This window comes from Jeotgalibacillus proteolyticus, from assembly GCF_050107735.1.
Lineage (GTDB): Bacteria > Bacillota > Bacilli > Bacillales > Jeotgalibacillaceae > Jeotgalibacillus > Jeotgalibacillus proteolyticus_A.
In genome coordinates this window covers 230687-288357 of sequence record NZ_JBNILO010000004.1, presented here as the reverse complement: position 1 = coordinate 288357, position 57671 = coordinate 230687, and the positions used below count along the sequence as shown (strand labels likewise).

56 protein-coding genes, 2 riboswitches and 1 other annotated feature (2 of these 59 running past the window's edge) are annotated in these 57671 nt (G+C 43.7%); of the genes, 28 read left to right on the top strand and 28 right to left on the bottom strand.

Going from position 1 to position 57671, the window contains the following annotated elements:
* Positions 1 to 57: the 5' portion of a MarR family winged helix-turn-helix transcriptional regulator gene (locus tag ACQCT8_RS08885; RefSeq protein WP_426870242.1), read on the bottom strand. It extends 396 nt beyond the left edge of the window; 57 of the gene's 453 nt are visible here — the first part of the coding sequence; it begins with the start codon at positions 55 to 57; its stop codon lies off the left edge, out of view.
* 153 nt (positions 58 to 210) lie between these two features.
* Positions 211 to 318, top strand: a riboswitch (TPP riboswitch).
* A gap of 101 nt (positions 319 to 419) precedes the next feature.
* On the opposite strand from ACQCT8_RS08885, the gene ACQCT8_RS08880 reads away from it, so the two are divergent.
* The 4 genes from ACQCT8_RS08880 to ACQCT8_RS08865 are packed head-to-tail and all read left to right on the top strand — an operon-like array spanning position 420 to position 4034.
* The gene (locus tag ACQCT8_RS08880; RefSeq protein ID WP_426870240.1) at positions 420 to 1046 is read left to right on the top strand and encodes a YkoF family thiamine/hydroxymethylpyrimidine-binding protein; all 627 of its coding nucleotides are present in this window, start codon (positions 420 to 422) and stop codon (positions 1044 to 1046) included.
* A 1-nt stretch (position 1047) separates the two neighbouring features.
* Positions 1048 to 1638 carry an ECF transporter S component gene (locus ACQCT8_RS08875; RefSeq protein WP_426870238.1) on the top strand — a complete coding sequence of 197 codons (591 nt, stop codon included), beginning with the start codon at positions 1048 to 1050 and terminating at the stop codon, positions 1636 to 1638.
* Positions 1622 to 3295, top strand: coding sequence for an ABC transporter ATP-binding protein (locus tag ACQCT8_RS08870; protein WP_426870236.1), 1674 nt, complete (start codon positions 1622 to 1624; stop codon positions 3293 to 3295). Before ACQCT8_RS08875 ends, ACQCT8_RS08870 begins: the two co-directional genes overlap by 17 nt.
* A complete protein-coding gene (locus tag ACQCT8_RS08865; protein WP_426870234.1) occupies positions 3276 to 4034 on the top strand; it encodes an energy-coupling factor transporter transmembrane component T family protein in 759 nt (252 codons plus the stop codon). The genes ACQCT8_RS08870 and ACQCT8_RS08865 overlap by 20 nt, the downstream gene beginning before the upstream one ends.
* Before the next feature lie 110 nt (positions 4035 to 4144).
* Here the strand turns inward: ACQCT8_RS08865 and ACQCT8_RS08860 are convergent, their stop codons facing one another.
* Positions 4145 to 4717, bottom strand: coding sequence for an RNA polymerase sigma factor (locus tag ACQCT8_RS08860; RefSeq protein WP_426870232.1), 573 nt, complete (start codon positions 4715 to 4717; stop codon positions 4145 to 4147).
* Positions 4718 to 4892: 175 nt separating this feature from the next.
* Here ACQCT8_RS08860 and ACQCT8_RS08855 point away from each other — a divergent pair, with 175 nt between their 5' ends.
* Positions 4893 to 6449 carry an ABC-F family ATP-binding cassette domain-containing protein gene (locus tag ACQCT8_RS08855; RefSeq protein WP_426870230.1) on the top strand — a complete coding sequence of 519 codons (1557 nt, stop codon included), beginning with the start codon at positions 4893 to 4895 and terminating at the stop codon, positions 6447 to 6449.
* A gap of 407 nt (positions 6450 to 6856) precedes the next feature.
* Positions 6857 to 8383: an FAD-dependent oxidoreductase gene (locus ACQCT8_RS08850; protein ID WP_426870228.1), complete on the top strand. Its 1527-nt coding sequence runs from the start codon at positions 6857 to 6859 to the stop codon at positions 8381 to 8383.
* A 107-nt stretch (positions 8384 to 8490) separates the two neighbouring features.
* Here ACQCT8_RS08850 and proC read toward each other — a convergent pair whose 3' ends face one another.
* A complete protein-coding gene (gene proC, locus ACQCT8_RS08845) occupies positions 8491 to 9300 on the bottom strand; it encodes a pyrroline-5-carboxylate reductase (protein ID WP_426870226.1) in 810 nt (269 codons plus the stop codon).
* A 186-nt stretch (positions 9301 to 9486) separates the two neighbouring features.
* Between proC and ACQCT8_RS08840 the strand changes: the two genes are divergently transcribed.
* The 7 genes from ACQCT8_RS08840 (at position 9487) to ACQCT8_RS08810 (ending at position 14626) form a co-directional block, all read left to right on the top strand.
* Positions 9487 to 9831, top strand: a complete 345-nt coding sequence (locus tag ACQCT8_RS08840; protein WP_426870321.1) for an ArsR/SmtB family transcription factor — start codon at positions 9487 to 9489, stop codon at positions 9829 to 9831.
* A 19-nt stretch (positions 9832 to 9850) separates the two neighbouring features.
* On the top strand, positions 9851 to 11149 hold the full coding sequence (locus tag ACQCT8_RS08835) for an arsenic transporter (RefSeq protein ID WP_426870223.1): 1299 nt from the start codon (positions 9851 to 9853) through the stop codon (positions 11147 to 11149).
* A gap of 47 nt (positions 11150 to 11196) precedes the next feature.
* Positions 11197 to 11616: an arsenate reductase (thioredoxin) gene (gene arsC, locus ACQCT8_RS08830; RefSeq protein ID WP_426870221.1), complete on the top strand. Its 420-nt coding sequence runs from the start codon at positions 11197 to 11199 to the stop codon at positions 11614 to 11616.
* A 111-nt stretch (positions 11617 to 11727) separates the two neighbouring features.
* Complete coding sequence (gene arsD, locus ACQCT8_RS08825) at positions 11728 to 12087, top strand: arsenite efflux transporter metallochaperone ArsD (RefSeq protein ID WP_426870219.1); 360 nt, start codon at positions 11728 to 11730, stop codon at positions 12085 to 12087.
* A gap of 49 nt (positions 12088 to 12136) precedes the next feature.
* A complete protein-coding gene (gene arsA, locus ACQCT8_RS08820) occupies positions 12137 to 13855 on the top strand; it encodes an arsenical pump-driving ATPase (RefSeq protein WP_426870217.1) in 1719 nt (572 codons plus the stop codon).
* A 40-nt stretch (positions 13856 to 13895) separates the two neighbouring features.
* A complete protein-coding gene (locus tag ACQCT8_RS08815; protein WP_426870215.1) occupies positions 13896 to 14324 on the top strand; it encodes a protein-tyrosine phosphatase family protein in 429 nt (142 codons plus the stop codon).
* Positions 14325 to 14338: 14 nt separating this feature from the next.
* A complete protein-coding gene (locus tag ACQCT8_RS08810; protein WP_426870213.1) occupies positions 14339 to 14626 on the top strand; it encodes a HesB-like (seleno)protein in 288 nt (95 codons plus the stop codon).
* A gap of 777 nt (positions 14627 to 15403) precedes the next feature.
* On the opposite strand, the gene ACQCT8_RS08805 is transcribed toward ACQCT8_RS08810, so the two are convergent.
* Both ACQCT8_RS08805 and ACQCT8_RS08800 read right to left on the bottom strand, forming a co-directional pair.
* Positions 15404 to 16267, bottom strand: coding sequence for a permease (locus ACQCT8_RS08805; RefSeq protein WP_426870211.1), 864 nt, complete (start codon positions 16265 to 16267; stop codon positions 15404 to 15406).
* Positions 16268 to 16344: 77 nt separating this feature from the next.
* Positions 16345 to 16668 carry an ArsR/SmtB family transcription factor gene (locus ACQCT8_RS08800; protein WP_426870209.1) on the bottom strand — a complete coding sequence of 108 codons (324 nt, stop codon included), beginning with the start codon at positions 16666 to 16668 and terminating at the stop codon, positions 16345 to 16347.
* Positions 16669 to 16852: 184 nt separating this feature from the next.
* On the opposite strand from ACQCT8_RS08800, the gene ACQCT8_RS08795 reads away from it, so the two are divergent.
* A complete protein-coding gene (locus ACQCT8_RS08795; protein WP_426870207.1) occupies positions 16853 to 17659 on the top strand; it encodes an alpha/beta fold hydrolase in 807 nt (268 codons plus the stop codon).
* An 82-nt stretch (positions 17660 to 17741) separates the two neighbouring features.
* Here ACQCT8_RS08795 and ACQCT8_RS08790 read toward each other — a convergent pair whose 3' ends face one another.
* From ACQCT8_RS08790 to ACQCT8_RS08750, 9 genes are all read right to left on the bottom strand, one after another.
* Entirely contained in the window at positions 17742 to 18707 is a 966-nt protein-coding gene (locus ACQCT8_RS08790; RefSeq protein ID WP_426870205.1) for an ATP-grasp domain-containing protein, read from the bottom strand.
* Positions 18708 to 18729: 22 nt separating this feature from the next.
* Positions 18730 to 19791 (bottom strand): LLM class flavin-dependent oxidoreductase, encoded by a 1062-nt coding sequence (locus ACQCT8_RS08785; protein ID WP_426870203.1) that lies wholly within the window; start codon positions 19789 to 19791, stop codon positions 18730 to 18732.
* Between the two features lie 129 nt (positions 19792 to 19920).
* A riboswitch (SAM riboswitch) is annotated at positions 19921 to 20028 on the bottom strand.
* A gap of 163 nt (positions 20029 to 20191) precedes the next feature.
* Entirely contained in the window at positions 20192 to 21451 is a 1260-nt protein-coding gene (locus ACQCT8_RS08780; RefSeq protein ID WP_426870201.1) for a hemolysin family protein, read from the bottom strand.
* 823 nt (positions 21452 to 22274) lie between these two features.
* Complete coding sequence (locus ACQCT8_RS08775) at positions 22275 to 22487, bottom strand: hypothetical protein (protein WP_426870199.1); 213 nt, start codon at positions 22485 to 22487, stop codon at positions 22275 to 22277.
* A gap of 122 nt (positions 22488 to 22609) precedes the next feature.
* On the bottom strand, positions 22610 to 23257 hold the full coding sequence (locus ACQCT8_RS08770) for a 3'-5' exonuclease (RefSeq protein ID WP_426870197.1): 648 nt from the start codon (positions 23255 to 23257) through the stop codon (positions 22610 to 22612).
* Positions 23258 to 23283: 26 nt separating this feature from the next.
* Positions 23284 to 25188 carry a DUF294 nucleotidyltransferase-like domain-containing protein gene (locus ACQCT8_RS08765; RefSeq protein WP_426870195.1) on the bottom strand — a complete coding sequence of 635 codons (1905 nt, stop codon included), beginning with the start codon at positions 25186 to 25188 and terminating at the stop codon, positions 23284 to 23286.
* Entirely contained in the window at positions 25157 to 26833 is a 1677-nt protein-coding gene (locus ACQCT8_RS08760) for a sodium:solute symporter family protein (protein ID WP_426870193.1), read from the bottom strand. The genes ACQCT8_RS08765 and ACQCT8_RS08760 overlap by 32 nt, the downstream gene beginning before the upstream one ends.
* 44 nt (positions 26834 to 26877) lie before the next feature.
* Complete coding sequence (locus tag ACQCT8_RS08755) at positions 26878 to 27180, bottom strand: DUF4212 domain-containing protein (RefSeq protein WP_426870191.1); 303 nt, start codon at positions 27178 to 27180, stop codon at positions 26878 to 26880.
* 18 nt (positions 27181 to 27198) lie between these two features.
* Positions 27199 to 27381 (bottom strand): hypothetical protein, encoded by a 183-nt coding sequence (locus ACQCT8_RS08750; protein ID WP_426870189.1) that lies wholly within the window; start codon positions 27379 to 27381, stop codon positions 27199 to 27201.
* A 218-nt stretch (positions 27382 to 27599) separates the two neighbouring features.
* Here ACQCT8_RS08750 and ACQCT8_RS08745 point away from each other — a divergent pair, with 218 nt between their 5' ends.
* From ACQCT8_RS08745 to ACQCT8_RS08735, 3 genes are all read left to right on the top strand, one after another.
* Positions 27600 to 27824, top strand: coding sequence for a YuzF family protein (locus ACQCT8_RS08745; RefSeq protein WP_278241444.1), 225 nt, complete (start codon positions 27600 to 27602; stop codon positions 27822 to 27824).
* A gap of 76 nt (positions 27825 to 27900) precedes the next feature.
* The gene (locus ACQCT8_RS08740) at positions 27901 to 28791 is read left to right on the top strand and encodes a manganese catalase family protein (protein ID WP_278241443.1); all 891 of its coding nucleotides are present in this window, start codon (positions 27901 to 27903) and stop codon (positions 28789 to 28791) included.
* Positions 28792 to 28868: 77 nt separating this feature from the next.
* A complete protein-coding gene (locus ACQCT8_RS08735; RefSeq protein WP_041053580.1) occupies positions 28869 to 29063 on the top strand; it encodes a YwbE family protein in 195 nt (64 codons plus the stop codon).
* A 126-nt stretch (positions 29064 to 29189) separates the two neighbouring features.
* Here the strand turns inward: ACQCT8_RS08735 and ACQCT8_RS08730 are convergent, their stop codons facing one another.
* The 3 genes from ACQCT8_RS08730 to ACQCT8_RS08720 all read right to left on the bottom strand — a co-directional run bounded on the left by ACQCT8_RS08730 (position 29190) and on the right by ACQCT8_RS08720 (position 33790).
* Positions 29190 to 31454 carry a helicase C-terminal domain-containing protein gene (locus ACQCT8_RS08730; RefSeq protein ID WP_426870186.1) on the bottom strand — a complete coding sequence of 755 codons (2265 nt, stop codon included), beginning with the start codon at positions 31452 to 31454 and terminating at the stop codon, positions 29190 to 29192.
* 401 nt (positions 31455 to 31855) lie between these two features.
* A complete protein-coding gene (locus tag ACQCT8_RS08725) occupies positions 31856 to 33040 on the bottom strand; it encodes a class I SAM-dependent rRNA methyltransferase (protein ID WP_426870184.1) in 1185 nt (394 codons plus the stop codon).
* A 306-nt stretch (positions 33041 to 33346) separates the two neighbouring features.
* The gene (locus ACQCT8_RS08720; RefSeq protein WP_426870182.1) at positions 33347 to 33790 is read right to left on the bottom strand and encodes an SRPBCC family protein; all 444 of its coding nucleotides are present in this window, start codon (positions 33788 to 33790) and stop codon (positions 33347 to 33349) included.
* Positions 33791 to 33991: 201 nt separating this feature from the next.
* Here ACQCT8_RS08720 and ACQCT8_RS08715 point away from each other — a divergent pair, with 201 nt between their 5' ends.
* Positions 33992 to 34804 carry an SGNH/GDSL hydrolase family protein gene (locus ACQCT8_RS08715; RefSeq protein WP_426870180.1) on the top strand — a complete coding sequence of 271 codons (813 nt, stop codon included), beginning with the start codon at positions 33992 to 33994 and terminating at the stop codon, positions 34802 to 34804.
* Positions 34805 to 34968: 164 nt separating this feature from the next.
* Here ACQCT8_RS08715 and ACQCT8_RS08710 read toward each other — a convergent pair whose 3' ends face one another.
* The 7 genes from ACQCT8_RS08710 to ACQCT8_RS08680 form a co-directional block, all read right to left on the bottom strand.
* Positions 34969 to 35271, bottom strand: a complete 303-nt coding sequence (locus ACQCT8_RS08710; RefSeq protein WP_426870178.1) for a hypothetical protein — start codon at positions 35269 to 35271, stop codon at positions 34969 to 34971.
* A gap of 17 nt (positions 35272 to 35288) precedes the next feature.
* Positions 35289 to 36236: a peptide-methionine (R)-S-oxide reductase MsrB gene (gene msrB / locus ACQCT8_RS08705; protein ID WP_426870176.1), complete on the bottom strand. Its 948-nt coding sequence runs from the start codon at positions 36234 to 36236 to the stop codon at positions 35289 to 35291.
* An 80-nt stretch (positions 36237 to 36316) separates the two neighbouring features.
* Positions 36317 to 38026: an arginine--tRNA ligase gene (gene argS, locus ACQCT8_RS08700; RefSeq protein ID WP_426870174.1), complete on the bottom strand. Its 1710-nt coding sequence runs from the start codon at positions 38024 to 38026 to the stop codon at positions 36317 to 36319.
* 43 nt (positions 38027 to 38069) lie between these two features.
* Positions 38070 to 38295, bottom strand: a binding site (T-box leader).
* Positions 38296 to 38404: 109 nt separating this feature from the next.
* Positions 38405 to 39217: a hypothetical protein gene (locus ACQCT8_RS08695; protein WP_426870172.1), complete on the bottom strand. Its 813-nt coding sequence runs from the start codon at positions 39215 to 39217 to the stop codon at positions 38405 to 38407.
* A 201-nt stretch (positions 39218 to 39418) separates the two neighbouring features.
* Entirely contained in the window at positions 39419 to 39811 is a 393-nt protein-coding gene (locus ACQCT8_RS08690; protein ID WP_426870170.1) for a response regulator, read from the bottom strand.
* 299 nt (positions 39812 to 40110) lie between these two features.
* Positions 40111 to 40485: a VOC family protein gene (locus ACQCT8_RS08685; protein ID WP_426870168.1), complete on the bottom strand. Its 375-nt coding sequence runs from the start codon at positions 40483 to 40485 to the stop codon at positions 40111 to 40113.
* 309 nt (positions 40486 to 40794) lie between these two features.
* A complete protein-coding gene (locus ACQCT8_RS08680) occupies positions 40795 to 41565 on the bottom strand; it encodes a helix-turn-helix transcriptional regulator (RefSeq protein ID WP_426870166.1) in 771 nt (256 codons plus the stop codon).
* 311 nt (positions 41566 to 41876) lie between these two features.
* Here ACQCT8_RS08680 and ACQCT8_RS08675 point away from each other — a divergent pair, with 311 nt between their 5' ends.
* A complete protein-coding gene (locus tag ACQCT8_RS08675) occupies positions 41877 to 43220 on the top strand; it encodes an MFS transporter (RefSeq protein ID WP_426870164.1) in 1344 nt (447 codons plus the stop codon).
* Positions 43221 to 43627: 407 nt separating this feature from the next.
* On the opposite strand, the gene ACQCT8_RS08670 is transcribed toward ACQCT8_RS08675, so the two are convergent.
* The gene (locus ACQCT8_RS08670; protein ID WP_426870163.1) at positions 43628 to 44071 is read right to left on the bottom strand and encodes an NUDIX hydrolase; all 444 of its coding nucleotides are present in this window, start codon (positions 44069 to 44071) and stop codon (positions 43628 to 43630) included.
* 146 nt (positions 44072 to 44217) lie between these two features.
* On the bottom strand, positions 44218 to 44568 hold the full coding sequence (locus ACQCT8_RS08665; protein WP_426870162.1) for a hypothetical protein: 351 nt from the start codon (positions 44566 to 44568) through the stop codon (positions 44218 to 44220).
* 1089 nt (positions 44569 to 45657) lie between these two features.
* Between ACQCT8_RS08665 and argC the strand changes: the two genes are divergently transcribed.
* The 7 genes from argC to argF all read left to right on the top strand — a co-directional run bounded on the left by argC (position 45658) and on the right by argF (position 55001).
* Complete coding sequence (argC, locus tag ACQCT8_RS08660; RefSeq protein WP_426870161.1) at positions 45658 to 46689, top strand: N-acetyl-gamma-glutamyl-phosphate reductase; 1032 nt, start codon at positions 45658 to 45660, stop codon at positions 46687 to 46689.
* A gap of 16 nt (positions 46690 to 46705) precedes the next feature.
* A complete protein-coding gene (argJ, locus tag ACQCT8_RS08655; RefSeq protein WP_426870160.1) occupies positions 46706 to 47932 on the top strand; it encodes a bifunctional ornithine acetyltransferase/N-acetylglutamate synthase in 1227 nt (408 codons plus the stop codon).
* Positions 47895 to 48677 (top strand): acetylglutamate kinase, encoded by a 783-nt coding sequence (argB, locus tag ACQCT8_RS08650; protein WP_426870159.1) that lies wholly within the window; start codon positions 47895 to 47897, stop codon positions 48675 to 48677. Before argJ ends, argB begins: the two co-directional genes overlap by 38 nt.
* Positions 48674 to 49828 carry an acetylornithine transaminase gene (locus ACQCT8_RS08645; RefSeq protein ID WP_426870158.1) on the top strand — a complete coding sequence of 385 codons (1155 nt, stop codon included), beginning with the start codon at positions 48674 to 48676 and terminating at the stop codon, positions 49826 to 49828. Before argB ends, ACQCT8_RS08645 begins: the two co-directional genes overlap by 4 nt.
* A 76-nt stretch (positions 49829 to 49904) precedes the next feature.
* Positions 49905 to 50966 (top strand): carbamoyl phosphate synthase small subunit, encoded by a 1062-nt coding sequence (locus ACQCT8_RS08640; protein WP_426870157.1) that lies wholly within the window; start codon positions 49905 to 49907, stop codon positions 50964 to 50966.
* The gene (carB, locus tag ACQCT8_RS08635; protein ID WP_426870156.1) at positions 50959 to 54054 is read left to right on the top strand and encodes a carbamoyl-phosphate synthase (glutamine-hydrolyzing) large subunit; all 3096 of its coding nucleotides are present in this window, start codon (positions 50959 to 50961) and stop codon (positions 54052 to 54054) included. Before ACQCT8_RS08640 ends, carB begins: the two co-directional genes overlap by 8 nt.
* Positions 54051 to 55001 carry an ornithine carbamoyltransferase gene (gene argF / locus ACQCT8_RS08630; protein ID WP_426870155.1) on the top strand — a complete coding sequence of 317 codons (951 nt, stop codon included), beginning with the start codon at positions 54051 to 54053 and terminating at the stop codon, positions 54999 to 55001. Before carB ends, argF begins: the two co-directional genes overlap by 4 nt.
* A gap of 270 nt (positions 55002 to 55271) precedes the next feature.
* Here the strand turns inward: argF and ACQCT8_RS08625 are convergent, their stop codons facing one another.
* The gene (locus ACQCT8_RS08625) at positions 55272 to 56024 is read right to left on the bottom strand and encodes an SDR family NAD(P)-dependent oxidoreductase (protein WP_426870154.1); all 753 of its coding nucleotides are present in this window, start codon (positions 56022 to 56024) and stop codon (positions 55272 to 55274) included.
* 215 nt (positions 56025 to 56239) lie between these two features.
* On the opposite strand from ACQCT8_RS08625, the gene ACQCT8_RS08620 reads away from it, so the two are divergent.
* Positions 56240 to 56626 carry a DUF2500 domain-containing protein gene (locus ACQCT8_RS08620; protein WP_426870153.1) on the top strand — a complete coding sequence of 129 codons (387 nt, stop codon included), beginning with the start codon at positions 56240 to 56242 and terminating at the stop codon, positions 56624 to 56626.
* A 62-nt stretch (positions 56627 to 56688) separates the two neighbouring features.
* Complete coding sequence (locus ACQCT8_RS08615) at positions 56689 to 57165, top strand: hypothetical protein (protein WP_426870152.1); 477 nt, start codon at positions 56689 to 56691, stop codon at positions 57163 to 57165.
* 92 nt (positions 57166 to 57257) lie between these two features.
* Here ACQCT8_RS08615 and ACQCT8_RS08610 read toward each other — a convergent pair whose 3' ends face one another.
* Positions 57258 to 57671, bottom strand: partial view of a general stress protein gene (locus ACQCT8_RS08610; protein WP_426870151.1) — the 3' portion only. The gene runs 630 nt beyond the window's last position; the window shows 414 of its 1044 coding nt (coding positions 631–1044); its start codon lies off the right edge, out of view; its stop codon occupies positions 57258 to 57260.

Sequence of the window (57671 nt, the reverse complement as noted above, 5' to 3'; positions counted from 1 at the left end):
ACGATGAACAGTGGATATCATCCGTGCTGCAGATTTATGATTGGTCTTTCTGCTCATAGCTCTCCTCAATTCCTCTATTTAAAATACTTCCCTGATTATAAAACGATTTAGTTGCAGATGCAACCTTCCATGTTCCGAAATATATTCATCTTTACAAGAATGGCAGAAGGCTTTATGATGAACGGGACAAACACAAACTGCATATGAAAGTCGATACACTAGGGGTGCTCGTAAAGGGCTGTGATGAGAACATTTTGTTCCGATCCCTCAATACCCGATCCAGGTAATACTGGCGTGGGGAAGTGTGGTGACGCATCACTCATTCAACCAACTACTCAATTGATGATGACGAAGCTGCATTTCCTTTTTCGGGAATGCAGCTTTTTGTGTTGCCAAAACGAGTACAGGAGGAAAATATGATGACAAACCAATCAACATCTTTATCAGCCGGAGCTTCTTGCGGCACGAGCCAAATAGCAGGCTGCCGCTTCTCTCTTCATCCTATGGACGATCAATTTGTATCACTGCTGAAAGGAGCCATAGAACAAGCAGACACCTCTAAAATCTGGCGCTTCACTGATGATGTCAGCACCTGTGTCCGCGGCCGGGAAATCCATGTTTTTGATGTGGTAAAAGCAATGGTTCTTCATACTGCAAAAACAGGTGCGCATGTGGCGCTTAATGCTACGTTTTCAATCGGCTGCCCCGGCGATACAGAAGGCGACGCCTACATGACAGAAGACGATATCCGTTTAAACGAACCGGACGTGAAGGATCTTTCGCAATATGTATCCTCCCAATTTGCACTTTATCCTATGGGCGATCCGGATTATATGAAAACGATTATGGATCAGGTGGCAGTGGCAGAAAAACACGGTACGCTGAAAAAAGGCGTTCATTACGCCAGCGGGCTCCACGGGGATATACACAATGTATTTGCCACATTGGAGGAAGTGTTCGCAAATGCGCAGCAAAGTAAAAGCTCGCATATTGTGATGACGGTAAATATGAGTATTAACAGCCCGTCCCACCAGGAGGAAAAGTAAATTGACCGCTAAATGGAGATTATCTGAAATCATTGTGTTATCTGTACTGGCTGTTGTCTTTGCCGTCGTTTACCTGGCATTTTTCCAGGTGGGAAATGTAATGGTTGGCATGATGGGGCCGATCGGATATGAATTTATTTTTGGCATTTGGTTTATTGTTTCCATTATCGCCGCCTATATTTTACGTAAGCCCGGAGCCGCTTTTTTATCAGAAACCATTGCAGGTGTAATCGAAGTGTTAATCGGTAATGCTGTTGGGCCAATGTTAATTGTCTCTGCTATGATTCAAGGCGCTGGGGCTGAGGCGGTGTTTGCTGCAACACGCTACAAGCGCTGGGGGTTATGGGTGTTAATGCTCGCCGGAATGGGCTCTGCTGTCACAAGCTTTATCTGGGGCTATTTTATCTCTGGATACGGTGCTCTTGATCCCGGCTATGTGACGCTAATGCTTGCTCTTCGTCTTGCAAGCGGTGCGATCCTCGCTGGGCTGTTAGGAAAATGGCTGTCAGATGGCTTATATCAAACGGGTGTATTAAACAGCTATGCCATCGCTCGGGATAAAAAGAAGGGTTCTTATGGCAAAGCTTCCTAACGAACCTATCATTGAATTTAAAAATATTACTTACAGACATGCGGAAGAACTCGCCCCCGTTCTTTCCCATTTATCATTCTCGATTTTTAAGGGAGACACTCTTTTACTCGCCGGTCCGAGCGGTGCTGGAAAAAGCACGATTACCATGCTGATGAATGGCATCCTGCCTTCTAATGGCAGCGGTGTTCTGGAAGGAGAAATTGATTGGTTTGGCACCTCATCTGAAAAATGGAAAAATGGAGAAATTTCAAAGAGGATCGGTGTCATGTTTCAGGATCCTGAAAGTCAATTTTGCATGACCACAGTTGAAGAAGAGATTGCTTTTGGATTGGAGAATCTCCATCTTCCGCGTAAGGAAATGAGAGAACGGATCCATGATTCCTTATCACAAACAGGTCTTGAGGGGTTTGAAAAACGGACCATTCAACGTTTATCCGGCGGTCAGAAGCAGCGCGTTGCTCTAGCCTGCCTTCTTGCCATGAGAACCGAGGTCCTGCTGCTGGATGAACCATTTGCCAACATCGACCCACTCTCAAGAAAAGAATTAATCGAAACGCTGGCTCAGCTTAAAGAGAAACTTAGCTTAACCTTGATCATCATCGATCATGATTTAAATGGATGGACTGACTGGATTAACCGGGTTCTTTTACTGGATGAAAGTGGAACAATCGGTTTAGACATGCCGCTTGAAGAAGCGTTAAGCGCGCATCTATCAAGCTTTGAAGCGCTAACCGTCTCACTTCCTCTTCATATCACACTGCAAAAGGGAAATAACCAGCTCTATGTACTTAAAGATCAATGGGTGAAGCAGCTTTCCATTTCTGAGCGATCACAGCTGGGTGACCTATTGAACACGGGACACCCAAAAAAGGAGTTTGGTTCAGCTTTAATGGAGCTTAGAAATAGTTCATTCCGCGCGGGAAATCAAGCTATTTTAGAGAAAATTAACTTTACTCTCTTAGAAGGAGAAACGATCGCCTTTTGCGGCCATAATGGCGCAGGAAAAAGCACACTGGCCCTTTTACTCGCAGGTCTCTATTCTCCTACAAGCGGTGATCTTCTTCTTAACGGCAAATCTGTGCGCACATATTCACTTCAGGAAATGCGGCGCAGGATCGGCTATGTATTTCAAAATCCCGAGCATCAATTTGTCGAGCATACTGTTGAAGATGACCTGGGCTTCGGATTAAAAATTCAAAAGCTCCCTGCTCAACAGATTCAGGAACGGACGCTTGACATCCTGAAAGCAATTCGCTTGGACGGTTTTCAGGACCGCCACCCTCTTTCTCTCAGTCAGGGACAAAAAAGAAGACTGAGTGTGGCGAGTATGACCATTGATGACCAGGACATTCTAGTGCTGGATGAACCTACTTACGGACAGGATGCAGGTTCTTTGAAAAATCTTACTAATATGCTGCTGGAAAGAAAAAAACAAGGGAAGACGACAGTGCTTGTGACACATGATATGGAGCTGATTCAGTCTATTTGCGACCGTACGCTCCTGTTGTCAAAAGGGAGAGTTCAATTCGAGGGACCTCCGGAGCAGCTTTGGGGGCTTGGAGAAGACATCCTTAATCAGCACGGTCTTACTCTTCCCCCTTCCGTTGCATTACGTCAGGCGCTGGGAGGTTATAAGTATGTGGCTTCATACCATTAATCCTTCTGTTAAACTTCTTGTAATTTTAGCAGCGATTATTGCTCTTGCCTTATTTCTAGATCCTGTCCTTTATCTTGTTTTCTGGATTGGCCTGATCGTAATTACCTTTTCACTTTCAACAATCTCCAAGAAAACCTGGGCTCTCCTCACCGCTCCCTTTTTCTTTATGGCCATCGGTTATGTGTGGACCGCGATGCTTTTTCCAAACGAAGCCCTTTTAGTAGAAGAACAGGTTCTTTTTAAATGGGGATGGTTGATTTTAACAGAGGAGTCTCTTATGAGAAGTGCGGGCCTTGGGATGAGGGTAATTGTTTTTTCAGCTTTGTCTTTACTCTTTGTTCTCACAACCAAGCCTGTTTTATTTATGCTTAGCTTAATGCAGCAATTAAAAGTACCTTCCCGTCTGGCCTACGGGATCATGGCTGGCTATCAGTTTCTTCCTTTAATCAGGGAAGAATTTCAAATTATGCAGCGGGCTCAGCAAATACGGGGCGTTGGCAGGCCGCAAACGGTAAAGGAACGGGTTTCTCAATGGAAGAGTTTTGTCATTCCTCTTTTAGCAAGCGCTATCCGTAAAGCAGAACGGACAGCTATTGCGATGGAATCAAGGGGATTTACAGGCGAGCCGCGAACCCACTGGTACCGGGAGATCCCTCTTCGAAAGCGGGACGCGGTTTTTGCTGCCCTTCTTGCCGGATTGTTTTTACTCTCTTTTACCGTTTCTTCCATTCTTCAATAAGGAAGTTATAGTATTTTTGGGCAATAAGGTAGAACATACCTTGGAGAAGAGGACGTGCCGAGGCGATCTCAATTCTCTATGGCTTTTACCTTTCTTATTGCCCAGCCCTCTTATGTAAAATGATAATCACGCTGCAGGGTTTGAGAGGATTTCAGGTGTTTAAGTGCGAGGCGGATCCGGCTCTTAACGGTTCCGAGCGGCACTCCTGTATCGGAGGATATTTTCTCATGTGACATCCCATTTAAGTAACATAATCGAATCACAGCCTGCTGCTCCACGTTTAATTGTGCGATGGCTGTATGCAAGGTTGTGGTTTGTTCTTTCTTTTCCATTGCCTCTTCAGGAGGAGGTGCGGTGTCTGCAGATGAATTTCTTTCCTCAAATTCAGCATACTGATGCTTTGACTGTCTGGAAAGAAGATCCATAGAGGAATTTCGGGTAATGGTTAATAGCCATGATGAAAATTTCCCTTTTCCTTCAAGGTATTCAGCATGTTTTTTCCAGAGTCTCAGGAAAACCTCCTGTACTACCTCTTCTGCTGCCGAATGATTTTGCGTTATGCGGTACGCAAAGGAATAAACTAATTTTTCGTACTTGGTGTAAAGCTTTTCAAATGCTTTCTGGTCCCCTCTCACCATACGATCATATAAATCAATATCATGCTCAACCGTCAAATTCTCCATGCCTCCTTATCAGGCTTCTGAACTATAAGTCATATTCCCCGTGAAAACTAAATGAAAACCCTTACTGAAAGATTGTGTAAAAGTTCCTTATCTTCCGAATGAATATACTAGGATGAACACGAAAAATACCGTATGATGTAAAGAGATTATGATAGTTCGGAGGAATGGATTAAAAATGAGTTTGTTAAATGTAGTAAAAGTAGGGCACACCTTTGGCGACAGGACCCTGTTCAAAGATGTTTCCTTTCGCCTTTTAGATGGTGAACATATGGGACTTGTCGGTGCGAACGGCGTTGGAAAATCAACTCTGATGAGCATTTTGACTGGAGAACTGATTCACGATGAAGGCAAGGTTGAGTGGCTGCCGGGCACTCACTATGGCTACCTGGATCAGCACACCCGATTAACCCCCGGCAGAACCATGCGGGATACACTTCGCGACGCTTTTCTGCCTTTATTTAAAAAAGAAGAAGAGTTAAATGAGATTACAGCAAAGATGGCTGATGCCTCTCCTGAAGAGCTTGAACAGCTTTTAGAAGACATGGCTGAGATCCAGGATGCGCTGGATGCTGGTGATTTTTATACACTGGATATTAAAATTGAAGAAGTGGCAAGAGGACTGGGACTTGATGCTATCGGTCTCGACCGGGATGTAGCTGCACTGAGCGGCGGACAGCGCACCAAGGTTCTGCTGGCAAAGCTATTGCTTGAAAAGCCAAAAGTGCTTCTTTTGGATGAGCCGACCAACTACCTGGATGTCGAACACATTCACTGGCTTTCCATGTACTTAAAGGATTATCCGCATGCATTTCTATTAATTTCACATGATACTTCCTTTATGAATGGTGTCGTAGACATTATTCTTCACCTTGAATTTACAAAAATGAACCGGTATACAGCCACATATGAAAAGTTTCTTGAGCTGGCAGAGCTGAATAAAAATCAGCATATCAACGCCTATGAAAAGCAGCAGGAATTTATTAAGAAACAAGAAAGCTTTATTGCAAAGAACAAGGCACGCTACTCAACGACAGGCCGGGCAAAAAGCCGTCAGAAGCAGCTGGATCGCATCGAACGGATTGATCGTCCCGAAACAGCGGCAAAGCCTACCTTTGATTTTAAAGAAGCTCGAGGAAGCAGCCGTTATGTTATTGAGGCAGAGAACCTTGAAATCGGCTATGACCGTCCGCTTATGCCAAAAATTGATTTGACTATTGAACGGGGAGAAAAAATAGCTGTCGTTGGTGCAAACGGCGTAGGGAAATCCACTCTCTTAAAAACCATAATGGGTAAAATCAATCCGCTTGGAGGTAAAGTCATTCATGGTGATTTTCTTTTCCCTTCCTACTTTGAGCAGGAGCTGAAAGCAAAAGCGATTACACCGATTGAGGATGTGTGGTCCGAGTTTCCTTCCATGGAGCAAAACCAGGTGCGGGCTGCACTTGCAAGATGCGGTCTTAAAAACGAGCATATTTCACGACAAATGAGTCAGCTCAGCGGTGGTGAACAAGCAAAAGTCCGCCTATGCAAGCTGATGATGCACGAAAGCAACTGGCTGCTTTTTGATGAGCCGACCAATCACCTTGACGTTACAGCAAAAGAAGAACTAAAGCGCGCCTTAAAAGAATACAAAGGAACCATCGTGCTTGTCTGCCATGAACCAGATTTTTATGAAGATTGGGCAACCACTACCTGGAACGTTGAAGAATGGGCAGCACACGAAAATAATTAGTAAACAAGAGCCTGGGACAAATTTGTCTCAGGCTTTTTGAACGGTTCACTGCGCTTCAGGCAGACGTTATCCTAAAAGAAGGCGTTCAGCCCGCCCCAAGGTTTGCTGCAGTTTTGCCAAGCAATTAATCTTCAGCAGTCCCCACCTTCCGCCTCCCCTTTATACTGCAATCCAGAGTCTTTTTCAGTTATGTTCCAATCTCTTTTAGCTGTTCCTGGGAAAACACTACCTGCTTAAAGAAATCGGCCTGCCTTTCTAAACAAAGAGAAAGGAATGATGCGATGTGTTTTTTTCTTCATTCCTGTGTCAGTAAAACGTGTAATACGGGAATACTGGGGTATGGAATGATAGAACTTCAAAAATTAACCATACTAGTATATGACTAAACGAAGAAAGGTTGTTTTTCGATGAACACAAATCATGAGCGTGAAGCGTATTGGCGCGACTCGGCGGAAGTCCCTGACTTTCCCGTACTCAATGAAAGCAGACAAACCGATGTAGTGGTAGTGGGCGGAGGCATTACAGGCCTCACAACGGCATATCTTCTCTGTCAAAAAGGACTTAGGGTCACATTGGTGGAAGCAAGCGAACTCCTGTCTGGAACGACCCGCTATACGACAGCAAAAATTACTTCTCAGCACGGTGCCATTTATGATGAGCTTTTGCAGCATTTTGGCAGAGAAGGAGCAAGACAATTTTTCGACCAAAATCAGCAGGCCTTACATTGGATGAGACAAATCGTCAAGCAGAAAAACTGGGACTGCGATTTTGAGGATCATGATTCCTGGATTTATGCGACTTCAAATGAATCCTTAAAGCAGCTTTTAAAGGAACAAAAAGCGTATGAAGAGCTGGACATTCCTTTCCGCACTGCTTCCACTCTTCCGTTTGATATTCCTTGCAAGGGCGCTTTAATCATGCCGGACCAGGCTCAGTTTCACCCGATCCGCTACCTTGCTCATATGGCGAAGGAGATCGTGGCCATGGGCGGGCAAATTCATGAACAGACAAAAGCAGTGGACATTAAAGAAGGCGATGACCTTCAAGTAACGATGGAAAGCGGACATGCTCTTTCCTGCCAGCATGTGGTCATTGCTACAAGCTACCCGTTTTGGGACGGAGCCGGTCTTTATTTTGCCCGCCTTGAAGTAGAACGCTCCTATATTGTTTCCGGTAAATGGGAGGGTGAAGACCCGGGCGGCATGTATCTTTCCCTTGACTCCCCTTCCCGCTCCATCCGCTTTTATCAGCATGATGGGTCGCGCGGCATCATGATCGGAGGAGATGGACATAAATCCGGCCAGGGAGGTCAGCATGAGCAGCACGCACAAAACTTAAAAGAATTTACCCATGCTCAGATCGGTCCGGTTGATTTTACGTATGAATGGTCTGCTCAGGACAACATCACATTAGATAAGCTTCCTTATATTGGTCCTCTCACCAATCGACACCCGCGTGTTCTTGTTGCCACGGGTTATCGAAAATGGGGAATGACCCAGGGAACGATGGCCGCTCACATACTTAGTGAACGAATTCTTGGCGTACCTAATCCATCCGCTGATTTATACGATCCAAACCGCTTTAAAGCCGACCCTTCCGTTAAACAAGCTGCTACTTTAAATACAGATACTGCTGTACAGTTCGTCAAAGGGAAGCTGGAATCTCCATCTATTGACCTTAATCAGCTTGGAGAAGGAAAAGGCGGCGCTGTCAAATGGAACGGAAAAACAATCGGTGCCTACCGAGATGAACATGGAAAAGTGTACGCAGTTGATCCTACTTGTACTCATTTGGGTTGTGAGTGTAAGTGGAATGACAGTGAAAATTCATGGGACTGCCCTTGCCACGGCTCAAGATTCGCAGTTGATGGAGAAGTGCTGAATGGACCTGCTCTTAAACCATTAAAAGTGATTAAAACAGACGAATCCAACTAATTGACTCATTGTTTGAATAGCTTTTCATGAAGTTTGTTCCCTAAACAAAAAAGACTGTTCTAAAAACCACTTCAAAAGCTGGTTTATAGAGCAGTCATTTTCATTTTTCACTCTTTCCCGAGGTCCTTAACTTTGTTGGTGCAGCTTTCCATTGCATGTAAAATCGCGCTTCGAAAGCCCTCTTTTTCAAGTGCAGAGACTGCTTCTATCGTTGCGCCTCCCGGTGAACATACCTGATCCTTTAGGACGCCTGGATGAAGCTCTGTATCAAGAACCATTCTGGCTGCTCCATACACTGCCTGTGCTGCTAGACGGTAGGCTTGATCACGTTTCAGTCCTTGTTTCACCCCGCCGTCAGCCATCGCCTCAATCATCATATAAACATAAGCAGGAGAAGATCCGCTTATCGCTGGAATGGCATCCATAAGCGCTTCTGAGATCACTTCAACTTGTCCAAATGACTGAAAAAGATCAATTACAGCATCAAGTTCCCCGTTCGTGACCCATTCATTTGCACACAGCGCACTCATCCCTGCACCTGCTAATGAAGGCGTATTAGGCATACTTCTGACCACTTTGACATTTTTATTAAACAACTCCGTGATTTTCCTTGTCGACAAACCTGCTGCGATCGTGACGATTACCGTGTTTTCACGAACATCCTTTTTAATATCTTCAATGACTGCAGCATGAAGCTCTGGTGTAATGCCGAGAAATAAAATATCTGCTCCCAGTGCTGCTTCCCCATTCGTTTCAGCAGGACGCACCCCGTATTTCATTGCAGCTTGTTCAAGCGTCTCAACGGTTCTAGAACTGACAATAATGTTTTCCGGTGCAATTAATTCAGAACGGACCATTCCGGCAATCATTGCTTGTGCCATCTTTCCGCATCCGATAAATCCAATTTTTTTATCCATAACGCAACCCTCTCTTGATCAAAATAATTTCTTAAATCATATAAGAAACAGCGGAAAAATGCGAATGGGAATCATACTCTTTGTAAAGACTTTGTAAAGCAGAATAAAATGAGTTGCGCATATAAGCATATGCCTATATACTGATAACTGGAATCAAGATACTATATCCGGAGGTGAAGGAAGTTGATCGCAAAAGAAGCTCTTACAATTGATAAAGCAGCGATGGCCTTGAAGCTTATGGGGGATAAAACACGTCTAACCATGCTTCGCATTTTAGCAGATCATGATTGCTGTGTATGCGAATTCGTCGAGATCTTTAACATGAGTCAGCCATCCATCAGCCAGCATGTCCGAAAAATGAAGGACATTGGCATGATTAAAGAAAAACGGCGCGGGCAATGGATTATGTTTTCTCTAAATGAAGACTTCGAAGGATATGAAATGGTAAAAAGCGTTCTGCATCTTCTCCCTGTTCAGGATCATCATCTCGAAGAATTGATTCAAAATGGGAAAAGAATTTCCTGCGATTAACCCAAAGGAGTTGTAGCGCGTGTTGGAAGTCATTTTAGCTGTCATTATATTTTTACTCACTTTAACGCTCGTTATCTGGCAGCCAAAGGGCCTGGGCATCGGCTGGTCTGCCTGCGGAGGTGCATTGATTGCGCTGATGCTTGGCGTTGTTTCTACTCAGGACGTAGTGGAAGTAACCTCCATTGTATGGAACGCGACCTTAACATTTGTTGCCTTAATTATTATTTCTTTGATTTTAGACGAAATCGGATTTTTTGAATGGTCCGCTCTTCACATGGCTCGTTTTGCAAACGGAAGCGGGATCAAAATGTTTGTATATGTCACCCTTCTCGGTGCGTTGGTTGCAGCATTTTTCGCAAACGATGGAGCAGCACTGATTTTAACGCCGATTGTACTTGCGATGGTGCGAAATCTTAATTTTAAAGAAGCGATGATTCTTCCGTTTATTATGGCGAGCGGTTTTATTGCCGATACCGCTTCTCTTCCATTAGTCGTCAGTAACCTGGTAAATATCGTTTCTGCTGATGTATTTGGAATTGGGTTTGCGGAATATGCAAGCCGCATGATTATTCCTAACTTCTTTTCAATTGGCGCCAGCCTGCTGGTACTCTGGCTGTTTTTCCGCAAAAGCATTCCTGAAAATTACGATATGAGCCAGTTGAGAAAACCGGTGGATGCGGTGAAAGATGCAAGGATGTTTCGATTATCATGGGTGGTTCTCGCTGTCCTGCTAGTTGGCTATTTTGCGAGCGAGTTTATCGGCATTCCAGTCTCTTTCGTAGCAGGAACGATTGCCATTGTCTTTCTTCTGATTGCCCGCCGCAGCCCCGCTGTGAATACTAAAACGGTTGTGAAAGATGCACCGTGGGCCATTGTTTTTTTCTCTATTGGAATGTATGTGGTTGTTTTCGGACTGAGCAATGTCGGCTTAACAAGCTTATTAGCTGATGTTATTCAAACCGCTGCTGACCAGGGACTATTTGCCGCTACGATGTCCATGGGCTTTATCGCGGCCATTCTGTCATCGGTTATGAATAACATGCCTACCGTGATGATTGATGCGCTCGCGATCCAGGAAACCAATACAACCGGTGCTGTACGTGAAGCCCTTATCTATGCAAATGTAATCGGCTCCGACCTGGGTCCGAAGATCACTCCTATCGGCTCTCTGGCCACACTATTATGGCTGCATGTTTTAAGCAAGAAAGGCTTTACGATCAGTTGGGGATACTATTTTAAGATCGGAATTATTTTAACCATCCCTACTCTGCTGATCACCTTAGCCGGCCTTTATTTATGGCTGATTATTCTTCTCTAAAAACCAGCTAAGTTTACCTACATTTAAACATTAAAGGAGCGTTTATCATGACAAAAAAGACACTTTACTTTCTATGTACAGGAAATTCATGCAGAAGCCAAATGGCTGAAGGATTTGGAAAAGAGTATTTAAGCGATGAATGGAATGTGCTGAGCGCAGGCCTTGAAGCGCATGGGCTGAATCCAAATGCTGTAAAAGCAATGAATGAGGTTGGAATCGATATTTCCAGCCAGACTTCAGACACGATTGACCCTGACATTTTGAATAATGCTGATTTCGTTGTTACTCTATGCGGCCATGCGGCTGATCATTGTCCAATGACGCCGCCTCATGTTAAGCGCGAGCATTGGGGCTTTGATGACCCTGCCAAAGCAGAAGGAACGGAAGAAGAAAAATGGAAAGTATTCCAGGATGTTCGTGATCAAATCGGCGCTCGCATTAAGCAATTTGCTGAAACTGGAAAATAACAAGTAGAACAAGCCTACATTAACTTAACGAATCCATTCTACATAGCCAGATCACTGAAACGAACTATCGTTCCACGTGACCTGGCTATTCCACTAAAAGGAGGTTATTTTATGTCATCCATTACTATTTTTGATCCTGCCATGTGCTGCAGTACGGGTGTGTGCGGCCCCTCAGTCGATCCGGAACTTACCCGAATCGCCTCAGCACTCCACAAACTGGAGGCTGAAGGAGTAGATGTAAAAAGATATAATCTGGCTAACGATCCAGCCCATTTTGTTCAAAACGAACAAGTGAAAGAACTCCTGCAGACAAAAGGCGCAGACGCTCTTCCGTTTGTTTTCATTAACGGCCAGCTGGAAACTACTGGACACTATCCAGCAAACCAGGAGCTTGCCAACCATTTTTCCATTGATCCTAAGCAGCTTGAAATCAAAAAACCAAAACTTAAAATTGATCTGAAATCCATTTAGTCTAATAGTTAACAGCGAATTTTAAAGTACTACGGGAGGTGCCATTAGTATGTTTGCACGATTTAGTCCTTCGTCTGAAGCATTAACCCCCTTTTTATTTTTTACAGGAAAAGGCGGGGTTGGAAAAACATCTACAGCTTGTGCCACCGCCATTTCACTTGCTGATCAGGGAAAGAACGTTCTATTAGTCAGTACTGACCCGGCTTCTAATCTGCAGGATGTACTCGAATTTAATGTACAGCGCGATCCACAGGCTGTGCCAGCTGTTGAGGGGTTATATGCTTGCAATATTGACCCGGAGGAAGCTGCCAGAATGTACCGTGAAAAGATGGTCGGCCCTTACAGGGGAGTATTGCCTGACGATGCAGTAGCCTCCATGGAAGAGCAATTATCCGGTGCATGTACAGTTGAAATTGCTGCTTTTGATGAATTTACAGCACTGCTTGTAGATGCTGAGGTTACTTCCCATTATGATCATATCGTATTTGATACTGCTCCAACCGGTCATACACTCCGCCTGCTGCAGCTTCCGACTGCATGGAGCTCCTTTTTAACTTCAAGTACTCACGGAGCTTCCTGTCTCGGGCCATTATCAGGCTTGCAGGAAAAGAAAGATTCATACAGCGAGAGTATGCAGGCATTATCTGATTCTGAAAAAACGAAGCTTATGCTTGTTACACGGCCGGAACCTTCCGCTATTGCTGAAGCAAAACGGGCAGCAGATGAGTTGCTTGAAATTGGTATGAAAAATCAGCATCTGATTATGAATGGCTGGCTGGAAGGGCTTAAGACAGATGATGCTGTAGCAAACGCTTTTTATAATCGGCAGCAGGAAGCCGTAGGCAGGATTGACGAGGCTTCATTTTCGTCTATTTCCATGCTCCCTTTTGTATCCCATTCATTGACCGGTATCCAATCGCTGCGGTCGTGGTTTTCATTGCAGCATGAAGAACAGGCCCTTCAGAATGATAAACCATCTTTACGGGCAGCCGTTCAATCGATTGATGATTATGTTGATTCTCTCATTTTAAATGGCCAGCGTGTCATCATGACCATGGGAAAAGGCGGAGTTGGCAAAACATCAATGGCTTCGACCATTGCAGCCAAACTCTCTGATAAAGGTCACTCTGTGCACCTTACTACCACTGATCCGGCTGATCACCTATCTGGGATGGTGACAAAATCCTCCCGTTTACATGTCAGCAGCATTAACCCTAAAAAAGAAGTTGAACGATACACCCATCAGGTTTTGACCGAAGCTGCTTCTCTTTCTGATTCTGAGCGTGAGTACCTAGAAGAAGACCTGCGCTCACCTTGTACAGAGGAAATCGCGGTCTTTCAAGCCTTTGCTTCCATTGTTGCGCAATCGGAGCATGAATTTGTCGTCATTGATACAGCACCTACAGGGCATACCCTTCTCCTATTGGATGCGGCGCAGTCCTATCATAAAGAAGTCGAGCGAATGACCGGCCAAAAAACACCTGACAGTATTAAACAGCTTCTTCCTACCTTACGCGATCCGCTTCAAACAAGCATCGCAATTGTGACATTAGCAGAAGCCACACCTGTTCTTGAAGCTTCCCGACTGCAGGAAGATCTGAAAAGAGCCGGAATTACTTCTTCATGGTGGCTGATTAACCAGTCCCTTTTCGCAGCCGATTCCAGAGAACCAGTACTCGCGAACAGAGCCAATGAAGAAGTGAAATGGATCGACACCGTGCACCGGAAATTTGCCAAAGAAACCGTTCTGATTCCATGGCACGCTTAACGCAATACCATTCTATTTTTAAAAAGAGAGGAATTTATCAATGACAAAAAACTACCAGCCGCTTATTGATCAGCACATTTGGATTGGCGGGGCAGATGACGCAGTGGAAGCAAATACAAATGAACAAATTGACATTATCTTTGACCTTCGTTCTGAAAATCAAGAAACCAACACTCCTGCCAACCGGGTGCACTTGCCGATTACAGACGACGCAAGCCACCAGGATGAATCGGTAAAACAGGCAGTAGAAAAAGTAAAAGAAGCAGTCGATCAACAGAAAAAAGTCTATTTTCACTGCAGCGGCGGGAAAAACCGAACCGGTACACTTGCTGCTGCCTTACTGTTAGAATATAAAAAAGCATCCACTGTAGATGAAGCAGTGGAAAAAGCAAAGGAGATTCGCTCTGTCATATCTCCCAAACCTGAAATGATTGACGTGCTAAAACGTCTCTACCCAACTAAAGCATAAAGGAGCGATTTTAGATGATCATCACCGATACAGCACGTGAGGCATTCCAACAGCTATTCCAACAGCACGAAGCAGAAAACGTCCGTGTTTACTTTGCAGGGCAGGGCTGCGGCGCCCCTCAACTCGGACTTGCACTCGATACACCAGAAGAAAATGACATTATCCAAAACATCAACAGCATCTCCGTCGCCATCGATCCCCAAGTCCTCATCCTGGCAGAAAACATCACACTCGATGTCCAGGACACCCCCGAAGGACGCGGAATCGTCATGACCGGCCTGCCACAAAGCGACTGCTGTTAACACGAAATGCGGAAGCGGGCGTTTTGGGGCGACAAGCATAAGACGCGGGGAGCGGGTGGACGCCCTTTGTCCACTTGATTCCCGTGACTTATGACCTCGAGCCCCAGCCCGCTGCAGCTGGACACACGAAATGCGGAAGGCGCTCGCCCAGCTGCGACAAGCATAAGACGCGGCAAGCGAGTGGACGCCCTTTGTCCACTTGATTGCTGTGACTTATGACCTCGAGCAGCTAGCGCCTGAAGCTGGACATCACGAAATGCGGAAGCGGGCGTTTTGGGGCGACAAGCACAAGCGAAGTGCTGACAAAAGGCGGCACTTTACCTTTGGTCAGTGCTGCGCTTGTGACCTCGAGCCCCAGCCCGCTGCAGCTGGACACACGAAATGCGGAAGGCGCTCGTCCAGCTGCGACAAGCATAAGACGCGGCAAGCGAGTGGACGCCCTTTGTCCACTTGATTGCTGTGACTTATGACCTCGAGCAGCTAGCGCCTGGAGCTGGACATCACGAAATGCGGAAGAGGGCGTTTTGGGGCGACAAGCATAAGACGCGGGGAGCGGGTGGACGCCCTTTGTCCACTTGATTCCCGTGACTTATGACCTCGAGCCCCAGCCCGCTGCAGCTCGACACACGAAATGCGGAAGGCGCTCGCTAAGCGCCTTCCATTTTTTATTTTCTATCCTCTTTTTTCTCCACAATCTTCACCTGACAGCAATCTTCTTTTTTAGACGGTTTAAATAAAGCAAGTAATTTTTTTATCAATGCAGCTCACTCCTTTCGTTTAAATGACATAAAATATAAATCCTGAAACTGTAGACATCGTTAAAACAGATGCAATAAAAATTGCTACCAGCTGTATTTTAAAAATCGATTTCAATAAAACCACCTCAGGAAGACTCGCACCTGCCGAACTGATCATCAGCGCCATAATGGGGCCAAGAGCCATTCCTTTTGCCAACAAAACTTGAGAAATAGGTATCATGCTTGATAATCTTATATAAAGGGGGATTCCTATAAGAGCGGCAACAGGAATTAACCACCAGGCATCGTGTCCTAAATGAGTCGCAATCAGCTCTGTTGGAACGAGTCCATGTATGCCCGCCCCAATCCCAGCTCCTATTAATAAAAATGGAAATACCGTTTTCATGACCTTTTTTGTTTCACGTACAGATCCCTTAACATCCCACTTCCCCTGCTCTTGGGGTTTATAGCCCTCCATAACCACCTTCTTTACAAACCGGTCAAATTTAAATTTTTCCAGCGCAAATCCGATTGATATAGAAAACACCGTTGTTACCGCTGCATAAACTGCGGTAACCTCCCATCCTAAGATAACCCCCATCACAGTTAAAATGGTTGGATCTAATAGAGGTGAAGCAAATAAAAAAATCATTGTCAGTCCAAAAGGCACTTTGTTTTTCAGCATATTTACCACTACCGGAATCGTTGAACATGAACAAAATGGAGTAACAAATGCAAATGCAACTGCCAGCATCGCTCCTTTTATTTTCTTTCCCCTGCGCAGACTTGTTTCAATTTTGGAATAAGGAATCCAAGCTTGTAAAAATTGAATAAGAAATGTGATCAAAATAAACAATACGGTTAACTCTAGTGCAATCCAAAAAAATGACTTCAAGGTTTCCAAAGCGTTCCCTCCTTTTTTTAATCAAAAAAAATTGATTTATAGATCAAAAAAAATTGATAAATAAGTCAGATAAATGCTTAGCATCTATCTTCGTTACGGAATAAACAGCAAAGCTGCTCAGACAGCACTCCATTTAACTCCTCATCGTTTATCGAATAATAGTTCCACGTTCCCTTTTTCTCAACCGTTACAAATTCAGCATCAAGCAGCTGCTTTAAATGATAAGAGAGTTTTGATTGCGGCATATCAATCATATCTCCCAGATCGCATACACATACCGAGTCATGCTGCTGAACTAAATGAAGGATCATCAGCCTTTTTTCATCTGCAAGCGCTTTAAACTTTTTTTCATACAGCTTAAAAGTATCTGAATCCGCTTTTAATGTATTACCCTTAATCATTTTAGATTCTCCTTCTAAATCAATAATATTTGATATACTAATCATATTCTCAGAATTGTTCAATGTCAAACAATAAATCAAAAAAATTTGTTTTATACGATTTTTGTGAATAATGACTATTTATTTTATGATCGGGTATGTAGTAACTATCTCAGAATCAAGATAATAAGAGGAGGAATTATGTGTGGGACATTTTGTTGAAGTAGAAACAGGAGTAAAACTATTTGTGGAAGACATCGGCGAAGGACAGCCTGTTGTTTTTCTTCACGGCTGGCCGGTCAATCATAAAATGTTTGAATATCAAGCTACTGAGCTTGTAAAGCAAGGCTATCGTTTTATCGGAATCGATTTAAGAGGCTACGGTCAATCGGACCGGCCTGCATCCGGATATGATTATGACCGGAAAGCCGACGATGTAAGAGCGGTAGTGGACTATCTGCAGCTCGAGAACATTGTACTAGCAGGCTTTTCAATGGGCGGTCCCATTGCAGCACGCTACATGAATCGGCATAAAGAGTATCAGGTCAGTAAATTAATGCTGCTCGCACCAGCTGCTCCGAGATTTACTAAAACGGACCATTTTCCTTACGGCATCGAAGCATCTGAAATTGACGGCATGATCGCTAGCATCCAAGAGGATCGCCCTGCTTTCCTTGATGAGTTCGGCAAACAGTTTTTCCATCAAGAGCCTTCAGATCCTTTTAAGCAATGGTTTGGATCCCTAGGACTCGAAGCTTCGGCTCATGGTACGATTCAATCTGCTATCGCCCTGCGTGATGAAGACGGTCTTGATGACCTTCCTGGCATTACGGTCCCAACACTCTTACTTCACGGAACTGAAGATGAAATCTGTCCCCTAGACTTTTCACTTTATCTCGCCGAGCACCTTTCCAACGCTGAGCTTGTAAAAATTGAAAACAGCGGGCATGGATTTGTTTTTGAAGAAAAAGAAAAAACCAATAATGAAATCCTGACATTTTTAAAAAGATAACACAAAAAAGCTCTCCATAATGGAGAGCTTTTTTACATTAAAGTATAAAAGGGGCCAGGCCCCTTTTATGCTTTAAAGCGTTCTATCTTCTGCTCAGAGCCGGGATATGGCCAAGTTTGTTGAGCTCCTGTTCTAAAAAGGTAGCAAGCTCTAGCATGCCGTATTTCCCATACTTTTCTTCGGCATCTGCATTGTAGTTTGTATTGGTATTGATATCGTACGTATACACAGTGCCGTATTCATCACGTATAAATTCAATACCCGCTACAGCGATTTGATTGTCCATAAGAAACTTTTCATAGGCTGCGATAATTGGATCCTGGAAATTCTCGACAATCTGAAATTTCGCTTTTTCCTCTTCTTCTCCGCCATCTGCAGGGCAGAATTGATCTCCCAGCTGACAGGCATCTGCTGGACAAAGCTCAAACCCCTCAGACGTATCGACTTGCACTGCATACACAAACTTGCCGCCTACAAATTCACATCGTGTAATAAATGGTTCCGGCGCTTGAATGTATTGCTGTATCAGTGTGATTCCGTCAACCGGTTCTTCAAAATCGTCCCCTTCAATATAGTCCTTTAAGCTGTCGATTGAGTGAAACAATTGCACACCTAGTCCTTTACCAGCTCGATTATGTTTCGTAATGAAGGATTTCTCCCCCATTTTTTCTGCAGCTTTTATAATTTGTTCTTTACCCGCTGCAGCTATCGTTTTAGGCGTTTGTATGCCAACTGCGTGCAATGCGGTGTACTGATTTACTTTACTTACTTCAAGCCGCAGGGCACGCGTGCCGTTAAACACTTTTCTTCCGTGTCGTTCCAGCCATGCTAAAACCGTTTCGGTGAATTCAGGTGCATAGCGGTTTCCTCTTGTATGAGATGATGCACTCATCCGGCTGTAAAATACGCCTTCTGGCGGTTCCTCCGTTAAATCAACAAGGCCTTCATTTAAGTGCCATACTTCATAGGGCAAATTAAGCTCATCTAAACGCTTTGTTAAATGGACAGTCCATTCATCATTTTCATGTAAAACATATATTTTACTCATTTCAGATCCTCCTGACTCATTTCTAGCTTTCTGCTATTCTCGCTGCTAAACGGCGCTTTTCCTCTACTACTGGCATGACTTTTTTAGAAAAGCGTTCCATTTCTTCAAGCTGCGGGGAAAATTGAAGGAGCAGCAAATCCAGCCCTGCCTGCTCAAACGCTACGATGCGGTCTGCAATTTGTTCAGGTGTACCAATTAAATTTGGACGGAGTCCCCGGTTGGAAACAGAATAATCCATCAGTTCAATTTGCTGTTCAAGCTGTGATTTACTCACAAAGTCATTGTAGCCGGCATATCCGCTGACATCTTTTACATCTGTGATTCTTGCCATTTCTTCCTTCACTTCTTCCTCTGTATCTCGGCAAACAATATAAGCTGCCATACCAAAGGATTGAAACGGATTTTTTCCGGCTGCTGCCCTGCGCTGCTTCATGTCAGAAATCTTTGTTTCGATTTCTTCCAGTGTACCTCCATGCATTACGTAGGCATCGCAGTGATCCACAATCGTTTCTTTTCCGCGGGGACTTTCACCACCAGCATACAATATAGGGTTCGGCCGCTGAACCGGTTTCGGCTCCAGCTTTGTATTTTCAATCTCATAAAATTTCCCTTTATAGCTGAACGTTTCTTCAGTCCATAACCCCTTCATCACCTCAAGAAACTCTTCTGTACGGTCATAGCGTTCATCATGCTCCGTGAAGACGCCTCCATATTGTTTGGCTTCCTCCGCCCACCATGCAGACACGACATTAAGCGTGAAACGGCCGTTGGACATATGATCTATATTTGCTGCCATTTTCGCTGCCACTGCAGGATTGTGGAATCCTGGACGGATGGCAGTCATAATTTCCATTTTTTCGGTTACAGCAGCCAATCCCGCAGCAGTAGACCATGCTTCAAGGGAATCTCGTTCCGGCCCCTTAATATCGTTCAAATATAATTCAGCAATTAAGGTCGTATCAAAGCCTAATTTTTCGCCGGCCTGTACTACTTTTTTTGCATAATCAAACGTAGGCGGCATATGTTCTTCTTCTACATTTCGAAGCCATCCGCCAAAAATCGGCAGCCAAAATCCATATTTCATCCTGTGCACGCTCCCTTTTACATGCTAAACTCGCAAAATCTTTTATTATCAATTTATGGCGGTCCTCTGTCTTTAGTGAAATACAAAAAAACTTCCCCCGACAGGAAGAAGTTTTACGCGTCTGCTTCTATCCTATCTTTCAGGAGATTTCTCCTGCTGGATGTAGCACCTTTCTGACAAATCGTCAGCGGTTGCCGGGCTTCATAGGGCCAATCCCTCCGCCTCTCTTGATAAGAGTATATTCACTTTATTACGTTAATCCTATAACATCCCTCGGTTATCCGTCAAGTCTTTCGAAACACTAAATGAATACTTCGTCCCTTTTATTCGGTAAAAAAGTCAAAAGAAAAAACGGCTTCATGATCAGCCGTTTCTTCTGTTACTTATATGGGTTCAATGCCTAGGCTTCGTATTTTTCTTCTCCGCCTTCTACCATGCGTTTATCTATTTTCACCTTTGTTATTTTGTTTTTTTCCATCTCCATCACAGTGAACCTGAGATGCTGATAATCGAATTCTTCTCCCTCTTCCGGAAGATGACCGAACTCTTTCAGGACAAAACCTGCAAGCACATCCTGTTCTTCAGGAAGCTTAAGTTTAAACACATCATTCAATCGATGGATGGCCAACTTACCGTGGCAGATAATATGCTTATCTGTCAGTTCATCGATCCAAACTTCTTCTTCATCATCATTTTCATCAGAGATTTCCTGCCCAATCATGGCTTCAATAATATCTTCATGTGTAATGATGCCAAGTGTTCCGCCGTACTCATCGAGCACAATGGCAAAATGCTTTTTCGCCTGAAGCATACGCTTAAAAATGCGCTCAATCGATGTTGTTTCCACTGTGAATAAAGGATCGTCATCAATAAATTCACTAAATGGCGTATCGGGATTCATGGACCATTCAATTACCTGTTTTGAGTGAAATACCCCAATAATATTATCCATATTTTCTTTATAGACAGGATAACGTGTATACGGGTTATCCACTACATAGTTTCTTGCTTCTTCGTAAGTAAAATCAGATGGCATTCCCACAATATCCACACGCGGGGTTTTCATCGCATCGCCGACATCCTTATGCTGAAAATCAAGGACACCCTTAATACGAAGAGATTCGTCGTTCAGAAAGGTCCCCTCTGTAGAAGCGATATCTACCATTGTCCGCAATTCTTCCTTGGTAATCGTTGCTTCTTTGATATGACCTTTAGATAATATGCGAATGACAATATTGGTCAGCTGAGAAAGCAAAAAGGTGATTGGACTTAAGATAACCATTAAGAAACGGATAACCGGGCTCACTATAAAAGCAATCCGATCTGCAAATGTTGCAGCAATCGTTTTAGGAATGACCTCTGCAAAAATAATGATGGTTACAGTCAAAATCCCTGTGGCCAGTCCGATAGAAAAACCGTATCTTAATGCCACAATGGTAACGAGTGTCGGCATCATAATGTTTGCAATGTTATTTCCGATTAAGATCGTGGTAATCATTTTATCCGGTCTTGATACAGTGTTTAATAATTTCTCCGCAGCTCTTTCGCCTTTTTCTGCCCGAGTCTGCACCTTCATTTTATTAACGGCGGTAAGTGCTGTTTCACTGCCTGAAAGAAAGAATGATACAAAGAGCAAAAAAGCTATGGCTATAAATTCCAACTATATTCCTCCTGATTAACTTCAACAATTTATTAAGTAATAGCGTATACTAATTGAGGTGAAAATTCCACTCGTACAGTTGAATTATTGATTTTTTTCATTTAGAGGCATCACATTATGCATTTAAACGTTTTGTTGTAGCAATATATAGGAGTTTGCAGAAAAGAAGCGATTGATGGGAAGAGTGTGGGAGTTTAGTTGGATGATTGATTTTACGGAAGCAGCTTTTACATAATACCTAAAACAACGAAAGCCCTGCCTCTCTTTCGTCCTTACGGCTCCTCGACCGTGCCAGTGTGAATCAGACATTACTTCAGTATGGTTGTTTCCATACATAAGTTCATTATCTGGATGTTGGTCTGAAAGGGTTCATGCAACGTGAACCGATAAGAAGTAAAACATGGAATGGTCCTTTGATACGCAGAAAATAGTGGATGCCTGTTCAAGTGCTGGGTTGCACTCCGGCATTCTTTGAGGGTTATTGCCTATTTTGGTGTCAAACGATTTTTACTGCTCAGTTTATCCGCCTTGTGCGCGGAGATCGTCAATCAGGCCTTAAAGTCCAGACCTATATGAAATTTCATAGCGAGCAAACTGGTGAGGACAGCTGCTCATTCTTTTTGCTTCCGTAAAACAATCATCCATCATCATATCTTATAAACTTGTATCTGTCAAGTAGATTTCAGGTATTCTTCGAGAAGGCTTCAATCCCGATTGCCAGGACATGATTAAAAAAGCCGGCCATCATTCTTTCTTTGTTGAATAATGGACCACCTTATGACGATGCTCTAAACCGTATTGTGCATTGTCTTTTCCCTTAACGTTATGTTTTCATTAGCCGGCTGCTTGCAATTAATCGATATAGGGTGCTGACAGGTTTGTTATCCTGCTCCCATTCGCCTGTTATGATGCCCGGAATTTCAAATGCTTTTTCCATTCTGATCATAAGGTCCGCGTATAAATCATCCAGCTGTTCCCCGGTTTTCGTTTGTGTCTGCAGTAATTCATACTCATTCATTAACGATTCAATCGACATGTTTCCTGATCCCTTTCTTTTTGCTCCCGTTCGGAGTGTCATAGCACAATTTTGCGCCATAGAACTATTCCCATATAGCATTCTATTTAAAACCAATTTGAGCACATTTATTTTTTTCTCTATTACTGTCTTGAAGAAGACAGTTCAAGTACATCTCCCCACGTGGTTTTGCCACGTTCTTTTAGCCGTTCGCCAAGCTCACAAAATAAATAGGCGGCGGTTAAGGCGTCTCCCACTGCCGTGTGCCTGTTGTACATTCTCGTTTCAAAAACCGCTGCATAATAGGATAGATCTTTTATTTCCCATGCAGGAACTAAATAGGCAAGCAAATCCAATGTGTCAATGCTTGGCGGCTGCTGAAATTTTAAAGCAGCCCTCCTTAATTCATGTTTGAACACTTGAATATCAAATGCCAGGTAATGGCCGGCAATGGCGTTTACTTCATACTCCTTTGCATGAGCAAACACATGGTCAATTACTTCAAGTGAGGACGGGGCATGAACCACATCCTCCTGTTTAATCGATGTCAGGGATGTGATCTCAGGCGGAATGTCTCTTTCTGGATTTACATATGAATGAAAGATGTTTTTTTCCAATACCTGCAGACCTGAAACCGGCACCGCCCCTACTTCGATCAGCCTGTCCTCTTTGCCTACCGCAAACCCTGTTGTTTCCGTATCAATCACAAGTAATTGAAGGCTGTCCAGAGGAGTCGAAAGCGGAATTTCACTTTTCAGCTGATGACGGAACAACTTTTTTGACCATAACATACTTCCAGCCCCTCCCGTAGAATAAGTCAGACGCCGAGTTCTCTCAGCGTGTTGACTTGAAATTCCCTTAACACATTTAACGCTCTTGACAGCAATGCTTTTTCTCTTCCTGTAAGTTCTTCAGTATTGATCTGACCTGTTCCTTTTTGTTTCTTATCTTTAAAGTAAAGCATAAGCACAATATCCAAGCTTTCTTTGAGCTCTTCTGCTGCATCCTTTGTCAGCTTCTCTTTTTCCGCTAACGCTTCAATCTTTGATGAGGCTGACCCTTCGATGACCTGATGAAGAAGACTTTTTATTTGAAGAGAGTGGTGAAAAGGAAACAGTAGTTGCTTTTTTATCTGGATTCTTCTTCCTTCACGTAAAAGAAGCGAGCGAATCCGGTGATCCATAACCGGAATAACCGAGCCTCTGAGCTCTCGTCCCATTTGTGTAAGGAGGACGCCTGAACGCTTTAGCTCACCTTCTATAATGGAAAGAAATTCACGGTGCAGCGTTCTGCTTCCCGTAATTCTTCTCATCGCAAAAAAGTTGAAGGCATGAAGGATATGCTGAGGTGTAGACCGCACAGCAAATCGGTGAATCCTTTGCTGCCAACTTTCTATTGAACCCCGCCAAACCGGATTGCGAGCCATCATATTCCCATCACACGGTGCGAACCCTGCTTCCTCTAACCATTCGACCACTAGATCTCCCAGCACGCTAAAATAATGTTCTGATTGTGGTGTCAATTCCTTATAGACTAAAAAATGATCCTGATCCGTCATCATCAGCTGCTCTCCTCTTCCCGCACTGCCCATTTGATAGAAAACAAACTCACACGGTGCGGTCAGGTCATATTGCTGCTTTATTTCATTTTGAGCGAGGTAAATCACTTTAATCACCAGCTGATCGAAAAGGGGTGTCATAATAGAAGCAATCATTCGGATGCTCTCATTTTCTTCAAACAGCTGATGAGCGATCTGCTGCAGCTGAACGGCAGTTTCTCTAATCGTATCTTTTGTAAGAAGACGAATTTTGTTCATCGTCTGCTGGATAAATCTGTGCCGCTGTTTTAATACATCTGATAGAGTGAGCATTCCAACCGGCTTGTCCTCATCATTCACGACCACAAGGTGCCGGAGCTCCGGCTGCTGCTGAAAAACTCCAACTGCATCATAATAATAAGCAGAACGCGAGATCACATTTAACCTTTTATTTGCGATCGATGCAAGAGGCGAAGAAAGCGACTCACTTGCAGCAATTGCGTTGATTACTTCCCTCATAGATACAACACCAAGAAGCTTGGCATCATTCAGGAGAACCACTGCGCTCAGATTGTGATGCGACATAAATTGAATGCCATCTTGTAAAGTACTTGAAGAAGACAGTGAGAGAAGCGGAGCAGACATCAAATCCTGCACGCGCTTAAAAACTTTCCGCTGACTGCTAAGACCATTGGATTGCTGAAGTTGTTCTGTAAGAGAACGGTATACATCCTGCAGTCTGAAAATCGTTTTTTCAAGAAAAAAGGATTGGACATGGGGGATGTTCCATATTTCACGTAGAACTTCATATGGAACAAACAATCCAAGCGTGGGTTCCAACGCCTGGATTTCAACTGTGTTTGTTGGTTCCTCTGTAGAGAGGAGCATAGTGCTCAAGCTTGCCAGTCCGAGAATTTCTCCTGGACCCGCAAGCTCAAGCACCTCTCTTTCCTGCATACTCCCTGCAGCATACACTTCCGTAAGGCCGGATGTGATGAGGAAAACTCCTTCCCTTTTCTTATATGCATGAGCAATCAAAGCATCCTTTTCATATTCCCGCTCCTCACATCGGTCATAGATCACAGAAAACTCGTTTTCTGTCATGGATGAAAATAAGGGCGTACGTAAAGCCGCTTCCTTGATCAGGTTGTGATCACTTGGTTGGCGGAACGTCTTCTCCGTCATCCAGCCACACCTCTCCATCCCGAAATGTCATTTGCTCAGGATAACGAAGATCCTGGACTTCTTCTTGTATTTTCCTTGATGGCGGCTTAGTAGCTAAGGAGACTGCAATATTGGTTATAATGGCTGCAGCAGCCCCAAACACTCCTGCCCCGGTATCAATAATGCCGAGTATCGTAAATCCGCCGTATTTTGCAGCAAAAATATATCCGAGCGTCACACTAAGACCGACAAGCATTCCCGCTATTACCCCTGGTGCATTGGAGCGCTTCCACCAAACGCCAAGCAATAGCGCAGGGAAGAACGAACCTGATGCTAATGCAAAGGCCCAGGCTACAATTTGTGTAATGGCGCCTGGAGGATTCAGCGCAACGAGTCCTGCTGCAAGAGAAGCGAGAACAATTGACCATCTTCCAACCGCGAGTCTTTTCTTATCGGTGGCATTCGGGTTGATGGAGCGGAAGTAAATATCATGAGACAGGGATGCAGAGATGGCAATCATCAGACCCCCTGCAGTAGATAGCGCGGCCGCCATGGCGCCTGCAGCCATTAAACCGATGACAAACACGCCAAGATTGGCAATTTCAGGGGTAGCCATTACGACGATATCATTGGCAATTTGCAGCTCTTCCCATTGAAGAACGCCATCTCCATTCGTATCAGCTACCTGCAGCATGCCGGTGTCTACCCAGGATCTTGTCCATTCGGGCAAGTTATTGATCGGCGAGTTTGCTACTTCTGTTAGCAAAATAAACCGTGAGAACGCAGCATATGCAGGCGCTGAAAGATAAAGAAGACCAATAAACAAGATCGCCCATGCTCCGCTCCAACGGGCCGCTTTCATCGTGGAAACCGTGTAAAATCGTACAATTACATGAGGAAGTCCAGCCGTTCCAGCCATCAATGTAAACATAAGCGCTAAAAACTGCCACTTTGTTCCTTCCGTAAAGGGCACGAGATATTCTGATATTCCTAAGTCCTGATCAATGCCGCTCATCGTTTCCAGAACCTGTCCATAGGAAATCCACGGAAGCGGATTGCCCTCAATCTGAAGAGACATAAAAATTACGGGAACCAGATATGCTGTGATTAATACCACGTATTGTGCTACCTGGGTCCATGTGATCCCCTTCATGCCTCCTAAAGCAGCGTAAAAAGCGATCAGACCCGCCCCGATTAGGGTTCCGATTCGATAATCCACTTCAAGCAGGCGCCCAATAACAACCCCTGAACCGGACATTTGACCAATCGAATACGTAAAACTGATGATGATGGTGGCAAAAGCAGCGATCAACCTGGCTAAATCACTGCCGTATCGATCTCCAATAAATTCCGGCACCGTATATCTTCCGTATTTCCTAAGCTGAGGCGCAAGCAGAAACGTCAGCAATAAATAGCCGCCTGTCCACCCCATAATGTAGCCGAGTCCGTCATAGCCCATGACCATTACGGTCCCTGCCATTCCAATGAATGAAGCCGCACTCATCCAGTCCGCTCCAATTGCCATTCCGTTGTAAATCGGCGGCACACCGCGGCCGGCTACATAAAAATCTGATGTTGCTTTTGCCTGATTGTATATGGCGATCCCTATGTATAAACCAAAAGTACCTAAAATAAAGGCCAAAGATACAATAAATTGAGTATCCATCCTCTTCCTCCTTTAAAGTCCTTTAATGAATGGCTGTCTGCTTTTTAATGGTCCACCGTTTTACCAGAACCAATGGTTTCGTTTCTGGCTTCATCAATCCCATATTTTTTATCGATTCTGTCGCTGACAATCGCATTGACAAAAAGCAGAATAATAAAGGTTAAAACTGCTCCCTGGGCCCCCATGTAGTAATGAAGCGGAAAGCCGTTAAACGTAAATTCAGCCAGAGATTCTGCAAAGAAGACGGCTCCAAATGAAGCACTAAACCCGATGACCAAATAAACACAGATTAAAATCGTTCTTGTCCGAAAATATGCATCAGCTGTTTTTTTGTCGATTTTTTTCATACTTCGCTCTCCTCCCACTTATCCTTTTAAGTCGAAAATAAAGGTGATGGTATCCCAAAGCGGCATTGGCACCCGAATGATTTCGATCGCCATATAACCGAACATTGCAGCAATCGGCAAAGCAAACCAGCGTTTTCTTTTCTGTTTAACGCCTGCGATAACCGATCCGATAGTCAGGATGGCAAAAATCCAGACCAGCATATCTCTCCCTCCGTTCTGTAAGCGTTATCATTTTAACCGGACAAAATAAATGAAAATTCGATCTTTTCTTATTATTCATTTAATTCCCCGCAACTGTCAAGAAGCTTCCATTTTGATGTATCAACGAGTAAAACCGAAAAACTTATTTTGCAATAATGTCACCGTTTATCACGGGGTCTCATATAGTAGGAGTAATTGCTAACTAAGGGGTGTTGACTATGAACGGACAGTCTCCGCAATCTCTTCAATTTACTACACTTTATGATCCGTACGTTTACCAGACATTGAATACGATAATTGGTACTAATATTGTGGTTCAGACCACAAGGAATTCTCTGCAAGGGAAGCTTACGACTGTAATGCCAGATCATATTGTTGTAGAGATCAATCAAACACCTTTCTTTATTCGTACACAGCAAATCATCTGGGTTTCTCCGTCGTAAAAAAACCCTCCTTCTCATATCCTCCGCTATGTGAACATACACATAGCAGGAGGACTATGCAAAGGAGGTTTTATTTGTGTTTAAGCGCGTAAATAAACTGCTGATTGAGCTGCCTGCCCCCGAGTACGGAGATGCCAATGCGGCTGCAGCTGTACAGGAATTGCTGGGTGGAAAATTCGGAGAAATGTCCACGCTTAATAATTATATGTATCAATCCTTTAACTTTAGACAAAAAGGAAAACTGAAACCTTTTTATGATATTGTGGCGAGCATTACAGCAGAGGAATTTGGCCATGTAGAGCTTGTCAGCAACACGATTAATCTTTTGCAAAAAGGGTCCTCCTTCACAGCGGAACCGGATCTGACCCCTCTTCAAAATGGCAAGGATATGCGCAATACGTATGCGTTTATCGCAACAGCACAAACGTCCTTGGCAGGAGATTCAATGGGCAATCCCTGGAGAGGCGACTATGTTTTTTCAAGCGGAAATCTTGTATTAGATCTCATGCATAACTTCTTTCTCGAGATCGGCGCCCGTACTCATAAAATGAGAGTATATGAAATGACAGATCATCCGACAGCAAGAGAAATGATCGGCTACCTGCTTGTTCGCGGCGGGGTTCACATTCTCGCTTATGCCAAAGCGCTGGAAATTGCTACAGGCGTGGATTTGACTAAAATGCTTCCAATACCAAGCCTGGATAACCGGGTATTTGATCACGCGAGAAAATACGAAGATCAAGGTGTAGGAAATGTTTTATTTACATGGAGTGATGGCGATTACCAGGACATACGTGCCATATGGAAGGGAACAAATCCAAGCAACGGACAGCCGCTGGTTGTACAAGAAGGGACCCCCGAAGGAGCACCTATTCCTGATCTTGACGACCTGCCAGAAGAATTTGCTCCGGGAATCGGCAAGGATGAATACGAGCAAATCTTAAAAAGATTAAGAGCAAATATGTAGCTGCCTGCCCTTGAAATACCTGCTCTCTATGAACTGTGGTATCATTAAACAAACGTTTAATGGAGAGTGGGAAAGTCATGAATGGACAGCAGCGAAGCACAATTACACCAGGAATTGAAGTGGACATTGTCCTGAAGCAGGATCAGCGCTCAGGAAAGTTAACGAGAGGGATTGTGAAAGATTTACTTACTAAATCTCCCTCTCATCCCCATGGTATAAAAGTTCGTTTAACAGACGGCCAGGTTGGACGAGTCAAAAATATTATTACCTGAAATGAATACATTCTCCGTTCATTTCCTCTGGAGGAGGCTTTCCTCATAGAGCGATGTGAACTGGCCTGAGAGCCTGAGACGTAGTTGTCTCAGGCTCTGTATTTTGCACATGAATGCATAACTGCCTCAGGTTGAAATCCTCCATTCCGGCGGCAATAGATCCTGATAGAGAGTGGTTTGAAAGCGGTCATCAATCAGCAGCAGAAGCCCTTCATCTTCCTCCGTCCGGATCAGGCGTCCCCCTGCCTGCAGAACCTTATTTATTCCAGGGTATACATAGGCATAATGGTAGCCGTTTAGCCCCTGGCTTTGAAAAAACTGCTTCATTTGATTTCGTTCAGGATTTAGTTGAGGAATTCCAGCACCTATAACGGCCACCCCTTTTAACTGATCTCCCGGAAGATCTACTCCCTCAGAAAAAATACCGCCCATTACGGCAAATGCGAGTACACGTTTCTCTCCCGAAAAGGAAGATAGAAACAGCTCCCTTTCCTGTTCATCCATCATTTTTGACTGAACGAGTAAATCAGCTTCTTCATGATCAAATGAAGGAGCAAACCGCTCAACAGCCATTTCCATATACTGATAGGAAGGGAAAAAAGCGATAAAATTCCCTTTTGCATCTTCAAATCCTTTTTTTATTGCAGCGACAATGGAATCTATCGTATGTTCACGATCCCGGTATTTTGTGGAAATCGGATAAGTGCGCACCTCGATTTGTTCCTTTTTAAAAGGACTTGGTATCGACAATCCAAAATCTGATTGTTCCCCGCCAAGCATCCCTTTTACATACTGTACAGGAGCAAATGTGGCAGAGAAAAACACCGTCCCCCGATAGCTTTTGGTTGATTCTTTGATAAACAGTGAAGGGTCCATGCAGACATTTTTTATCCAGACGTCACTGCCCCTTTTTTCAATCAGGATGTAAAACCGTTCATCCATCATTTCGATTACGTGAAGCATCCTTTGAGCAGCAAAATACAAATCTATGATCTCTTTTTCCGTATCCCCTTCCTGAATCCTTTCCTCCGCTGCTTCATAAAAAGCCTGAAGAACGTCTGTCCATTCAGGAGGAGATTCATTTAGAATATGGAAGCTTTGTTCACCGCATATTTTTTTCAGCTCAAGGCATGCCTTATTCACCTTTTTCGCCGCACTTTTTATAGAAGGAGATACATCCATTTTACTAAGCGCCAGAAAAGCTGATTTTTGGAGGCTCGCAGAATACATCTCCCGAGCCCGGTCAACCAGATTATGCGCTTCGTCCACTAATAGAACCGTGGTGCGCTTTTGCTCCCCCATCATCCTCTTTCTTGCCACTCTCGGATCAAACACATAATTATAATCACCAATCATCACATCCGTCAGATACGATAGATCCATGGAGAATTCAAATGGACAAACACGATGCTTCAGCGCATAGCGCTCTACCACAGACCGGTTAATCATATATTCATTCCCCAGCATATCTAGCACAGCTTCATTAATCCGGTCAAAATGGCCGTCCGCAAACTCACAGTATTCCTTTTGACAGATTGTTTTTTCCTTAAAGCAAATCTTATCCTTTGCAGTTAGGGTCACAGCTGACATCCGAAGACCTTTCGCGTGCATATCAGCCAGCGCTTCTTCAGCAGCAGCCCGTGTAATGGTTTTTGCTGTGGAATAAATAAGCTGATTGGCCTTGCCTTCCCCTATGGTTTTTATCGCTGGAAACAAGGTCGAGATGGTTTTTCCAATCCCAGTAGGCGCCTGCGCAAACAGTTTGCCTTTTTCTGAGATTGTTTGGTAAACAGCACCGGCAAATTTCCTCTGTCCCTCGCGAAACTGGCGGTAAGGAAACGTCAGTGCTTGAATCGAATCATTTCGTTTTTCCTGAAGGTCCTTCATCAATGAAGCGAAGGGAGCATAAGCCCTTACCATCTCCTCCACTTGTTCTTTTAAAAAAAGGGCAGAGAATGGTTGAAGAAATCGCTTCTCCTCTTTCGTTACGTTTTGCACATAGGTAACCTGAATGCCTATTTCATCGAGATTTTCTTTCTCCGTAAGCATCCAGGCATAAACGATCGCCTGGGCCAAATGAACAGCAGAAGGTTCTGTTATGGTGTGGAGGAGCCGGGAAGTCGATTTGATTTCATCAATAACCGGCTTTTCTTCTCTCAAAAGCAAGCCGTCACAGCGTCCTTCAAGCTGGAACATTTGTCCATCGATTTCTATCACTCCATCTAAAAAAACTTCCTTCTGATCCTGCTCCATATACTTTTTTTGAACAGCCTGATGATTTCTGGTTCCCTCAATCATGGCAGTAGAGCTGCCTATCCTGGCATCAATACTTCCGCTTCTATGCACATATTCAGCAAGTCGTCTTGCAGAAATTCTCATCACATCCGGCATGGCAGCCCCTCCCATTTACATACTATCGGATTTTCCTTCAGCCTCGCTTCCACGCATCAGACGAATCTTAAACTTGTCGGACCTGGGCAAGCGCTTTTCACTTTTATTTGATCCAGTTCCAAGCGCTAGGCCCTCGAGGTTTTAAGTCCCGGTGCAAATCCCCCAAAAAACAGGTGGGTTGTGCACCGCGCCTTAAACTTGTCGAGCCTGAGCAAGCGCTTTTCACTTTTATTTGATCCAGTTCCAAGCGCTAGGCCCTCGAGGTTTTAAGTCCCGGTGCAAATCCCCCAAAAACCAGGTGGATTGTGCACCGCGCCTTAAACTTGTCGGGCCTGGGCAAGCGCTTTTCACTTTACTATATAAAAAGCCGCTCACGAAGTCAGGTGAGCAGCATTTTATCTTTACTTTCTTCTAACGACCAGCACTTTTAAATAATTCCCTTCAGGAAAAGAAGAAGAGACTGTGAAGTCCTCCGGCAGTGTAAAGGTCTCAATTATTTCGTATTTAAATCCTTTTTCCTTAAATGCTTCATCGATAAACCGCTGAAATTTCTTCATATTAAATGAAGCTGCGTTGGTAGAGGCAACAATAGTGCCTTTATCCTCCGTGATATCAATGGCCTGCTTCATGAGATTTTTGTAGTCTTTCGCTGCACTGAACGTGTTTTTCTTTGAGCGGGCAAAGCTTGGCGGGTCCATCACAACAAGATCAAACTTGATGTCATTTTTCACCGCATAATCAAAATACCGGAACACGTCACGCACCAATATATCCTGCGCTTCATAATCAATGCCGTTCATGCTGAACTGTTCGATCGTCTTCGCTACACTGCGATTGGCCAAATCTACACTCGTCGTTTTTACAGCTCCGCCCAATGCAGCAAACACAGAAAATGCGCCTGTGTAGGAGAAGGTATTCAACATATTTTTCCCGTCTGCATACTTGTCACGGATTGCTTTTCTCACATCCCGCTGATCAAGAAATACGCCTACCATAGCCCCATCATTCAAATGCACAGCAAAATGTGCGCCGTTTTCTTTAATAATGAGAGGAAATGAAGGGCGCTCCCCCTTTACAAAATCATCGTCCTCCACATACTGGCCTTTTGTATCAAATCGCTTTTTTTCATAAATGCTTTTAAATGTGACCAGGTCTTCAAATGCCTGTAAAATTTCTTCCCTCAGTAAGTAAATTCCTTCGCTATACCATGTAAATAAATAGTGATTATCGAAGTAGTCGATGGTCAATCCGCCAATCCCGTCTCCTTCTCCGTTAAATACACGGAAAGCGGTTGTGTCCGTTTTATTAAACCAACGCTTTCTTCTTCCAAGGGCCGCACGGATTCTATTCACAAAGAGACGATAGCCGATTTCTTCCTCCGCATCCCAGGTAATCAGCCAGCCGATGCCTTTATTCTGTTTTCCTGCATAGCCTCTGGCAATAAATTGATTTCGATCATCCACAACTGTCAGGATGCCGCCTTCCTGTCCAATATCCTCCGGACTTTCAAGCATATCAGCCGTCAGCAATGGATATCCGTTTTTCACTTTATCTGCAAACTTCTTTTTAATACGTACTTTTGTCATGTCCTTATTCTCCTCAGGTGCTTCGAATGAGCTTGGGCCAAAACTGTCTCAAGCTCTTTTACCGGATCGCTGCGCTTCAGGTGGTCGCTTTCCGCAGGGACTGCGCTGAGCCTTCTTGGGCATTGCCCTGCACAGTCTCAGCTTGCCGTCATATCCTGCAGGAGTCGCCACCTTCCGCTCCGCTCTCCTCTTACTATAACTAAATACTTCTTCATTCATTAAACTTTTTGGTGTTTTGTCCCAGTCTCTCCTGCACTCTCTACATCATAACGGAGCAGAATAACACACACAAATTTTCTTTCAGCTTTAAACAGTTTCTTTTTCTATAAACGTTTTCAGCTTTTGCAAATGAAACAATTCTTCTTTCGCAATCATACGGACAATCATTCCCCTAAATAAGCTTCTCGCAAAACCGGATGTTTTGACCTTTCCATCAAAAGTGACAAAGGTTCCTTCTCCCTGCTGTTCAAAGGTATACCGAAACTCAATTTCAACCCCGTTCTGACTGCTTGCTACTGCATATGAAGCGTGGGGCTCATACTCAATGACCTCCAGAACAGATTGCACCCGTCTTCCCCCAAGATTACGCACTTCATTGTATTTCGTTCCTTTAGCGATAGGACCTTCTGTTAATTTATTCACTTCTTCTACTTGATCCATTATTTGAGGAGACTGTTCCATCGTTGTCGTGATGGCAAAAACTTCCTCAATCGGCCGGTCAATGATGATTGTTTGATCTAATGCTCCCATTTCATTTCCTCCCATCACCGTTTTTACTGTAATCACCAGTATGGTCTTTCATTTTACTGAAAATGCTAATGAAAACAAGCTTAAAAAATGGGCTTGGATTCCAACTCCTGACCTATTGAATATGTATTACATTTTCGTTACAATTATAGATATAATATTTCATTTTAGTTTCTAACAAAGGAAAGGATGTTTTCCTCTCAAATGAAGAAATTGGTTCAAATCATACTTGCTTCTGCCGTTTTACTTGTCCTTTTGGGCATGGTGCGCGGTGAATATCGATATAATCAAGTTCAGATCCAGCAAACCATGGAGCGGATCGACCCTGCCCATAATCCCGATATCTCTTACCTTGAATTTTTAACATACCGTGTCATGAAAAATGGTTCTGCTCGCATAGCTACTCTGGGCAGCAGCGTGACAAAAGGCGTAGGGGCCAGTTCACCAAACTTTTCGTGGCGTGCATTGATGCAGCAGGATATCCGTGATGCAAGCCGTCCGCTGCGCCATGTAACGATTTCAAATCATGGACATTCCGGCTATACCTCCGTCATGCTTTTAAATCAAGATGTTCTGACTAAGGTTTTTAGCAGCCGCCCTGATTTAATTATCCTTGAAACCTCAGTAATTAACAATTACAGACGTTCAGTTACCCTTGATGATACCAAAAAATCGATTGAGCAGCTGTACAGCACATTTAAAAGAGAGCTGCCCGGTGTGGAAATATTATTTATATCACCAAATCCTATTTTAAAGGAAAATTTGGATCCAAGCGGTCTAAACCAGCTGGGTCTTACATTTGAAGAGTATGTTGATTTCACACAGGAAATCATTCTGGACAACGGATGGAATTATTTTGACACTCATGGCCATATGCTCGCTCATATGGATGAGCAGAACATTAAAAAGAAGGATATTCTTAACGATAAAATTCACCCAAATGACCTGGGATACCGGATTTGGCATGAGGAGCTTTATTATAACGCACTTGCTCAGCCTTACTTTGGACAGAAATAATCCAGCCTATCACGCAGAAAAGCCTGAGACACTAATAAAGTCTCAGGCTTTTTGACCGCTTCAGACGGACGCCTTCCGCTCCGTTCACCTCTTACTGCAGATCGATACTGCCTCATATTTAATTTTTTATCAGTCTTCTCGCACCCTAATTTTGTCTAATTGCATTATAAATTCGCCACAAGAAATGTAATTAAAATAGGAGCGATCCACAGAATGGGGATCGTATTCAAAAGGATCATCTTCTTCAGTCTGCCCTTACGCCAGGCGGTCCAGGTCACGACGGCTACTGCAATGAGGACAACCGGATAAGCACCCACAATGTACTCTGCAATCGTTGAAAGAGAGGATTCGCTTTGTTCGGACCTGATGACAGTCAGCCCAAAAAAGGTAAACCAGATTGGCAAAAACAAAATATAAAATAACTGACTTGCTGCCAGCAGAACGATGATACTGCGATTTTTTTTCATGGTATACCTCTGTAACTTTATTTTCTAACTGCAAACAAGAGAAGAAAGTCTCCATAGCCTTCTTTCTCAAGGTCCTCTTTTGCAATAAATCTCAAAGCAGCCGAGTTGATGCAATATCTCAGACCTGAAGCACCCGGGCCATCCTCAAATACATGCCCGAGATGGGAATCACCTTCACTGCTCCTTATTTCTTTACGGGTATGCCGGGTGGAAACGTCCCATTCTTCCCGTACCATGGAGTCCGTAATAGGCTTCGTGAAAGAGGGCCATCCGCACCCTGCATCGTATTGATCACGGGAGCTGAATAATGGTTCACCTGACACAATGTCAACGTAAATGCCTTCTTCCGTGTTATCCCAGTATTCATTTTCGTAGGGCGGTTCCGTCCCATTTTCCTGCGTCACAAAAAACTGCCTTGCTGTCAGGGTCTCTTTCAAGTGCGACCGATCTTTAGGCCAATACGTGCGGGAGAACTCTTCACGTCCTGATCCTTTATAGTACAAGGCGTACCGAAAAGGGTTTTTCCGGTCAAAATCCTGGTGAAATTCCTCTGCAGGATAAAAAGGAGATGCGTCTTTTATTTTGGTTACGATAGGCTTTTGAAAACGTCCGCTTTCTTCGAGTTGTTTTACTGAAGATTGAGCCGTGCTTTTTTGGTTATCTGTATACGTAAAAATAATGGACTGGTATGCCGGTCCCCTGTCACTGAATTGCCCTCCTTCATCTGTAGGATCTGTCAGGGTCCAAAATACATCGAGAATTTCATCGTATGAAATGAGCACAGGATCGTATAGAAGATGCACGGCTTCTACATGGCCAGTGCCGCCTTGTTTAACGGCAGAATAAACAGCCTCTGCTTCCCTGCCGCCCGTGTAGCCGGAAACGATTTTAATAATTCCTTCTCTTTCACTAAAGGGGCGCACCATACACCAAAAACAGCCTCCGGCAAAAATGGCCTGTTCCACTGTACCTCCTCCTTATATCTAATGATTCCCTACATCATATAATCTTTTACACAGCCAACCAACTAAACAGCTTTACCGTTCTACATTTCTTCCGGTGCCTTAATCCCCAGAAGACGAAGGCTTTCTTTCAGCACAACCGTAATGGCCTTTAGAAGCAGCAGCCGCTGTCCTTTTACGTCTTTATCTTCTTCATTTAAAATATGAGTATGTGCATAATACTGATTAAACAGCTGGGCAAGGTCTATGGCGTATTTCGCGATTTTTGAAGGATCCCATTCAGCAAACGCCTCCTGAATTACTTCATCAAATGCGCTGATCTTCATAACGATGGCACGCTCCGCCTCTCCAAATGCTGCAGGAGCAACTGTTTTAAATGTGGATGCTCCTTCTTCAGCCTCTGCTTTCCGAAGAATAGAACAGGCTCTTGCATGGGCATATTGCACATACGGCCCTGTTTCCCCCTCAAATCTAAGCATATCCTTCAGTTCAAAGTGAACATCATTTTGCCGGAACACTTTTAAATCGTGAAACATGACCGCACCGATTCCGACTGATTGGGCTACTTGCTTTTTTTCCTTCAGGTTTGGGTTTTTTTCTTTAATTGCCTCTGCTGCAAGTGTGATGGATTGTTCAAGTACTTCCTCAAGTAAAACAATCTTCCCTTTTCTCGTGGACATTTTTTTGCCGTCTTTTAACATCATTCCAAATGAAATATGAACCAAATCCTCAGCCCAGGCGATATTAAGCTTTTTCAGCACCGCTTTCAGCTGTTTAAAATGAAGCGACTGCTCATTTCCGACTACATACAAGGATTTTTCAAAGGAATATTCTCTTTTCCGATAAAAAGCAGCAGCCAGGTCCCTTGTGGCATATAAAGTGGCCCCATCTCGTTTTTGAATCAGGCATGGCGGCAGCCCTTCTTCATCCAGCCGCACGACTTTTGCCCCCTCAGACTCTTCAAGCAGTCCCTCGTCTTCGAGCATGGCCATTACGTCATCCATTTTATCATTGTAGAAGGCTTCTCCATTGTAAGAATCAAACGAAATATCCAGCTTTTTATATACTTCCGAAAAAGCCTCCAGCGAAACCTCACGAAACCACTGCCAGAGCTTTACCGCTTCCAAATCTCCATCCTCCAGCCGCTTAAACCATTCACGTGCTTCATCGTCCAATGAAGGATTCCTTTCTGCCTGTTCATGAAAATGCACATAGAGCTTATGCAGCTCTGGGATTGGCGATTTTTTCACCTGTTCTTCGTTCCCCCACATTTTATATGCTGTAATCAGCTTACCAAACTGAGTTCCCCAGTCACCGATATGATTGATTCGGATCACGTTGTAGCCCAGTTTTTCTGTCACGTTGGCAAGCGCATTCCCAATTACAGTGGAACGCAGATGCCCCATGGAAAAAGGCTTGGCAATATTCGGAGACGATAAGTCCATGGTGATGGCCTTCCCTTTGCCAAGATCCTGACATCCATAATTGGATCCTTTGCCAAGAACATCTTTTAACACTTTTTCAGAATAAAGCGGAAGATCAAGGTAAAAATTTACGTAACCGCCAGCTGCTTCTGTACGTACGATCTCTTTTAACGTAAATGTCTGTGCTATTTCTCCAGCTAAAAGCTGAGGAGCTTTCTTGAATTCTTTAGCCAGCCGAAAGCAGGGAAAGGCATAATCCCCCATCGTTGAAAACTTGGGCTTTTCAATCCAGCTTTCTATTTCACCTATTGAAAAATCAGTGCCAGATGCACTCTTTACTTGTTCAGCGATTTTCGATTTCATGGTCAATCCTCCTTTTATTCAACAAAAAAAGCACCCGCCTCCTGCATATGCAGGAGACGAATGCTGATGATCCGCGGTACCACTCCAATTGAATACTCAAGCTCTCGAGTATTCCAACTTATGCTGCTAACGGACGCATGGATCCGGTTCTGCTTACTTTATTTCAGCAAAACATCTCACAGATGCGCTTCAGGATTCATGATTGCACCGGGCTCTCACCTTCCCCGGTTCGCTAAAGCACTGCATGCCCCTACTCTTCTGCTCATCGATCTCAACCTTATTGTTGACTAATTATACAAAGCCGCCCCAGAAAACTCAATAGCTTTTACTCTATATTTAATTATTTTTTACTTTACTCTGTTAAAGGGGCCTGACCCCCTTCAATTAACCCGTTCCCTGCAATTTATAGCCCATCCAATGACAGACCAGAGCGGAGAGAAGGGTTTTTTCATCGTCTGTCAGAGATTCATTTACTTTCACGAGTTCATAGCCGGCACCATTTTTAAATGGTTCTGAAAGCGCATAGTCAAAGTAGCCAAAACGGTAAGACGCGATAAAGCGGCCTTCAGCATCTTTAAGATGAAAATCTCCTGCAGCAGTGGACATAGTTACGCTCAGCCACACACTTCCATCCGGCCGTTTTAAATTCCCATGGGTTTTTAAGCTTGACACAGCCCGGTACTCTTCATAATACCCTGCCGTTTCACCTCTTCTATTATTTACTTCGAGGGTTACGCTGCCTTTTTCAGAAATCTTTTGAATACCTGCAACCGGCTGACCGTGAGAGTCAAAAATCCCTTTTGTAGATGAGAAAAAACGTTCCGCCCAGGCAATAAAAATGGTGATACGTCTTAACCATGCAGGTACATTTACTGACTTATAGAACCCTATGTATTCTCCGTTTTTATTTAGAATATTGAGTTCGCCGCCTGCTCCTTCTCTCATAAAAATCCATTCCGACTCCTGCAGTATATTCTTTGATTCAGTTTTCTGAGCTTCTCTTCTTCGTTCATTATTTTTGTAAGAGGCAGAAAAATAAAAGTACGGAGCCAGCGCAAGCAGAAGAATAGGTAAAGGAGCATTTAAAACCCAAGACGCCTCTGCTATAAAAGCGGCAGTAAGAAGAGCTGCCCCTGCTCCCAACCCGATTAATAAAGACACTCTCACCTGTTTTTTAGTTATTCTTTTTATGATCATCACCTCATTTAATCTGCTACTAATACTACGTTTGAGGTGCTGAATAGTTTCTGCTCTTGTAATAATTAAGAAAAAATACTATTTTTTTAACATCATTTTGAAATATACTTTACCCGTACGTTTAATATTTGTATAATGGTGGTACATAAGAAATATAAGAAAAAACCTTCCATCACGGCCATGAGGGAAGGTTACATTGCATTATTTTTTATCTGTTTTCGGATAAGCACTTGCCAACTGAGACCGTAGCGCAGCTGTTAACGCTTCATTAGAAAAGGGTTTGACGGCTGCATTTTTCTTTGAATCTTTCTTCAAACCAGCAATTTCTAAGTTCATTCGCGGCTCGTTTTCATTTTCATCAAGGTAAATGACGGGGCATTGAGAATACTGTCGTATTTGTCGATACCAGTAGTACCCATCAAAGAAGGGCAGATTGACATTTAAAAGCACCAAATCCGGTTTTTCTTCAATAAAATGCTCTAAAATCCGTTCAAAATCTGTGACAGGAATCGGTTCGTACCCATTGACTTTCACTTGCTCAGTTAAATCTGTTCGAAGGTCAGCATTGTCTTCAACAATCATGATCCTTTGCATGAACATTCCTCCTTACCCAATCCTTACCCCCTTTGAGCCTCCTTAAATGGATCAGGAAACTCTATTCAACCTCTTTTCTCTATTAAACATTTAATAAGTCAGCTACTGCATAGGAAACCCGAAGGACCTCACAAACATTCCTTATTTATTTATTCAACCTCTGCTTTTAAAAATCCTTCTAATTATTATTTCTTTTCTTCATGATCCGTTCAGTATCTCATACTAAGATTTGAATGTACATAAATAGCAACTATTACGATTTTAACAACCAGCGCTCTTCATATAGTAAACCTCTTTTTTTACAAAGCATGATATTCCAGGAACTCAATCCGGTTGCCAAATGGATCTTTTACAAAAAAACGGTCCCTCCCGGCAATTGGCTCCTCTTCGTCAATGGCATAAGAGGCGTCTTCAAGGTGGCTGCGCAAAGATTGCAGACCTGTCACCACAAGCGCAGGGTGGGCTTTTTGAGGAGCTTTAAAGGACTCCAATGATCCGATATGAATTTCCTGAGGACCGCATAGGAACCAGCATCCTCCATGTTTGCGTAAATTTTCAGGCTTAGGGATTTCCTCCAAACCAAGAACACCGGAATAAAAGCTTCTCGCTTTTTCTTCATGCCCTTTAGGCGCCTCTAACTGAATATGGTCAATTCCATTAAAAGAAAAGCTCATATACACACCTCTTTTTTTATTCTAATTCCAAATATTTTTCGATAAACAAAGCTGGGTGTTCTTTCACTTTATATGGAAATAACCCTTTAATTGTATGAATATATAGCAAGCCGTAGCTTTGAAGACTCGCCTTGTAGGAAACATCTAAAATTTCAGGCAGAAAAATTTGTTTTTCATGATCACAAATCTTATTTTTATATAAAATCAGCTCGTGTGTGTGCTCCGTGATATGCTGCTCTTCCCACTCGATTTTTCTCGTTATGGTAATATAGCCGTGCGAGGCAATTTGGTCGATGAAGAACCCCTCCTTTAGGATGATTCCTGATAGGATTTCTTTGCTTCCTGAAGAGACAATCTGAATTGTTTAGGGGTAAGTCCCATTTGATCTTTAAAAACTTTAGTAAAATAGCTTTGATTGCAAAAAGAAAACTGATCAGCTATTTGAGCTATTTCTTTATTGGAAAACTGAAGATAATATTTTGCCTCCACTACTTTGCGGTGGTTGCTGAATTGTTTAACCGTCATTCCCGCCTCCTGTTTAAAAAGCTTTGCCAGGTAGCTTGGGCTTATACCAATTTCTTTTGCCACTGCGTCCACTTCAATCGGCTCTTCAAGATGATGATTAATATATTCAGCTGCCTGACTGACAATTGGATGACTGAACAATGGATTTAATCGTTCACTAATCATATCAATAAAGCTTTCCACAAGCCAACGTCCGCCCTCAACCATTTCCTTTTCCGTATTCCAGGAATAAATTAATTCAATGCTTGCTGAGCTGAAACAGAATATTTTAACGGGTGAGATGCCGAATTTTTGAAGTTCATTGGCAAATAACGCGACCTGTGTGAGGTAAAATCTTGGCAGCGCAGTCTCAATAGCCTCGGGTGCACGCTTACGCAGGATTACCTGCAGCTTTTTCATGGTTTTTTGAGCTTCAAGCGCATGACTTCGAGTGATGTGATCCATCAATTCTTCCTGCAGCTGAAAAAACAATTGAATCCCTTCCTGATCCTGGGACTGTTCCATATCACGCATATAGTACCTAGCAAAGCGCTCCTCATATGTACTTTCTTTCATTATAGACCCTCCTCATAGGTCAGCAGCCACGATTCATAATTACGTATTATACTAATTTATTTGACATGTTTTGTAAACTTATTCCACTTATATGAAAGGGTTTTCTTTTAATAGAAGGTTCTGACTATGCGCCAATCAGCAGACAGTTCCAAAAAGCCTTGATATACTTAATGTTTAAATTGATTGTCTTATTATGCTCCACATTCAATATTGGTAAATAAACGCATTAAAGTTTTTTCTCATCTTAACGACCATCAACATGACATATAAATAGTTCTTATTGACCCTATTTCTGAAAGGAGGTTTGCAGAATGCATACTTCTCAGGCGGAATCCTCTGTTTATCCGAAGACAATATTGGTTCTCAGTATTGCGGTCTGGCTTACCGTTATGAATACCACCATGTTTAACGTAGCACTCCCGGATGTTTTGGACGAATTTTCTCTTGCTCCCTCGGAGGGTGCATGGATCGTTTCCGGCTATTCAATTGTGCTTGCCATCTTCACAATTGCTTACACGAGACTGTCTGACTACATTCCTATTCGGAATCTATTAACAATCGGAATTATGATTTTTGGTTGTTCTTCCATTCTTGGGTTTTTTGCAGATACGTTTCCTTGGCTGCTGGCTGCAAGAGTCGGACAAGCGGCCGGTGCTGCTGCAATACCAGGGCTATCGATGGTATTTGCAGGACGGTTTGTTCCGATTCACCGCAGAGGCCGGGCAATGGCCATGATTGCCTCTGCATCCTCTCTGGGCTTTGGACTCGGCCCGGTTGTTGGAGGTACGATAACCGATTTTTTAAATTGGAATTATTTATTTATCGTAACGGTGTTTGTGATGGCCGTCATCCCGCTCTTATTTCTTTTACTCCCTAATCAGGAAACAAAAAAAGCGTCATTTGATTTACTGGGAGGACTGTTAACCGGAGGCGCCGTCACGTCCTTTTTACTGTTTGTCTCTACATTTGAATTCCTGTTTCTTGGTGCATTTGCCCTGCTTGCTGTTATGCTTGCATGGAGAATCACACATACAGAAATTCCGTTTATCCAGCCGGAATTATTGGCGAACCGAGGCTATCGGTTAATTGTTTATTTAAGCTATATTGGCTTCACGCTGCATTTTGCTTTACTGGTACTGATGCCGCTGATGATTGGGCAGGTGTTTGATCTTTCGGCAACCAAGGTGGGGCTGATTATCTTCCCTGGTGCGATGCTGTCTGCTGTGGCAGCGATTTACGTAGGAAGACTGATTGACGAGTATGGAAATATCCGCGTCATGCTGCTCTCTCAAATCCTGCTTATGATCTCTGCTCTTATCTTCACCTTCCTTTCTCCTCTCAGCGTCTATATGATAATGATTGGCTATATGTTTACAAGTTTCGGTTTTTCAAGTCTGTCGTCAAGCACAACAAATGAGATCTCACGGATTCTGCCTAAAGAGCAGGTGGCTACTGGAATAGGAATGAAGCAGCTCAGTCAATTTGTAGGAAGTGCTTCAGGAGCAGTCCTCGGGACCACCATTCTTGAATGGAGAAATGCCACCTATTCCGTTTCTTCGTTTCAGTGGGCTTATGCCTCTTTAATCATTTTGATGACTCTTTCTACTATTTTGTTTTTCGTTTATCGAAAACGTGCGCAGTCACTACTTTCCTAACTGCATGCCCATTAAGCAATTGTAGATAGAAGAACGAATTTAAAACCTTTGTTAAATTTTAATGTTGTTTTATTATGATAAAAGAGCCTGGGACAAAGGTGTCTCAAGCTCTACGACCGGTTCACTGCGCTTCAGTCGGACGCTTTCCGCAGGGACGGCGCTGAGCCTTTTCAGAGCCTTGCTCTGTAAAGGCTCAGCTTGCCGTCATGTACTGCAGGGAGTCGCCGCCTTCCGCTCCGCTCACCTACTACTATTAATAAATATATCCTCATTTTTAAACTTTTTTAAGTTTTATCCCAGCTTCTTTTCGTTTTATTAATGCTTTGTTAAACTAATGCTCATCGTTTGTGGAAGATTGTTAATGCTTTTATCAACTGGTGTTGTTAAAAAATACACAGTCGATATTTTCATTTCATTCTCTCTTGTATAAGCCCTAATAAATTCTCAGGAACAAGTTGTAAATTACCATTTTGAAATTCTCTAACAGGCTTCCAATACAACTTAAATATTATTCCATCGTCTTCTACACCATCAAAGGAACTAGTTTTATATAATGACGTGTCAACAATTGTAGCATCATATACTATAACTACCTCGTGCCCTATCTCACCGTTGTATGTAAAAATATTTTCAAGCGTTCCTAAGTATTCTAGATTAGTTATGCTTGCCTTAATCTCTTCTTGAATCTCTCTTATCAATGCATCTGAGCTTAATTCCCCATATTCAATGCCTCCACCAATAGGACGATAATAGTATTCCTTGCTTACAGAGTCATACCCTTCAGCAACAAGAATAGAATCGTTGTTACTAAACAAACAAATAACTAATGGTCTAATTACTCCTTTTTTCAATAAGGAACCTCCATCTTATCAAATATAGTTCACCTTTCATTTCAACAAAAACAGCACTTCTCCTTCTTAAAGAAAAACGTCCGATTATAGAAGATAAATTATATTATTAAATGTAGAAAAGCTCCCGTTTGTTTAAGAAGAAAAAATTACTCACCAAGTTGAACCAAATACCTTTTTTCTTCCCCGTTATACTCAACAATCAAAATATCTCTTCTTTCTTTAGGTGCAAATATTTTAGCTCCGACGGGTAATTTATTTGCCATTCCTTCAGATATTTCTCCTATTTGTTCTTCTTTTATTAAGTTTTCGTCTTCAATCCAATCTACACCTGTTTTATAAACTTGCCCATTATATTCAAATATGTCTGCATATGGATATAATTTTAATACTTGCTCCTTGCTCAAATAACCACCTTCACCTTGCCCAGGACTACTCCCACACCCTATCAATATAGTGGGTATAAAAAGCAATATAAGAGCAATCGAGAAAAATCGCATCAAAACACCCCTTTCACAATTAGACGACTTACCTAATAATTAGCGCAACAAAGAAACAGTAAGAATCATTTACCTCTTTTATACCTAAAAAACATAACAAATCCACCTCTAATAACTGCTATCAATAAAAAATTAAATAATTGCCAAATCACAGTACTATCCATAATAAAATGCCTCCTGTTTGGGATTATATATCAGTTACTTGTTCCACTAACCTGCTCCGTTAGTTGAATAAGATATAAGATTTTTCCTAAACTTAGATATCATAAAGTTTATCATATGTTTTAACAATTGGAATTAAATTCCTTGACATATAATAAACTGACTTCGTTCTGTGCCGGATGATTTCAGCACCTGCAACCGCGCAAGGTAATTATCAAGTTTTTGTTTCTTAACAATTAAAAAGGATAGGTTCATTGCAGTGGAAGGCGGGGACTCCTGCGTGATGCAGCGGGAAAGGTGAGACCATGCAGATGCGAAAGCATCAAGGGGGCTCACCTCCCGCCACGCGGAAAGCATCCGCCTGAAACGGAAATGGACCGGTCCCCTATTTTCAACAATTAAGATACCGTTCCAAATAAATAAAAAGTTTTATGAAAAAGCATCTTTATTTCTTAACATTTTAATAAGAATAGGTTCATTGCAGTGGAAGGCGGGGACTCCTGCGTGATGCAGCGGGAAAGGTGAGACCACGCAGATGCGCAGCATCAAGGGGGCTCACCTCCCGCCACGCGGAAAGCATCCGCCTGAAACGGAAATGGACCGGTCCCCTATTTTCAACAATTAAGATACCGTTCCAAATAAATAAAAAGTTTTATGAAAAAGTATCTTTATTTCTTAACATTTTAATAAGGATAGGTTCATTGCAGTGGAAGGCGGTGACTCCTGCGTGATGCAGCGGGAAAGGTGAGACCTCGCAGATGCGGCAGCATCAAGGGGGTTCACCTCCCGCCACGCGGAAAGCATCCGCCCGAAACGGAAATGGACCGGTCTTGTTTTTTTATATTTTTATATTTTTTATAAAAATACTGTTGCATTTATTTTTATACATACTATAATGTGTCTATCTTATTTTTTCGGGGTGATGTTTTGAAGGCAGGAATTATAGGCGCTACTGGTTACGGCGGGCTTGAGCTCATTAGACTTTTACACAGACATAGAGAAGTGGAATCCCTCGACCTGTTTACGTCGTCCGGTGAAGGAAAAATTTTATCTCATAAATATGCACATTTGATGAATATTCATGATACCCCTCTTCATAGAATTGATCTTGACCATTTAGCCTCACTTGATGTCGTCTTTACAAGCACACCAAGCGGAGTATCAAGCAAGCTTCTGCCCTCCCTCATTGGGAAAGGCCCGAGATTAATTGATTTATCTGGAGATTTCAGACTGCCAGAGAAGGAGTATGAGCAGTGGTACAAAAAAGAAGCAGCTCCAGTTGATGCGTTGAATCAGAGTGTATATGGATTAACAGAATGGAATCGGGACCAAATAAAAGATGCTTCCTTAGTGGCAAATCCCGGCTGTTATCCCACCGCCGTTCTGCTTGCTTTACTGCCTGCTGTAAAAAACGGACTGATTGACGCAAGCCATTTAATCATCGATGCAAAAAGCGGAGTATCGGGAGCAGGAAATAAACCATCAGAACTTACACATTTCAGTGAAACAAATGAAAATCTATCAATCTATAAGGTGAATCAGCATCAGCATATACCAGAAATTGAACAGGGGCTTGAATTATTCTCTATCAAACAGCCGCCTATCACATTCAGCACCCATCTGGTTCCAATGACACGCGGGATTTTATCTGCATCTTACGCCCCGCTTGCTGATGGAGCAACTGAAAAACAGCTGATTGAATGTTATAAAGAAACATACCATGAGGAACTTTTTGTACGATTTTCCGAAAATGGCGGCAAGCTTGGCACCAATCAGGTATATGGCTCAAACTACTGCGACATTCAACTGTATACAGATCCCAGAACTAACCGGGTGACGATGGTCTCTGTTATTGACAATCTGGTAAAAGGGGCAGCAGGACAGGCGATTCAAAATATGAACCTTCAATTCCGGTTTCCGGAAGAAACAAGTTTAGATGTAGTGCCATTATTTATTTAGCTTAAGGAGGACTAAGATGACAACTGTTTATCCATCGATCAAGCGCATCTCGGGCAACAATATCGCTTCTCCCCTTGGTTATCGAGCAGCAGGTCTCCATTGCGGCATCAAGCACAAAAAAAATGATCTTGCTCTTTTGGTAAGTGATGTACCGGCAAATGCAGCGGGTGTCTACACGACAAATGCGGTGCAGGCGGCTCCTCTGCTTGTCACCAAAGAAGCCATCGATCAGTCGGGCATGATGCAGGCCATAATCGTCAACTCGGGAAATGCCAATGCCTGCACCGGCAAACAGGGCTTTATGGATGCCAGAACCATGCAGCAGATGACTGCAGAAAAATTAGGAATATCATCACATCTCGTGGGAGTAGCTTCTACTGGAGTAATTGGGGAAAAAATGCCGATGAACTGTATCCATTCGGGAATTCCGCGCTTAGAGCCGGCTCCAGGATTAAAAGGCTCAATCGATTTTTCACAATCCATATTAACGACGGATACCGTTTCTAAAAACACAGCGTACCGGGTTGAAATTGACGGTAAGACCATTACGATTGCAGGAACGGCAAAAGGTTCGGGGATGATTCACCCAAATATGGCGACAATGCTCGGCTTTGTTACCACCGATGCAGCAATTGAATCCAAGCATCTTCACCAGGCGCTTACATCTGTTGTCGACCGCACCTTTAACTCAATAACAGTAGATGGAGACACATCCACAAACGATATGGTCATTGTAATGGCCAACGGACTTGCTCAAAATGATTCACTATCCCCTTCTCATCCTGACTGGGCCGTATTTGTCCAAACTCTTCTTTGTGTTTGTGAGGATCTTGGAAAAATGATTGCAAAGGATGGAGAAGGCGCGACGAAACTAATTGAGGTGGAAGTTAACGGTGCTATATCAGATGCTGAAGCGCGTGCAATCGCCAAAACCGTCGTCGGCTCTCCTTTAGTTAAAACAGCCATTTTCGGCTGTGACGCAAATTGGGGACGGATCCTTGCAGCTGTCGGGTACAGCGGGGCCACGCTAGATCCTAATGCTATTCGCATTCAAATAGGCCCTGCTGCGGTAGTGGAAGACGGAGAGCCTGTTGCTTTTTCGGAGGAAGAGCTGATCGAATACCTAAAACAGCCTGAGATAAAGTTAAAAGTGGATGTCCATCAGGGAGACGGACATGGACTGGCATGGGGGTGTGATTTAACGTATGACTACGTTCAAATCAATGCAAGCTATCGAACTTAAGCCTGTCACAGTCATTAAGCTTGGAGGCAGCCTGCTGGAAAATCTGGCTTCATCATTTTACAGAGAAATTGCACGTAAGACGCAAAGCGGGCAGCACATTGTGATCGTACATGGAGGCGGACCCGCGATTAATAAACAGCTTGAAGGCAGACAACTTCCTTCAGAAACTAAAAATGGTCTGCGCGTCACTTCTCCTGAAGCAATGGAGATCGTTCAGAGCACTCTTATCGGACTGGTAAACCCCTCCCTTGTACACGCATTATCATCTTCCGGAATACAATCGGTCGGTCTTAATGGCTTTGATGATCAAATGCTGACTTGCTCCTACCTGGATCAAGAAGAATATGGCTGCGTTGGAGAGATTCAGACTGTCAAGACAGAGCTGATTCAAACCATGCTTGAGGGCGGCTTTGTTCCTGTCGTGTCTTGCATTGGTAAAACAAAGGACGGGGCGGCATTGAATGTTAATGCAGATACGGTAGCTTCTAAAATAGCTCTAGCCCTGCACGCTGAGTCATTGCTTTTGGTAACAGACACAGACGGCATCAAGCTCAGAGGAAAAACGCAAAATGATCTGACGCCTGAAGCGATTCAAAAAGCAATTTCTTCCGGTGAGATTTATGGTGGAATGATTCCAAAAGTCCAGGCAGCGTTTGATTGTCTTGAAGCTGGAGTTCCTGCTGTACATATTGTCGGCGAATCACTGCAAGGCACACAAATTTCCCAGGAGGTGAAAATCCCATGACTTCCCTATTTAATAATTATGCAAGACGCCCGCTGTCCATTTCAAAAGGACAGGGCACAGTCGTCGAGGACGACGCCGGCAAATCCTATCTTGATTTCACAAGCGGTATTGCGGTAACCAACCTCGGCCATTCTCACCCGGCTATTATTGATGTCCTTCAGCGTCAAAGTGAAAAACTATGGCATATTTCCAATTTATTTGAAAGTCCTGAGCAGGAAAAACTGGCGGCGGCACTCGTATCTGACTCTCCCCTATCGCATGTGTTTTTTTGCAACAGCGGGGCTGAAGCAAATGAAGCTGCGATTAAGCTTGCAAGAAAACATACGGGAAAAAAAACCGTTATCACATGTGAGCAGTCCTTTCACGGACGTACCTTTGGGGCCATGTCTGCCACTGGACAGGAAAAAATAAAGCAAGGGTTCGGCCCTCTTCTTGAATCGTTCCGGCACGTTCCCTTTAATCAATCAGAAGCGCTTGAAGAAGCTGTGGATGAAAACGTGGCTGCGATTATGATTGAGGTCATACAAGGTGAAGGCGGCGTTCATGTTATAGAAAAAGGATTCGCAGAGAAGATTCAATCCATATGCAGCGACACTGACATATTGCTGATCATTGATGAAGTACAAACGGGAATCAGCCGCACCGGCACCCGCTATGCGTTCGAGCAATTTGGACTGCAGCCTGACATTATCACACTTGCAAAAGGGCTTGGCAATGGCTTCCCCATCGGCGCTATGATTGGTTCTGCTCAGCTTTTTGACTCCTTTGGCCCGGGCACCCACGGTACAACATTTGGCGGCAATGCACTTGCTGTCAGTGTAGCGCAAAAAGTGACTGAATTAGCATTTGCCCCTCCCTTTATCCAGGAGGTTATTGAAAAAGGAAGCTACCTGCAGGGTCTGTTGTCTCCTCTTTTAAAGAGCGGCTCTGTAAAGGAAATCAGAGGAAGAGGACTTCTTCTGGGCATCGAAATGGCGGACGAAGCTTCTCCTATTGTTCAGCAGGCCGAGAAAGCAGGATTGCTGCTCGTTCCGGCAGGGTCTCACGTGATCCGGCTGCTTCCTCCCCTGACTGTGTCTAGGGAAGAGCTTGCAGAAGCGGCAGCCATTTTAAACAAACTTATTTTATCAAAGGTTTCAATGGACTCCTGAATAAGGAGTACTTTTTTACTCACAAATGAATATTATTACATCTTAACTTATATTTATACAAAGGGGGCAAAACCTCATGAAGGGTAATTTATCTTTATCAAATGGACAGTCCTTTTCAGGTTCCTGGAAAGGATCACTAAAGGACGTACAAGGAGAAATCGTTTTTTATACAGGAATGACCGGATACGAAGAAGTCCTTACCGACCCTTCCTACCACGGGCAGATTATCGTCTTTTCTTATCCGCTGATGGGGCAGTATGGTATCCAAACAGCACATCTTGAATCTACAAAAATTCAGGTGGCAGGAATTGTCACTGCTGAAGTGTATGACGGAGAGCTTGAAAAAGGGATATCCCTGACTGACTTTGCTTTTTCACAAGGCGTCCCTTTGATGACAGACATGGACACACGCTCACTTATTCAGGTGATCCGTGAAGACGGTACTATGCAAGCTGTCATGAGCCTTGAAGGCAAACCACTTCCGGCATGGGAGCCCATTAAAACGTTTCTCGTGCCCAATGTTACCGCCTCCTCCGTTGAAACAGTTGGAAACGGTTCTCTTCATATTGGACTGATTGACTTTGGCTACAAAAAATCGATCCTGCAGGCACTCCTGGACCGGGGCTGCAAGGTAACGATTTTTCCTTATACAACTTCAACAGCCGACCTTGACTCTTATGGCGTCGACGCTCTTTTATTTTCCAATGGGCCCGGTGACCCCTTTTCTCTTGAAAGCTTTGCTCCTGTATACAAGGAATGGGCTGAGCGCTACCCTTCCCTTGGGATCTGCCTTGGCCATCAGCTTTTAGCCCTCGCCTTTGGAGCAGAAACTACGAAGCTGCCTTTCGGTCATCGCGGTGCAAACCATCCAGTCAGAAATGCAAAGACCGGCAGAGTCAGCATGAGCTCTCAAAACCACAGCTATGTTGTGGAGCTTGCCGATTTGCCCAAAACGCTGGGCATTCTGTATCAAAACGTAAATGATCTAAGCATAGAAGGTCTTTACCATCATCAGCTGCCGATCATGACGGTCCAGTTTCATCCCGAAGCTTCGCCGGGTCCAGCTGAGCATCACGAAGTTTTCGAGACATTTTTCAGCTTGATTCAAACAGAAAAGAAGGTGTCATTAAATGCCTAAGCAAGATTCAATAAAAAAAGTACTCGTAATTGGGTCCGGTGCGATCGTCATCGGGCAGGCAGCTGAATTTGATTATTCAGGCACACAGGCCTGTACAGCGCTGAGGGAGGAAGGCATTCACGTTGTGTTAGTGAATAATAATCCCGCTACGATCATGACAGACAACACTACTGCTGACAAAGTCTATTTTGAACCCCTGACAGCGGACAGTCTTGCTTTCATCATCGAAAAAGAACGTCCTGACGGGCTGCTTGCAACAGTCGGCGGCCAGACGGGACTGAACCTTGCTATGGATTTGACAGACAAAGGCATCCTGTCCAAGTTTAATGTGCGGCTGCTGGGAACCGAAATCGAGTCCATCAAACAAGCGGAAGACCGTGATGCGTTTCGTTCTCTCATGAACAAATTGCAGGAGCCCGTACCTGAAAGTGACATTATATACACCGTTGAACAGGCGCTTCATTTCGCAAGCTCTATCGGCTACCCTGTCATCGTTCGCCCCGCTTATACACTCGGAGGATTTGGCGGCGGCATTGCTGAAACAAAAGAAGCACTTATGGATCTTGTGACGCAGGGGTTAAGCGCCAGTCCGATCAAACAATGTCTTGTTGAAAAAAGCATTGCCGGCTATAAGGAAGTCGAGTACGAAGTCATGCGGGATGCATCCGGCACCTGCATTACCATTTGCAATATGGAGAATCTCGATCCTGTGGGGATTCATACAGGCGACTCGATTGTCGTGGCGCCAAGCCAGACACTGCATGACAAAGAGTATCATATGCTGCGTACGGCATCGATCAAAATCATAGAAGCGCTCGGCATCGTTGGAGGATGCAATATCCAGTTCGCTCTTCATCCAAAAACGTCTGAGTATTTTTTAATTGAGGTCAATCCGCGAGTAAGCCGTTCATCGGCATTAGCTTCAAAGGCAACAGGCTATCCGATTGCGCGTCTTGCAGCGAAACTCGCGATTGGCTATACCCTTTTTGAACTGAAAAATCCGGTTACCGGAACGACCTTTGCCAGCTTTGAACCGGCACTCGACTATGTCACCGTCAAGATTCCGCGCTGGCCTTTTGATCAGTTTCCTCAAGCAAACCGTACGCTTGGCACACAAATGAAAGCGACTGGTGAAGTTATGGCCATTGAACGGAATATGGAGGCTGCGTTTCAAAAAGCCATCCGTTCACTTGATATCAAGCTTGATGGATTTTTAATGCCTTCACTTGCCCTCTCCAGCAACGAAGAGCTGGAGCATTTGCTTGTTGCGGCAGATGATAGACGGTTGTTTGTTTTGTTTGAGCTCTTCTCTCGCGGCGCTTCCTTAAAAGAGCTGCATGTAAAAACAGGTATTACTCCTTATTTTTTATCAGTGCTTAAGAAGCTCGTAATGATTAAACAGGAATTAAAGGAATTCACTTGGACTGAAATAACCAGAGACCGTCTTCAATGGGCAAAAAAACATGGTTTCAGCGATCAGGATCTGTCCGCATTATGGCGTGTTCCCGCTTCCCTCATTCGCAGTCAGCGAAAAAAATGGGGACTCATTCCTTCTTATCGGATGGTAGACACATGTGCCGCTGAATTTGAAGCCAAGACCAATTATTTTTATTCCACCTGGAGCGGCACATCTGATGAACGCAGCAGCAAAGAAAAGAAAGTAGCTGTGATCGGGTCGGGCCCCATCCGAATTGGTCAAGGCATTGAATTTGACTATTGTTGCGTCCACAGTGTTATGGCACTTCAAAAAATGGGCTATGAAGCGGTAATGATTAATAATAACCCTGAAACCGTCAGCACGGATTACGAGGTTGCAGACGCTCTATATTTTGAACCATTGACAACTGAAGATATTCTCAACGTGCTTGACTTTGAAGGCATTGACCAGGTCATTGTTCAGTTCGGCGGTCAGACTTCCATTAACGTAGCAGCCTCACTAGAAGAAGCAGGAATCACGATTCTAGGCTCTAGTTCTGACGTTCTTGATCAAATGGAGGACCGCGATCGTTTTTATTCTTTTCTTGAGTCGATTCAACTGCCTGTTATTCCAGGCTATACGGCCAATCAGCCAGCTGAAATCTGGCAGGCAGTCGCCTCAATCGGCTTCCCGCTTCTGCTCAGACCGTCTTATGTAATTGGAGGAAGCGGCATGATAAAGCTGCATAATGAACAGGAGCTTGACGACTATCTTGCTTCCGCTGTGATTGAGTATCCTGTTTTAGTTGACCGGTTTATTGAGGGAAAAGAAGTGGAAGCAGACATTTTGTCAGATGGCAAAAATGCGTGGATATCAGCAGTATTTGAACATATTGAAGGAACAGGGGTTCATTCTGGGGACAGCATTTCCATCACCCCTCCCCTGAACCTGCCAGCCAAAATGCTTGATCATGTATGCCAGGTTTCCAGGCATATTGCGGGGAAACTCAATTTTAAAGGCCTTTTCAACGTACAATTCGTTTGCCAAAAGGACAGCTTATATGTAATTGAAATTAACCCAAGAGCATCACGGACAGCACCGATCAGCAGCAAGGTAACAGACGTACCGCTTGTTCAGCATGCCACAGCACTTATGCTCGGCAAAACGTTTGATGAGCTGAATATTCTGGCTGGTTTTAACGGACAGCGTACATTCACAGTGAAAGCCCCTGTTTTTTCACATGTGAAGCTGCCAAACCTTTCACCAGCGCTCTCCCCGGTTATGACGTCAACGGGTGAAGTCATTGCTTCTCATTCTGATCCTGCCATTGCTCTTCACCAGGCGCTGGTTGGTGCAAGCCAGCAGCTCGCCGATCTATGGACTAAAGATGGCAGTGTGTTTATCGAAGCTTCCTCCTTGCCGCATATTGATGAAAAAGCATGGGAAGCGCACGGATTTACCGTTTATTCGTCTCACACTCTTCCATTTGATAAATGGATGGAACAAGAGAATAAAAAAGCGTATATCAATCTTTACCCGGATGGAGAAGCTGTTCATGCTAAAAAAGCTGCTATTCACCGCCTGCACGCGTGGACCCGCCTTGAAACCGTTGAAGCGTTTCTCGGAACTCTCGGCCAATCCAGCCCTACTCAGAAAGGAGTGCTGACATGAATTACTCGACCCGCCCAATGATCCCGACGATTGCACAAAAGGACCTGCAATCGTTAAAAGATTATACAGTGAATGAAATACTGGACCTGCTTTACTTAGCCGTCGAATTAAAAAAACCGGAAAATAAATATCTGCCCTTACTGAAAGGAAAGGTGCTGGGAATGATTTTTGAAAAATCATCTACCAGAACCCGCGTGTCATTTGAAGCAGGAATGCTTCAGCTTGGCGGGCATGCCATGTACTTAAGCACACGGGATATTCAGATGGGCAGAGGCGAAACAGTAGCCGATACAGCACGTGTTTTGTCGGGCTATCTGGACGGCATTATGATCCGAACATTTCATCAATCGACGGTAGAGGAACTGGCACATGCAAGTTCGGTGCCAGTGATTAACGGTTTGACAGACGATTATCATCCCTGCCAGATCCTTGCTGACCTGCTGACGATCTATGAGCGCTTCGGAACATTTAAAGGAAAAAAGCTAACGTATATCGGGGATGGCAATAACGTGGCACATTCTTTGATGATTGGTGCAGCAAAAACAGGGATGGACTGCACCATCGCTGCTCCTGCCGATTATTTTCCAAAGCCTGAAATGGTGGAACTTGCTCAATCCTTTGCAGCGGTTAGCGGAGCAAAGATAGAAATTACAGAAAATCCGGCAGAAGCCGTAAAAGGAAGCGATATCCTTTATACCGATGTATGGGCAAGTATGGGACAGGAAAAAGAAGCCTTAGCACGCATGCAGCATTTTGCTCCTTATCAGGTTAATGAAGAACTGGCAGCCTACGCTAATCCGGATTATATTTTTATGCACTGCCTGCCGGCTCACCGTGAAGAAGAAGTCTCAACCTCTATTCTCGAAGGGCCTCATTCAGTTGTTTTTCAACAAGCAGAAAACCGACTCCACGCTCAAAAAGCCCTGCTTGCTGCTTTAATGAAATAATACTTACGAAAAGAGCCTGAGACAAAACTCAGAAGAACTTACAGAATGAAGAAGTATTTATCAATAGTAAGAGGAGAGCGTAGCGGAAGGTGGCGACTCCTGCAGGGTTTGACGGTTGCTTGAGACTATACAGGCCAAGGGCTTGGAGAGGCTCAAGCAACCGTCCCTGCGGAAAGCATCCGCCTGAAGGGCAGTGAACCGGTCAAAGAGCTTGAGACACTTTTGTCCCAAGCTCTTTTTTCTACAGGATACCCTGCACACTTCACGCCACTAGACGCCAAACGTATTGCCGCCATTAACTGAAATCGATTGCCCTGTAATAAATTTCGAGTCAGAGGACGCCAGGAACACAACCGCATTGGCGATATCTTCTCCCTCTCCTGTCTTTCGTAAAGGAACAGATGCAGCGTAGCCGCTTGGATCAATCCCTTCATGTCTTTCCACAGGAATAAACCCTGGATTAAGTAAATTTACTGCAATGCCATGGGGGCCGAGCTCGCTTGCCCAGGACCTGGTCATGCCAAGCTGAGCGGATTTGGCTGTGACATAGCTTGAAAAGTTAGGATTGCCAAGCTGTATCACTTCACTGCCAATTAGGATGATTCGCCCTTCTTTTTTCCTTTTCATTTCAGGAAGTACCGCTTTGGCAAGAAGCAGCGGAGCTTTTACAAAGAAATCAAGCTGATCTAAATAATCCTGCCAGGTGCTTTCTTCGATTGCCAGCTCCGGCTGAGGACCGGTTGCATTATTGACCAGAATGTCGATGCTGCCGCCTGCTATTTTTTCTGCCTCCTGAACCAGGCTGTCTACTGCTTCTTCATTTGTAATATCTCCCTGAAGCACGAACGCAGTTCCCCCTTTTTCCTGAATCTGTTCAGCCGTCTGTTCAGCTGCAGATCGATTATTGGCATAGTTCACAATTACAGCGGCTCCTGCTAAAGCCAGTGCTTCACTTATGTACTTCCCCAGCCCTCTAGATCCACCCGTAACAAGTGCAATTTTTCCATCCAAACGATTTGTCATCTACTCTTTCTCCCCTTTGTTTTCTTTCACTCACTAAAAATCTGAATATAGTCAAACACCCGACTCTTGAGCGGTTTTGCAATTTTCAGTTTTTTACATCGTACCATAAATCCTTCTCAACCATTCAATTTAATGGATGGATTGCTGTTAAGCTCTTAAGATTCATTGCTAAGTTTTGTATACTGGACACAGGATCAAAAACAGGAGGTCAAGTGATGAATACCATGCTTCAATTTTCTTCTCCATCAAATTTCATGCTTACGGGGGTGCCGATCTTTATCGCCATCGTTTTCATTATTGTGTTTGGGATTATTGTTTTCACCGCGTTTAAAGGCATTTCCGTCTGGTCAAGCAACAATCGTGCGCCACGGGAACAAGAAGAAGCCCTTGTTCTTTCAAAAAGAACGGAAAATCGCTCAATCGGGGGCAATCAGCATCCACGTACGACTACCTATTACTACCTCACATTTGAGTTCATAAACGGTACGAGAAAAGAGTTTCAGGTTAAAGGGAATGAATTCGGCCTGCTAGCAGAAGGTGATAAAGGGACTCTCGATTATCAGGGTACGCGTTTTCATGATTTTGTCAGAGAATCATCTTAACAATTGGGGATAACAAGATATGATACAATGGAATGTAGAAAAAATTATTTATCGGAGGCATTATGCTTACATTTGAAGAAAAAATAGCGATATTTGAATCTTATCCTGAACTGACTCGAAACAACGTATCTCTTGGCCGTGTAAATTTTCTTTTTGAGGAAAGCAAAAGAGAAAAATCCATTGTCGGCTATCATCTGCACCCAAATGGGAACGGCTTTATTTTTGGCGGTTTTATTAAGGGATATAAGAAAAACGAAAAAGGCATGATTAATATACGCGAATTTCCTGAAGAAGATATTCGACTGGTGATTGAAAAATCGATTCAGTCTCTTTCTCAGGAACTTCATGAAGAATTGGCTGATTTTGAGCCTGTTGTCGAAGAAAAGTGGATGAACCAAAATCTTCAAACGCTAATGTTAACAAAAGAGGGAGATATGTGGAGTGTGTATGCAAGTGAAAACCTGGATGGCATCTTCCCTTCTTATAATGAAGCGGCCTCTTATTTAGAAGAAGAGGGTTTTACAAAGAAAATGTATTGATCGTTAATCAAAAAAGACCGTCCTCCTGAATGAACTCCAGGAAGACGGTCTTCGTTTTTTGCAGCTGAGATTTTTCTCAGCCTCTTTACTTTTTATAAGCGGTCTTTCCCTCTGAATACACGTTCCTCTTCAAGTAAGCGGCGGTCATCTACTGAATTTTCGCGGCTGCCTTTTGTTAGTAAAGGATCTGATTTATCACGATCATGGTCGCCATTTTTATCTTTCGAGCTGACATCGTGGTTGTGCTGGTTTCGTTCATCCGCTTCAGCATCCTCCACATTCTGTCCGCCCCAAAGGCGATTTTCATCATCTTCATATTTTTCCACATCTCTGTTGTCCACTTCTACATTGCCAACGTTTACTGTTTCTTCACGTTTATTTGAGTGTGTACCGGAAGTTCCTGTTGAGCGGTCTTTCCACTCACCGTTATCAACTGATTCATTTTGAGCAGTACGCCCTTCCTGATCCGGACGGATATCGTTTCTTGGTGTTCCTGCATCGACAGT

What these genes read in the sequence shown, in the direction of transcription:
- ACQCT8_RS08880 (WP_426870240.1), top strand. Translation starts at nt 420, where the DNA reads ATGACAAACCAATCAACATCTTTATCAGCCGGAGCTTCTTGCGGCACG.
- ACQCT8_RS08870 (WP_426870236.1), top strand. Translation starts at nt 1,622, where the DNA reads ATGGCAAAGCTTCCTAACGAACCTATCATTGAATTTAAAAATATTACT.
- ACQCT8_RS08865 (WP_426870234.1), top strand. Translation starts at nt 3,276, where the DNA reads ATGTGGCTTCATACCATTAATCCTTCTGTTAAACTTCTTGTAATTTTA.
- ACQCT8_RS08860 (WP_426870232.1), bottom strand. Translation starts at nt 4,717, where the DNA reads ATGGAGAATTTGACGGTTGAGCATGATATTGATTTATATGATCGTATG.
- ACQCT8_RS08855 (WP_426870230.1), top strand. Translation starts at nt 4,893, where the DNA reads ATGAGTTTGTTAAATGTAGTAAAAGTAGGGCACACCTTTGGCGACAGG.
- ACQCT8_RS08850 (WP_426870228.1), top strand. Translation starts at nt 6,857, where the DNA reads ATGAACACAAATCATGAGCGTGAAGCGTATTGGCGCGACTCGGCGGAA.
- proC (WP_426870226.1), bottom strand. Translation starts at nt 9,300, where the DNA reads ATGGATAAAAAAATTGGATTTATCGGATGCGGAAAGATGGCACAAGCA.
- arsC (WP_426870221.1), top strand. Translation starts at nt 11,197, where the DNA reads ATGACAAAAAAGACACTTTACTTTCTATGTACAGGAAATTCATGCAGA.
- arsD (WP_426870219.1), top strand. Translation starts at nt 11,728, where the DNA reads ATGTCATCCATTACTATTTTTGATCCTGCCATGTGCTGCAGTACGGGT.
- arsA (WP_426870217.1), top strand. Translation starts at nt 12,137, where the DNA reads ATGTTTGCACGATTTAGTCCTTCGTCTGAAGCATTAACCCCCTTTTTA.
- ACQCT8_RS08815 (WP_426870215.1), top strand. Translation starts at nt 13,896, where the DNA reads ATGACAAAAAACTACCAGCCGCTTATTGATCAGCACATTTGGATTGGC.
- ACQCT8_RS08810 (WP_426870213.1), top strand. Translation starts at nt 14,339, where the DNA reads ATGATCATCACCGATACAGCACGTGAGGCATTCCAACAGCTATTCCAA.
- ACQCT8_RS08800 (WP_426870209.1), bottom strand. Translation starts at nt 16,668, where the DNA reads ATGATTAAGGGTAATACATTAAAAGCGGATTCAGATACTTTTAAGCTG.
- ACQCT8_RS08790 (WP_426870205.1), bottom strand. Translation starts at nt 18,707, where the DNA reads ATGAGTAAAATATATGTTTTACATGAAAATGATGAATGGACTGTCCAT.
- ACQCT8_RS08785 (WP_426870203.1), bottom strand. Translation starts at nt 19,791, where the DNA reads ATGAAATATGGATTTTGGCTGCCGATTTTTGGCGGATGGCTTCGAAAT.
- ACQCT8_RS08775 (WP_426870199.1), bottom strand. Translation starts at nt 22,487, where the DNA reads ATGTCGATTGAATCGTTAATGAATGAGTATGAATTACTGCAGACACAA.
- ACQCT8_RS08770 (WP_426870197.1), bottom strand. Translation starts at nt 23,257, where the DNA reads ATGTTATGGTCAAAAAAGTTGTTCCGTCATCAGCTGAAAAGTGAAATT.
- ACQCT8_RS08765 (WP_426870195.1), bottom strand. Translation starts at nt 25,188, where the DNA reads ATGACGGAGAAGACGTTCCGCCAACCAAGTGATCACAACCTGATCAAG.
- ACQCT8_RS08760 (WP_426870193.1), bottom strand. Translation starts at nt 26,833, where the DNA reads ATGGATACTCAATTTATTGTATCTTTGGCCTTTATTTTAGGTACTTTT.
- ACQCT8_RS08755 (WP_426870191.1), bottom strand. Translation starts at nt 27,180, where the DNA reads ATGAAAAAAATCGACAAAAAAACAGCTGATGCATATTTTCGGACAAGA.
- ACQCT8_RS08750 (WP_426870189.1), bottom strand. Translation starts at nt 27,381, where the DNA reads ATGCTGGTCTGGATTTTTGCCATCCTGACTATCGGATCGGTTATCGCA.
- ACQCT8_RS08745 (WP_278241444.1), top strand. Translation starts at nt 27,600, where the DNA reads ATGAACGGACAGTCTCCGCAATCTCTTCAATTTACTACACTTTATGAT.
- ACQCT8_RS08735 (WP_041053580.1), top strand. Translation starts at nt 28,869, where the DNA reads ATGAATGGACAGCAGCGAAGCACAATTACACCAGGAATTGAAGTGGAC.
- ACQCT8_RS08730 (WP_426870186.1), bottom strand. Translation starts at nt 31,454, where the DNA reads ATGCCGGATGTGATGAGAATTTCTGCAAGACGACTTGCTGAATATGTG.
- ACQCT8_RS08725 (WP_426870184.1), bottom strand. Translation starts at nt 33,040, where the DNA reads ATGACAAAAGTACGTATTAAAAAGAAGTTTGCAGATAAAGTGAAAAAC.
- ACQCT8_RS08720 (WP_426870182.1), bottom strand. Translation starts at nt 33,790, where the DNA reads ATGGGAGCATTAGATCAAACAATCATCATTGACCGGCCGATTGAGGAA.
- ACQCT8_RS08715 (WP_426870180.1), top strand. Translation starts at nt 33,992, where the DNA reads ATGAAGAAATTGGTTCAAATCATACTTGCTTCTGCCGTTTTACTTGTC.
- ACQCT8_RS08710 (WP_426870178.1), bottom strand. Translation starts at nt 35,271, where the DNA reads ATGAAAAAAAATCGCAGTATCATCGTTCTGCTGGCAGCAAGTCAGTTA.
- ACQCT8_RS08695 (WP_426870172.1), bottom strand. Translation starts at nt 39,217, where the DNA reads ATGATCATAAAAAGAATAACTAAAAAACAGGTGAGAGTGTCTTTATTA.
- ACQCT8_RS08690 (WP_426870170.1), bottom strand. Translation starts at nt 39,811, where the DNA reads ATGCAAAGGATCATGATTGTTGAAGACAATGCTGACCTTCGAACAGAT.
- ACQCT8_RS08685 (WP_426870168.1), bottom strand. Translation starts at nt 40,485, where the DNA reads ATGAGCTTTTCTTTTAATGGAATTGACCATATTCAGTTAGAGGCGCCT.
- ACQCT8_RS08680 (WP_426870166.1), bottom strand. Translation starts at nt 41,565, where the DNA reads ATGAAAGAAAGTACATATGAGGAGCGCTTTGCTAGGTACTATATGCGT.
- ACQCT8_RS08675 (WP_426870164.1), top strand. Translation starts at nt 41,877, where the DNA reads ATGCATACTTCTCAGGCGGAATCCTCTGTTTATCCGAAGACAATATTG.
- ACQCT8_RS08665 (WP_426870162.1), bottom strand. Translation starts at nt 44,568, where the DNA reads ATGCGATTTTTCTCGATTGCTCTTATATTGCTTTTTATACCCACTATA.
- argJ (WP_426870160.1), top strand. Translation starts at nt 46,706, where the DNA reads ATGACAACTGTTTATCCATCGATCAAGCGCATCTCGGGCAACAATATC.
- argB (WP_426870159.1), top strand. Translation starts at nt 47,895, where the DNA reads ATGACTACGTTCAAATCAATGCAAGCTATCGAACTTAAGCCTGTCACA.
- ACQCT8_RS08645 (WP_426870158.1), top strand. Translation starts at nt 48,674, where the DNA reads ATGACTTCCCTATTTAATAATTATGCAAGACGCCCGCTGTCCATTTCA.
- ACQCT8_RS08640 (WP_426870157.1), top strand. Translation starts at nt 49,905, where the DNA reads ATGAAGGGTAATTTATCTTTATCAAATGGACAGTCCTTTTCAGGTTCC.
- carB (WP_426870156.1), top strand. Translation starts at nt 50,959, where the DNA reads ATGCCTAAGCAAGATTCAATAAAAAAAGTACTCGTAATTGGGTCCGGT.
- argF (WP_426870155.1), top strand. Translation starts at nt 54,051, where the DNA reads ATGAATTACTCGACCCGCCCAATGATCCCGACGATTGCACAAAAGGAC.
- ACQCT8_RS08625 (WP_426870154.1), bottom strand. Translation starts at nt 56,024, where the DNA reads ATGACAAATCGTTTGGATGGAAAAATTGCACTTGTTACGGGTGGATCT.
- ACQCT8_RS08620 (WP_426870153.1), top strand. Translation starts at nt 56,240, where the DNA reads ATGAATACCATGCTTCAATTTTCTTCTCCATCAAATTTCATGCTTACG.
- ACQCT8_RS08615 (WP_426870152.1), top strand. Translation starts at nt 56,689, where the DNA reads ATGCTTACATTTGAAGAAAAAATAGCGATATTTGAATCTTATCCTGAA.